Genomic DNA, 57,671 nt, shown 5'->3' on the forward strand with positions numbered 1-57,671 from the left:
TATCGAATACATCGATACCGGCAAATTTCTTGAACAAGACGCCTTTACCCTCCATTACAGGCTTGGATGCTTCGGGACCTATATCCCCCAGACCTAGTACTGCGGTACCGTTGGAAATTACGGCAACCAGGTTGCCTTTGGCAGTATATTTATATACGTTTTCTTTATCTTCAGCAATTTCGTTGCAAGGTTCCGCCACGCCGGGGGAGTAAGCTAAAGCCAGATCCAACTGGCTTGATAGGGGTTTGGTGGGGATTACTTCAATTTTGCCTGCCTTACCCTGGGTGTGGTAATTGAGGGCATCTTCTTTTCTGATTTTAATAGCCATAAAAGGTTTGTTGGTTTGTGCTGCTTAATCGGCCTCTTCCACATTGGGAAATTCAGTGGCCAACAATATGGTTTCGATCTCTCTCAACGACTCCCTGTGGGCTTCGTTGGGATAATAGACAAAACCCTCCATATAATAGATCTTCCCTTTTTTCTCATCCACCACAATGTAGCTCAAAAATGAGCCACCCATGCTGTAGGTGTTGGTTCGCCAAGAGCCTCTCATTTCCACAGCATAATTGCCTTGGATGTTGAAATTGTTGAACAGCGGTGGTTCCTCACGGCGCTCGGTGACCAAATAGGATTCCCTGTTATTTGGGTCCCCAAAGATATGGTTTCTAGTAATGCTATTCCTAAATTCGACCAGATTTTCTGGGAATAATTGGTCTTCTGACTTATAATCCGTCTGGTAGAAAAACAGACTGATGTCAGGCCTGTCAGCTGTAGGGGTGGGTTGCCTGGCCCATATAAAATTGTTCTCATCCTTTACCAACTGGTAGGATGCCGGGATGTTGAGGTTGATGTCAAACTTGTCCTGCCCCAGTCTCGAAAGCTCCCCGCTTTTTCTCTTTAATATTGTTCTACCTAGTCTTTCCCTTTCTCTTACCTGAAAAAGGTTCTGCAGCTTGGATTTGTTTTCCCGCAAATTTCTTATCAAATCATTCTCAGTGGTTCCAAATAGATAAAGCACTTCCTGACCCACTGCAAACTCATCCTTACTTCTAAGCATGAACATGGTTGGATCATCGGCTACCATTTGCCTGGATTCCTCATTGAACTGTTGGTTGATTTTTTGGCTACCACCGCTTCTATCATCAAAAGAAGTTACATACACGATGTTATTGGCCAATTTGAGCATCCTGGTGATGGATCTGGGGTCCACTCTTCGGACTGAAAACAGTCTTTCAGACCTCATGATACCTTTTATGTCTTCTTGGAAAACTTCTCTTACTGCTTCCCCGGCAGGGCCCTGCCATTTGGTGGAGTCAATTACGACTAGTATTTCTCCTATGGCACCACGGGCTTTTGGTTTATTGGATGAGCCGTTGCCCCCTTCGTCATCTCCTTCACATGAAAATATAAACAAAGCAGATGCAATGAGCGAAAGGCTCAGGATTATTCTTCTTAATATCATTTTGAGTATAAATGGATGATTAACCCTACAATTTAAGCAAATTTTAAATTAAGGGAAAATAGAAGGCTTAATAACTTAGTTAAATGATCTTAATTAACCAATGATAAGCTTTTGGCCCGGTTTGATGGAATTGTTGTTCAGATTGTTGAGCTTCTTGATCTGGTCAATGGTGACCCCATCAAGCTTGCGGGAAATCAGCCATAATGAGTCCCCAGGCTGTACGGTGTAGGTTTTGGAGGAAGCGTCAAAAGCATTGCTCGAGGAGCTGCTCGTTGGCGTTTCGCTGCTTGCCAGATTTCGGCTGAAGGCAGTATTGCCTTTTGGATAAATATAAAGCACCTGGCCTATTCGTATTGTGTTGGAAGAAAGGTTGTTCCAGTTTTTCAGATTGGTAACGGTTACACCATGGTTCTGCGCTATTTTTCCTAAAGCATCCCCAGATTTCACACGGTAGGCTACTCTGTCGTTGGTCAGAGAGGATTGTGGGGTGTAATCAGATTCCTTGATGGCTACAAGCCTGGCAGTGGGGATATTTAGGCTATCACTGATCCAGTGTTGGTTTTCGGCGATGTACTGGGCCTTTGCCTTTGGAACTTTTAAAGCAAAATGCTTGTGGCTTTCTGGGATTCTTCGATCAAGAATGGATGGATTCAGATGGTCCAAATCTTCAATACAAATGCCTGTGATTCCGGCAAATTGTTCCAAATCCATGGACTTCTCAAATTTGATGCGCTCAAAGGCAATAGGGAATGCAGCATCTTCCAAAATCAAATTATGGTCATCTGCATGGCGAAGGACATACATCATGGCTTGGAATTGGGGTACATACCCACGGGTTTCTTTCGGAAGGAAGTCATATACACCCCAGAAGGTGGTTTTTCCTCCTGATTTTCTGATGGCTTTTCTTACATTTCCAGGGCCACAGTTATAGGCAGCAAGGGCAAGCTCCCAGTTGCCAAACATTTTGTGTAGGGATTTTAAATACTTTGCGGCCGCTTCGGTGGACAGCTCTGGATCCATGCGTTCATCGATATCTTGCGTAGCATGCATGTTGAACATTCTGCCGGTGGCTGGCATAAACTGCCATAAACCCATTGCGCCAACTCTGGAGCGGGCTTTTGGGTTGAGCCCGGACTCGATGATAGCCAAAAACTTGATGTCGTCAGGCATATTGTGACGGGCAAGGGCTTCTTCAAAAAGGGGGAAATAGGTGTCCTTTCTCTCAAGGACCATTTTGGTGTAAGAACGGTTTCTTACCGTAAAGTAATCAATGAACCCATAAATCCTTTCGTTCAACTCGAAGGGCATATCCGTGTCCATTTTCTTGATTTTTTGTTTTACCTGATCATAGGTAAAGTCCGGTATATGCTCGTAATCATATACCGGATATATCATTTCCTCTTCCTCCTCAGGCTCGGATTGGTTAAGGATTTCCAACAATTCCTGACTATGTGCCTTAGAAAAATAAATGGCGTTTAGCAATAAGCCTAAAACGAAGATTTTAAACAAATTTTTCATAATCAGTACTGTGTTAATTTAATTCGAAGCTGACAAATACTCTGCAAATGCATATAAATCTGCCTCTTTGAAGGAGTTGGCCATTATCTGAAGCCCAATCGGAAGGCCTTTTTCATCCTTGCCATTGGGAATGGATATGGCTGGCACTCCTGAAACAGATGCCTGTACGGTAAACAAATCCTCCAAATACATGGCTACAGGGTCATTGCTATGCTCGCCAAACTTAAACGCCGTGGTAGGCGTAGTCGGCATAATGATGTAGTCATATTTATTTAAGAGGTCCTCCGTAAAATTCTTAATCAATCGTCTAACTTTCTGCGCCTTGGTAAAATAGGCGTCATAATAGCTAGCACTCAAAACAAAAGTCCCTAACATAATACGTCTCTTGACTTCCTCTCCAAACCCTTCTGATCTGGTTAACTTGTACATACTCTCCAAGTTGTAAGCGTTAGGAGTTCTGTAACCAAATTTCACGCCATCAAATCGCGAAAGGTTAGAACTTGCTTCTGCAGTAGTCAAAATATAGTAAGTCGGCAACACATAATCAAGCAAAGGGAAGTTTACTTCATCCACTTCATGCCCTTCTTTTTTCAACCTATCAAGTACTTCCAGGGTGTTTTCCTTGATTTTAGGTTGTAAAGCGCTGGAATTGATGGTTTCTTTGAGATAGGCGATTTTTACAGGCTTTCCGAAATGCAATAATTCGCTGTAATTAGGAACAGGTTTTCTGGAAGCGGTGCTGTCAAAATCATCCGGTCCGGCGATGGTTTCCATCACGCGGGCATTGTCCTTGACATTGCGGCTAAACACGCCTATGGTGTCAAAAGAAGAGGCATAAGCTATCAGGCCATGTCGGGAAACACGGCTGTAGGTTGGCTTGGTGCCCACCAGCCCGGTGAAGGCGGCAGGTTGCCTTACCGATCCACCAGTGTCGGTGCCCAGGGATACGGTACAAAGGTTTGCCTGAACGGCTACAGCTGATCCACCGGAAGAACCCCCAGGGACCCTGGTGTTGTCCAGGTCATTAAGCACTTTGCCGTGAACGGTGTTTTCATTGGAAGAGCCCATGCCAAACTCATCACAGTTCAGGCGGCCGATGATAATGGCATCCTGGTCGATAAGTCGCTGAACGGCTGTGGAGGTAAACTGGGATTCAAAGCCCTCAAGAATTTTGCTGGAAGCATTGACCGTGTGTCCTGCGAGGCAGAGCACATCTTTGATGCCCAATACCATACCAGCCAGTTTTCCGGCTTTCCCAAGTGCAAGTTTTTGGTCAATCTCTTCGGCTTTTTGCAAAGCGGATTGCTCATAAACTTCAACGAAGGCGTTGAGATGCGCCTTCGTTTTAATATTGTTGAGGTAATAATTGACAATCGATTTGCAATCGGTTTCCCGATTTTCTAACGATTTCTTTATTTCGTCAAATGAAAGAAATTTTTCCAATGTATGCTGCTTTTGCTTTTAGTCTTTTCTTTTGTCTTTTAGACCGTCCTCTAAATCATCCTGAATTTCCTTGGTCGCATCCTTAAACTCTCTAATACCTCTACCCAAGCCTCGCGCCAATTCAGGGATTCTTTTTGCTCCGAACAGAAGCACGATCACTAGAAAGATCAAGATTAGTGAACCGCCTCCTATATTTGGTAAGAAACCCAATGTCATCATCATGATAAGTAAATTTATGGTTTATAATTGATTGCAAAGATATCACAGTGGTATTTCAACACAAAGGAAATACTTACAGTTCTCTATCTTTTTTTTAAATATACGAAATTCTGCGCATTATTTTTTAGATAACCAAATGGTTGGGTCCATCACTTGAAGCCCTTTCCAGGTTTGGAAATGCACTTCTGAGACGCCATTGGACGAATTGGTGTGTACCGTACCTATGGGAGAGCGGGCTTTCACTGATTCTCCGGATTTTACACTAATGGTCTTTAAGCGGCTATACATGGTGTAGTATTCTCCATGTTTGATGATGACGGTGCCGCCCATTCCAGGTACAGTGGTGATTTTGGTGACCACGCCATCGAATACAGCTCTTACCGGCTCGTCATTGTTGGTCTGGATATCCACACCATCATTAGTCTCTGTAATCCCTTTTAGGGTAGGGTGGGGGTAAGTACCGTATCTCTTGGAGATAAAACCTTTTTCTACCGGCCATGGAATGTTGCCCTTGTTTCCTGCAAAGTTGCTGGAAAGCGCTGCGGCTTCCGGTGTCATAGGAAGGCTGGAACCAGTTGATTTGGTAGCCTTGCTGTCCTTTTTCTTGGCCTCTGCCTCAGCCAGTCTGATTTCCTCCTCAATTACCCTTGTGATCAAGCGGTTGAGTTCTTCCTGCTGTTTTTTATGTGCGGCGATGTCTTTTTTGATTTCCTCTTCTTTCTGTGCAAGGGAATTGACAATTGATTGCTGCTCCTTCTTCAAAAGGTCCAAAGCTCTTTTCTGCTCTTGTTCTTTTCGCAGTACTACCTGCTTTTCCTCTTTTTTATTTTCTAACTGACCCTGTTGGGCTAGCAGTTGCTGGTTGACTTTCTCAATTTGCTCCACCTGCTTTTTTCGTGCATCGCTATATTGCTTGAGGTATCTCAAGCGCATATAGAATTGTTTGAATGTCGATGAGCTAAACACAAAGGTAAGCACAGTCACCCCGCTGTTCAGTTTGGAAGAGGTGTACACCATGGAGGCATATTCCTCTTTAAGGTTCTTCAGGTCGTTGTGAAGGGACTTGATCTTCTGTTCGGTCTCCCGGATTTCCCTGTTGAGGAGATTAACCTCTTTGTTGATGGTAGAAATATAGGCCGTTTGGGTTTCAAGTTTTTTGTTAACGGCATTGAGCTCACCCATGCTGGCTTGGCGCCTGGTGGATGTCTGCTTGAGGATACGGTCAAATTCCTGAAGACGCTTTTGGACTTCAGATTTTTCCTTTTCCAGCTGTGCTCTTGATTTTTTAGTGGTTTGAGCCACTGTTACCGATTGGTTTCCTAAAACAATTAACCCGATAATTATGATAAACTTGAAAAAACTTCTTAGCGGCATTCTATTTAATAATTATAAGGGAAACTTAATGGTTCATCCAGCAATTCTACCCGATTCACTTCTAAGTTAACGGTTGTTTCTTGAATTCCATTGCCATCGGGGCTTTCGAGCATCATTATAAGTAATACTCTATGAGCAAATGGTTGGCTCTCCAGGTCTTTAAATTCAGGATAAAATGCCGAAATCTTGCCAGGGTGGGAGCGGGAGGTAGTTTCCATGGAAGTGACTTTCCCATGGCTTACATCCACCTTGGAATGGTACTGTATATAATCCCTCATTTGGTCCAATTCAAAATTCTGCCCAATCCGAAGTAACCGGTCGCGATAGCTGAATTCATGGGGAATATTGGCAAAAAGGATGTTTTGGAACAGTTCCAAGGAAAGCTTGATGCCATATTTCTCCTCAAACTCCTCATAGGAAAGGTCCACCGAGTTGCCGTTTATGCGGTCTTTGAGACGGATTTCCTCACGGGTAATCAAGCCTCTGGCAGCTTCAATGCCTAGGCCTGGGGTGATGCTAAACCAAAGTGCACTATCTTTTTTGGCGCGCAAATTCATGGTGCCACGGGTCGTTTTACCGTTTGGCTCTTCCAGCACGATTCTGGCTCGGGCGCTCAAATACTCGTATTCTAAATATTCCGGGTTAAACTCTTCCATGATCTCGTCGGAGGAGTACAGCACCGGTCTTTTGGCACAACCAAAGGTCAGCAAAATCCCGGCTATCAAGACCAATCCTGAAAGCTTATTCATAATATTGCTTGTTCTTGATTTTTTGGGCCAATAATTCGGTCACTTCTTCCTTGCCTTCTGCTTTTTTCCAATATTTCAGGGCTTCTGATTTCTGGCCCAACTGATAGAGGATGTCTCCATAATGCTCGTACATGATGCCACTAGGGGAATCATCAGCCGCTAAGGCTTTTTCCATGTAGTTTTTGGCCTGGTCAAACTCCTCTAGCTGGAAAAGAACCCAGGCATGGGTATCCAAGTAGGTGGAATTGTCCGGGAATTTCCTGACCAGCTTCTCTGACATCTGCTTGGCCTTATCCAGTTTTGACTTGGAAAGGGAAAGGAAGTAGGCGTAATTATTTAAAATATGCTCATCATTGGGGTTGATCTCCAATCCTTTGTCATAAAATTCATAGGCTTTTTCCTGCTCACCCAAGCTGTGGTAAGTATCCCCCAGTTGGCCATAAATGAGTTGAGAAAGCTGTTTGTTTCTGCCTCGGTTCAACTTGTCAGCCTGCTCTAGGCTTTCTTTAGCTTCCTCATGTTTTTTCTGTGCCGCCTTAGCCGTACCATCAAAAAACCAGAACTCAGCCCTGTCAGAAAATTCATCCACCCCGATTTCTGTATATTTTTCGATAGCTTCGAAATCCTGGTCCATTTCAAACTTCAGAGTAATGACACTTTGTAGCGCATGGGCATTGTCCGGCTTGATGGAAATGGACTGCTGGTAATATTGAAGAGCTTTTTCATTATTGCCGGCAAACAGCTCACGGTCCCCCAATACGGTCTGCACATCGGCATCATTGGGGTGCAGGCTGACCATATGGCCTTCCAGCTCCTGGAGAAGCTGCTCTCTGTCATCAGTTCTAAATTCCTGCATGAGCTCGGCAAAAGCTTTCGCTTTCACTTCTCCTTCCAACTCAGGACTCTCAAACGCTGTTCGCAGGTATTCATTGGCTTTTTCCCGCTCTCCTCTTTCCTTATAAAGGGTAAAGGCTGCCATTTGAAGTTCGGGCTGTTGGGGGTAAGTTTCCAAAGATTCTTCAACCAATGCCAAGGCCTCATTTCCTTTGCCGTTGTTGAAAAGGATTTCTACCAGCGCCAAAACGTAGGAGCTGTTGCCCGGGTGGGCTTCAATTAGTTTTTCTCCTTCCTCAATGGCTTTATTGAGGTTGTTTTTCCTCAGATAAATACGCTGCTTTTGCACTGTAAGCTGCTCGACCACCCCATAATATTCCTCGGCTTGGTCCAATGCGGACAAAGCATTGTCGAAATCCTGTGCTGTCAGGTATAGGGAGGCAAGCTCAAGTATGTAGTGCTGATTGTCATCAGAGCTGTCCATCAAGCCCTGTAAAACCTCTGCGGCTTGGGCAGGCTTGTTTTTCTTTTTATAAACTTCCGCAATCAGCAGATTATAATATTTGTTTCCGGGATCCAGTTCAATGGCTTCTTTTCCAAGTTCAAGCGCCTTGTCGGTGTCATTTGCACGGGCCAGGATTTCAGCCATCTTGAATTTGATAGCAGGCTCATTCGGTTTTAGCTCTTGGGCTTTGCCAAAATAGAAATAGGCCTTGTCGTACTCCTCCAGCATCATATAGCGCTGTCCTTCTACAAACAGGCGGTCACCTTTGACATTTTTGTCTAACTCCTTACGCTCTTTGCGGCTCAGTTTTTCTTGGGCAAAAGTGTCTCCAACCCCTAAAAAACAGGCGATGCTGAGGGTCAAAACGGCTTTTGAAATGTTATTCTGGAATAAGTTCATATGCAATAATTGGCCGAGGCTGGATGCTGGAATGCCTCCTGTCCTTTTCGGTTACAAATTTAGTACCTTTTTGGTTCAGTTTTGATTAGGAGGCACTCTGTTAAAGTTTTATAACATTTATCCCTTGCCGGTGCTGCCGTAGCCCCCAGCACCTCTTTCGGTATCGGAAAGAATTTCGGCCGCTTCCCACTTGATCTGCTCGTGTTTGGCCACCACCATCTGGGCGATACGCTCCCCATTTTGAACGGTAAAATCTTCATTGGACAAATTGACCAGCAAAACCTTCACTTCACCTCTGTAGTCTGCATCAATGGTACCTGGAGTGTTGAGGACTGTCAACCCGTGTTTGTAGGCCAGACCGCTTCTAGGTCTGATTTGGGCCTCATACCCGGCCGGTAATTCGATAAACAATCCGGTGCCGATCAGTTGTCTTTCCAAAGGCTTTATCGTTACCGGAGTTGCAAGATGCGCCCTTAGATCCAGTCCTGCGGAAAGCTCGGTCTGGTATTGGGGTAAGTCATGACCGGAATTGTTGATTACTTTTATGATCATCGGTTTATTTCTTTAAGTTTTTAACGATTAAATATAATTCCTTTTTTTCCAAAAGGGCAACCATTACCAAAAACAGGAGGATAAATGAGTTTTGAGCCAAGAACGTCAGAATAAAATTGTCAAAACTGAGGTAGAAACCAGCGTAACTCAAAATAATGGCGACCACTATATAAGTCAGGTCTCTACCGGTTTGGTAGGGGATAGGGTAGTACTTCTGACCAAAATAATAACAGACCACCGTCATGGAAAGATAACAGGCAAGCGTGCTCAGTGCCCCGCCCATAAAACCAAGCACGGGAACTGCCAAAACGATCACTAACACCGTTATAATAGCCCCAAGCATAGTTATGTAAAAGCTGTATTTGGTTTGGTCAGTCAGCTTAAACCATATACTGAGATTATAATAGATGCCCAGGAAGAGGTAACCCACCAGCAGCACAGGTACGATATCCAAGGCGATCATATATCCTTCGCCACGTAATATCATGGGGCCAATCCAATTGAGGTTAACCGCCACGGCAATCATCAGGGTGGTGCAGAAAATCACAAACCAATGCATGACTTTGGCAAAGAGGGCTGGACTGTTTTTGTCCTGGGATTGGTTGAAAAAGAAGGGTTCAGCGGCAAACTTGAACGCCTGGATGATCAGGTTCATAAAGATGGCAAGCTTAAACGTGGCCCCGAAAATACCGCCCGCTTCTCTGGGAGAAAGATGCGGATATAAATCATCTGGAAGAACATATTCAAACAGTAACCTGGAGAAAACCTCATTAGTAACTCCTGCCAGACCCATGAATAAAAGAGGGACCGCATAGTGCCACATAGGTTGCAAGATTTCCTTTTCAAAGCGAAGTCTGAATCTCCCGATTATGAAGAGCATCAAAGGTACCACTAGGGCGTTGGCCAAAAGGTTGGCCAGCAAAATATATTCAATGCCTTTATCTGGACTGTAGTATTTGGCTACCACCGGCTGAAGTTGGGGCAAGAGGTCTCCGGTGAAAACGTGGTAGGAAAATACTATAAGCAGCAGGTTGAACCCAACGTTTAAGCCGATATTGAAAAGCTTGATCAGAGCAAAGGTCAATGCGCGGTTTTCGGCTCTTAGTTTGGCAAAAGGAATGGCCAGTACCGCATCAATGGTAAGGATCAGGGCCACCCATTGGAACAAATATCCCTGCCCGGGATAATCCATCAGGTTGGCAATGTAGTCGGCTGATAAAAACAACAGTGCTCCCAGCGATAGGGAGGTGGTCAGGATCAGTGACTGCACATTGGAGAAAACCCGGTTTGGGTCAAGTCCTTTTCCGGTAGAAAACCTGAAATAGGAAGTCTCCATGCCATAGGTGAAGATGATATTCAGAAAAGCTATGGCAGCATAAATGTTGGTAAAAGCCCCCACGTCCTCCTTTGGGAGGTAAGCGGTATAGATGGGGATAAGGAAAAAGTTGATAACCTTGCCCAGAATGCTGCTGATCCCGTACACGGCCGTCTGGCCTGCTAGCTTTTTCAGTTGACTCATGGGCCAAAAATAAAAAAAGGGGACTTACTCCCCTTTGAATTCTGGTTTTCTTTTATCCAAAAAGGCGGAAGTGCCTTCTGCAAAATCATCCGATTTGACGCATCTCGCAAAGCTGTTAGCCTCGATGAGGTAGCCGTCCTCTTCATTGCTGTAGACGGCATTCACGCAGTCCACAATCATCCCGATGGCCAAAGGAGCCTTTTCCATGATTTTGCCCAAAAGAGCTTCGGCTTTTTGGATGGCTTCTTCCTTGTTGGTAGCCACATGGTTTACCAAGCCTAAGGTGCGGGCTTCTTCAGCGCCAATCATGTCACCGGTCATCATCAGCTCGTTGGCTTTTCCTCTTCCGATTAGGATGGTAAGTCTCTGCGTGCCACCATATCCCGGGATAATACCCAGATTTACTTCAGGTTGGCCAAATTTGGCATTGGCAGTGGCGATTCTCATATGGCAGGCCATGGCTAGTTCACATCCGCCGCCTAGTGCAAAACCGTTTACCACGGCGATGACAGGCTTGTGGCAGGATTCGATCATCTGGAAGATTTCCTGGCCGTTTTCGGCAAACTTGCGGGCGTTTACCTCGCTGAGTTCGGCGATCTCGCTGATGTCAGCACCAGCCACAAAAGCTTTCTCACCGGCTCCGGTGATGATCACGGCTTTGATGTCGCGGTTGTCGTTGACCTCGTCAAAAATGTTTTTGATTTCATCAAGGGTGTCAAAATTTAAAGCGTTAAGCTTTGATTCCCTCTGTATGGTTATAAAAAGTATCCCACCTTTATTCTCGGTGTGGACGTTTGTAGATTCAGCCATTAGTCGTTTTTAATGTTGAGCTTCAAATATACAAGTACGTAAGGCAATCACAAAGCAAACAAACCAAAAATGATTGCCAAAACCATTATTGTCTTGATTTTTATTAGCTTAAAAACCAACCTAATTAATAGGTGGAGTGTTGCTAAATTATGATAGGTGGCTCCTGAAGTCTGCCTTTTTTTTCTATTTTTGTGTAACTCAAAATAAATCGATAACCAAATACATATATATGTCTTCTAAAAGAAAAATAACCGTAGCCTACGGAGATGGTATTGGACCAGAGATTATGAAAGCCACCCTCAACATCCTTGAGGCAGCCGGCGCTCAAATTGAAACTGATGTCATTGAAATTGGTGAGCAGGTTTATTTGAAAGGGATTAGCTCAGGCATGGAGCCGAGTGCTTTTGAATCTCTAAAGGAAACAAAGATTTTTCTAAAAGCCCCGATTACTACCCCACAAGGTGGTGGTTTCAAGAGTTTGAACGTTACCACTAGAACCTCTTTCGGACTTTTTGCCAATGTGAGACCATGTAAGGCCTATTCTCCTTACATCAAAACGCATTACCCAAAAACTGATTTGGTGATCATCCGTGAAAATGAGGAAGATCTATACTCTGGGATTGAGCACCGCCAGACTCAGGAAGTGGTGCAAAGCTTGAAGCTTATCTCCAGACCGGGTTCTGAGAAAATCATCCGATATGCATTTGAATATGCAAAAAAATACGGACGTAAGAAGGTGACCTGTATGACCAAGGACAACATCATGAAGTTGGCCGACGGTCTTTTCCACAAAACTTTCAATGAAGTAGCCAAGGAGTACCCAGACATCGAAACAGATCATAAAATCATTGATATCGGGTCAGCCCTGATTGCTGAAAGACCTGAAATGTTTGACGTAATCGTTACTCTCAACCTATACGGTGATATCATTTCTGATATTGCCGCTCAGGTGACTGGATCGGTAGGTCTTGGGGGTTCTGCTAACGTAGGCGAGGAAGTGGCGATGTTTGAGGCAATCCATGGTTCTGCTCCTGATATAGCAGGAAAGGATATGGCTAATCCGTCTGGATTGCTGAATGGTGCCATCATGATGTTGGTGCACATTGGACAGCCGGATGTGGCTGAGAAGATTGCCAATGCTTGGATGAGAACTTTGGAGGACGGTATCCATACCGGCGATATTTATCAAGAAGGTCTTTCTTCCAAGAAGGCCGGAACGCAGGAATTTGCTCAGGCTATCATCGATAGGTTGGGGCAAAAGCCACAAAATATGGCTGAGGTTGCATTTGACAAGTCTGCGACAGAACCTATGAACATCAAAGTGACCAAGAAAGATAAGGCCAAAAAAGAGCTTATTGGCGTGGATGTCTTTGTGGAGTGGGATGAGGAAGGCAGAGATCCAAATGCACTTGGTGACAAACTTAGAAAAGCCGATGCCGATGGTTTGAAACTACAATTGATTACCAATAGAGGCGTAAAAGTTTATCCTGGAGGAATGAAAGAGACTTTTTGCACCGATCATTGGAGATGTAGATTCTTGACTTCCAATCAGGATGCAGTAACGCACACCCAGATTTTGGATTTGTTGAAGCAGGTAGAAGGGCTTGGTTTTGACTTTATTAAAACTGAAAACCTCTATACTTTTGATGGGGAGAGAGCATATTCTCTTTCTCAGGGAGAGTAAGGTTTTCAAAATCAATACTAAAGCCGGAAGCAATTCCGGCTTTTTTTGTTTAGTTGGGTTCAATTGGGTTTAGTTTTTGTAATGAAAATGTACTGAAATCAATAAAAATTTACGCATGAATAAGATTGTATATTTATTTGCATTGGTAGGGTTGATTTTCACCGCCTGCAACAATGATGATGAAGTGCCAGCCGGAGTGACCATAGAAGGGGAATGGAGGATTGCCAGAATCGATTATCAAGGATTTCCTGCTGATTTTGATGAGGAGGATGAGGAATTCTGGGAGACCACCTATGTTTTTGGTGCGGACAACCGCTTTACCAAAATATCCGGCCGTGCGGGTTTTACCGGTGAAGCCAGTGGGACCTACAGCAGAACCCAGCCTAACCCTGAATTGGATCTTGATGAGGTAGAGGGTTATTACTCCTTGAGTTTTGAAGTTGGGGGAGAAACCGTTGAGTCCTGTGGCAGCCAGACAGGGGAAAGCTTTACCTTGATGCATACAGGAGAATTAATAAATGAATTGGCGCCCTGCGACGGACCCAATCTCTATTACACCAAAGTAAATTAAAAAAGGGAGGTTAATCCTCCCTTACTTTTTCAACTACCTCTTCGGCAAGGTCCACCATGTCAAATTCATTCGGAAAATTCCTGTTGGTAAGGATGATGACGCTGAGGTTTTTTGCGGGAATTCTATAGAAAATGTTTCTGAAACTTGTGCTGCTTCCTGTGTGGTACATCACTTTTTCTCCTTCCCAGTTTTTAATATGCCAGCCTAAACCGTAATTAATTTCTTTTTCGTTATTCAATTTGCCCTGGGTGAAGGTTTGCTCGATCAGTTCTTTGGACAAAACGGTTCCCTCGTATAATGCCTGGTCCCATTTCAACAAATCCTCAACATTGGAGTAAATTCCTCCATCACCCAGCACAGCGCTGGTGCTGCTTTGGTCTCTTTTTGTCCAATTCCCGTCCTTTTTGTCATAGCCGTAAGCTCGGTTGAATACTTCATTTTCGCCTCTAACATAGGCTAAGGTGTTACTCATGTCCAGGGGCTGAAATATATTCTTTTCCAAATAATCGGGAAAGCTCATTTCGCTGTATTTTTCCACAATAAGCGCTAATAAGGCATAACCGGTATTACTATAACGATACTCTTCTCCGGCAAGGAAATATACTTTTTCCTGTTGTCTGATCAGATCCAGTACGCCATCGTCCATAATTTGGTGGTTCATTGCTGTATCCGGAACGAACTCCTCATAATCCCAAAGCCCTGAAGTGTGGTTGAGCAGGTGGTAGATTTTGATGTTTTTCCCATAGTCCGGAAAATCCTCAAAGACCTCATCCAGCGTCCATGACAAGTTGACTTTATCCTGATCAGCCAATTGCAGGATAGCTGTTGTGGTAAATTGTTTTGATATGGAGGCCAGTCTAAAGTTGGTTTTGGAATCTACCTTTTGGCCCAACTCCAGGTTGGCCAGGCCAAAGCCCTCTTGGTATATAAACTCCCCTTCTTTGATGATGGCAACAGAGGCTCCGGGATGCTCACCCTGATAGTCTTCGAAGATTTTTTCAAGGGCAGAATGGTCTTGTGCAAATGATGAGCTGGCGGCAAATAGTGTGAAAAGCAATAGGGTGTAAAATTTCATGATCGTTTTTTGAAAAGTTTGTGTAAAATAGCCATAAGCTAAGTCAAAAAAAAACTCCCCAACATTTCTGCTGGGGAGTTTCATTAATTCGGTCTCCCGGTTTCGGTTCACGGTCTTCCGTATCCCGTCTTCTATTAGCTCATTTGCTTAGCCATTCTGTTTCTCTCATTCTCATCCAAATAGATTTTTCTCATACGGATGGTTTTTGGAGTGATTTCAAGGTACTCATCCTTTTGGATGTATTCCATGGCCTCTTCCAAAGAGAATTTCTTAGCAGGCGCGATCTTGGTGTTGTCATCAGAACCAGAAGCTCTCATGTTTGTCAATTTCTTACCTTTTTGTACGTTTACCACGATGTCATTGTCACGGCTGTGCTCTCCGATAACCTGACCGCCGTAAAGCTCTTCTCCTGGATCCACGAAGAATACACCTCTATCCTGAAGTTTGTCAATAGCATAAGCAGTACACTGTCCACCTTCCATAGAGATGATAGAACCGTTTATTCTGCCTGGGATAGCACCTTTGAAAGGCTCGTAGGCTGAGAACCTGTGGTTCATGATCGCTTCTCCTTGAGTGGCTGTCAACACGTTGTTTCTCAATCCGATCAAACCTCTAGAAGGAATTCTGAATTCCAAGTGCTGAAGATCACCTTTTGGCTCCATGATCAAAAGTTCGCCTTTTCTCTGGGTAGCCAATTCGATCACTTTACCAGCAGTCGTCTCAGGTACATCCACTACCAAGGTTTCGATTGGCTCAAGTTTCTGACCGTCTTCTTCTTTGAAGATCACTTGAGGTTGTCCTACCTGAAGTTCGTAACCTTCTCTTCTCATCGTTTCGATCAAGACTGACAAGTGAAGAATACCTCTACCGTAAACCAAGAACTTGTCCTCGTTATCAGTAGGCTCAACTCTTAGGGCAAGGTTTTTCTCCATTTCCTTGAAAAGTCTATCTCTCAAGTGTCGGGAAGTTACGAATTTACCTTCTTTGCCGAAGAACGGAGAGTTGTTGATGGTAAACAACATGTTCATCGTAGGCTCATCGATGGAAATTCTTGGAAGCGGCTCAGGATTCTCCAATGCTGCAAGTGTATCTCCAATTTCGAAATCTTCAATACCTGTCACCGCACAGATGTCACCGGCATTTACTTCAGTTACTTTATGTTTTCCAAGACCTTCGAATACGTGAAGTTCTTTTACTTTTACTTTCTTGATGCTGCCGTCAGCTTTGCAAAGGGAGATTTGTGCGCCTTCAGTGATGGTGCCTCTCTTAACTCTACCGATGGCAATTCTACCTACGAAGTTGGAGTAATCCAAGGAAGTGATCTGCATCTGAAGGGAACCTTCTTCGATTTTTGGCTCAGGGATGTGCTCGATGATGGCATCCAATAGGGGAAGGATTGAATCTGTCTGTGTTTTCCAGTCAGGGCCCATCCAGTTGTTTTTCGCAGAACCATACATGGTTACGAAATCCAATTGCTCTTCAGTTGCGTCCAGGTTGAACATCAAGTCGAATACAGACTCGTGTACTTCGTCAGGACGGCAGTTTTCTTTATCCACCTTGTTTACCACTACGATAGGGGTAAGGCCAAGGTCAAGGGCTTTGCCCAATACGAATCTTGTCTGCGGCATTGGACCTTCAAAGGCATCCACCAAAAGGATTACCCCGTCGGCCATTTTCAATACACGCTCCACTTCACCACCGAAATCGGCGTGACCTGGGGTGTCAATGATGTTGATTTTATGGTCTTTGTAACGAACAGATACGTTTTTGGAAAGGATGGTGATTCCTCTTTCTCTTTCCAAGTCATTGTTATCTAGGATCAGATCGTCAAACTGTTGGTTCTCACGAAAGATTTTTGAGGCATGGATGATTTTATCAACCAAGGTAGTTTTTCCGTGGTCAACGTGTGCGATTATCGCGATGTTACGAATACTCTGCATGATAGGTTATTAAATTGAGGTGCAAAAGTAAGAAGAAAATTTCGATTAATTTAGTTCCTTACTTGTAAGTCAGCAGAATATATAGGTCTTTAGGATTAAAAATAATTCCATTGTTCAGGAAATTTGACCTTTAAGTGTGCGTTTTTGCTAGCTCTGGGGCAAAAAAAAGAGGTTCGGCTTTTTGGCCGAACCTAGTAAATGATAACAGAAATTTAATTTCAAACCCTGTACTTCTCAGTCTTTTCCTCCATGGAAACCCCGCTGTCTTTGCGTGCATGGATTCGGTAGAATATCAGTACCTCGTCGGCACCGCCGTTGAAGACTGCCTGCTGAGCATAAAGGGCCACTTCCATAAGTTTTTCCTGTGGGCCTTCCATCACCGTTTCGAAGGGTGTCACCTCATATTTCACTCCTGATTCCTGGATTACCTCGATAGCTTTTTCTACAAGGTCATATGATTCCTGTGTCTTACTTTTGGGAATAATCTGCAACCCAAGATTAATAGTTTCCATAATTATAGTTGTGTGGTTTTCTTTATATAAATGTTTGAGGTGGTTTGCTGTAATAAGGCAAATTTAACAATTATTTTGCCAAGTACCTCTTTAATGCTATTCGTTGTACTGGCTCATTGTCATGTTTATTCCGATGGTGCAGAAGCCCTTGACCATTTCGGCGGCTTTATCCATATAGATGGGCAATTCCTCGATCTCCTGCTGGGTCCATCTGCCCAAGACGTAATCTGCCTGCCGGCCCTTTGGAAAATCATCACCTATGCCGAATTTCAGCCTGGCGTAGTTCTGCCCTCCTGTCAGCTCTTCTATGCTTTTGAGACCATTGTGGCCGGCTGATGAGCCTTTGGCGCGCATCCTCAATTTGCCGTAAGGAAGGGCCACATCATCCACGATGACCAGCACGTTTTCCTTGGAGATATTGAGCTCTTTCATCCAGTAATTGACAGCCTTCCCACTGAGGTTCATGTAAGTGGTTGGTTTGATCAAATGGATGTGGCGGCCTTTGAATTTGAAATCAGCCGTGAAGGCCAGCCTGTTGCTCGACCAGGAAGCCCCTTCCTTATCGGCAATCCTGTCCACGGTCAGAAAACCCACATTATGTCTGGTCAATTCATATTCCGGCCCAATATTGCCCAGGCCTACGATTAGGTATTTCATAAATAAAAGATATGGACAGAAGACGGGAGACCGAAGACGGAGTAAGTTTCGGTCTTCCGTCTCCGCTCTTCAGTCTTTTCATTAACAAAAAATCCTGCCTCGGCGAAGAGGCAGGATTTCAAATGGTATTTATAAAGAATTAAGCTTCAGCTTCAGCTTTCTTACCTCTTAGCGCTCTTGGGATACCGATCGTAGCGATAGATACGTTAGGGCTGGTAGTGATTTCGAAACCTTCAACTTTAACTTCTCCAACTTTAACAGACTTACCTAGGTCTAGGTGGGAAATGTTTACTGGAATATAGTCAGGAAGATCTTTAGCGAAACCTTTAACCGTAACCGTTCTAGCTTTCAATTCCAACTTACCACCTTTCATGATACCTGGAGAAGAGCCTTCGATTTTTACTGGGATATCCATCTTGATGGCTTTGTCATCGCTGAATGCCAAGAAATCAGCATGCAACAATACATCACTCACCGGGTGGTACTGAGCTTCTCTCAAGATAGCTTTTACTTTAGTCCCTTCGATGTTTAGGTCCACCATGTGAACGTCTGGAGTGTAGATCAAGTCCTTGAAAAGGATAGCAGGAGAGTGGAAGTGAATCTGCTCTTTGATACCTGGTCCGTAAACCACACATGGTACGCTTCCTTCTTCACGGATTTGAGTCAATTCCGACTTGTCGAGATTTGCTCTTTTAAACCCTATAATCTCTAATGATTTCATAATAGTTTGTTTAGATATATTTATTTAATAAGTTCTTAAATGAATAGAGAACTGATAGAAGTGTTGCCAGTCACCGCATGGATGGTTTTTGCAAATAGGTCTGCTACTGTCAATACTTTGATCTTTGAAGATTCCTGTCTTAATGGGATGGTGTCAGTGACGACCAATTCTTCCAATACTGAATTTTCAATGTTCTCGTAAGCCTTACCTGAAAGGACCCCGTGGGTTACCACAGCTCTTACCGATTTGGCTCCTTTTTCCATGATGATCTGTGCGGCTTTGCACATGGTGCCGGCTGTATCGATCAAGTCGTCCACTAGGACCACGTCTTTGCCCTCTACGTCACCGATTACCTGCATGGAGGCTACTTCGTTGGCTCTTTTTCTGTGCTTGTCACAGACTACCATTTCTACTTCAAAATGCTTGGCATAAGATCTAGCTCTTCCCACGCCTCCTACATCAGGAGCCGCGAAAATCAAGTCTTTCAACCCGAGATTTTTCAAATAGGGCACAAAGATAGCTGAACCGTTCAAATGATCCAAAGGAATGTCAAAAAATCCCTGTATCTGGCCAGCATGCAGGTCACAGGTGATGATTCTGTCCGCACCAGCTGATGTGATCATGTTGGCCACAAGTTTGGCTGCAATGGAAACTCTTGGCTTGTCTTTTCTGTCTTGACGGGCATAGCCGTAATAAGGTACTACAGCCACCACTTTATAGGCACTGGCCCTTTTGGCTGCGTCGATCATCAGGCAAAGCTCCATGATGTTGTCGGCAGAAGGCATAGTGGATTGGATCAAGAAAACAGTACAGCCTCTAACTGATTCGTCAAAGCTTGGGGAAAGCTCACCATCTGAGAATTTGGAGATAGTAAGTTTGCCTAAGTCTTTGCCGTACAGCTTGGCAATGTTTTCAGCAAGTTTGTGGGATTGGGTTCCGGAGAAGAGTTTGACCTCGGTCATGGTTTGAGTTTTTACGCGAGTTGATGTTTTTGTTAACGTGGTACAAATGTAACAAAAATTGGTTTTAATGGGAATTTAAATTCTACGTAAAGAATTTTGTTTGGGAGGCTCATTATAAAAAGGGACGCGGAGTTTCGCGGAGTCTAAAAAGGGGGTTTCGCGGAGTTTTAAATATTTATTCTTTGCACCCTCTGGTGCTCTGCGGTTAAAAAAAAGTCGTACTCAAAAAAAATCCGAAGCTGAAAATATCAACTTCGGATTGTACTGTTGACCCACTAGGGCTCGAACCTAGACTCTTCTGAACCAAAATCAGACGTGTTGCCAGTTACACCATGGGTCAGTAAATTTTGCGTTTCGGAGCGTTTTTCCTTAACGGTGACACAAATGTAGGGGGACTTTTCTTTTTATGCAAATCCTGCCAAAAACATTTTTCTGCCTAATCGCTTAAATTACTCGATTTCAGGGCAAAAAATTCCGATAATTTTTTCTTTAAAGAAAAACATTCCGAATCCTTACACAAACGGTAGCCACTAAACACCGATTTTTCAGCCTTGAGTAATTTCCATTGAGTTCCCATACCTTATTATCCAACTTGCAAGTTCATTTGAAACCTATTATACCCGGAATAAGAAAAGATGAGAGGAATTTTGTTGGTGGTGGCCCTGATTTTTGCGGCTGTTTTTCAAGCCTTTGCCCAAAGTGAGTTTAAAGGTACTGTATTGGATAAGGACGATGGGGAGCCAGTTTTTGGCGCCTATGTTTTTCTAAAAGATAAAGATGGCGAAACGCTGAAGTCCTCGGTAACTGATTTTGACGGGAGTTTTTCCCTTGGCCGGCCCGCCCAGAAAGAATTTTATCTGGAAATTTCCTATGTGGGTTACCAGACCCTGAGGAAAGATCTGACCTCGGATAGCAGCGGCAACCTGGGTGAAATCCAGCTGATCAATGATGGGCAGTTGATGGAAGCCTTTGAATTTGAGGCTCCCGTAATGGCGGGCGAAGTAAAGCGGGATACCGTTGCCTTCAATGCCTCAGCTTATAAAACTAGACCGGAGGCGGATGCCGATGAGCTGGTTAGGAAGATGCCGGGGGTGATCATTCAGGACGGTACCATTCAGGTGCAGGGGGAGAATGTTGAAGAAATATTGGTTGATGGCAGGCCTTTCTTCGGGGACAACCCTGCGGCTGCCTTGAAAAACCTTCCCGCTGAGGTGATCGAAAAGATCGAATTTCTTGACCGAATCGGTGACGAGGCCCAATTGACGGGCTTTGACGATGGGGAGACCGTGAAAACAATTAACATCATCACCAAAAAGGGGCGCAGAGCAGGTCGCTTTGGGAAGTTTTACGCCGGCTACGGCACTGGCCAGAATTACATGGCTGGAGGTAACATGAACTTCTTCAATGAAGCACAGCGCTTTACAATCCTTGGTCTTAGCAACAACATCAACCAGCAGAATTTCTCCTCCGATGAAATGGCCGGTGCAATGGCCAACAATAACAACCGAAGGGGAGGAAACGACATGGAAGTTGGCCAGCTGCCCGGGATCACCCGTACAAATGCCATTGGGCTAAACTTTTCAGACGAATACCAGGAAGGTAAACTTAAGGTGTCTGGTAGCTACTTGTTCAACCATAGAGATAATGTACTAAATCGAAACTCCAACCGCGAATACGTCCTACCCAATGACAGCCTTCAGCTTTACCGTGAGGACCGAAATAATCGACAGGAAATAGAAAGTCACCGGTTCAACATGCGGATTGATTATGATATCAATGAAAAGCACGGCTTGATTATCCGACCAAGAGCAAGTTTTGATAGGGCGAATTCCATCAATGAGCTGGTGGCGACTAACCTAGTTGATAACCAAACCCCCATAAGCGGTAGCACCAACACCACGACCTCCCAGCGTGAGAACTTCAACTTTGGCAACTCTTTGACCTACCGTTTCAGATTCAACAAGCGGGGAAGGACCTTTTCGACGAATATCTACACAGGTTCATTTAACAACCAAAACCAATCCGACTTAGTAGCTGTCAACCAGAATTTTATAAACAACAATTTGGACAGCCTGATCCAATTTTCGGAGAACACCGCGCGTGGATTCAATTACAATGTCAATTTCAGCTACACGGAGCCATTAGGGGAAAAGTCCCAATTGAGATTCAATTACAGGGTGAGAAACAACATCAGCAGCACCGCTCAGCAAGTGTTGAGGCAGGAGCCCGAAACTTCATTTATCAGGCTGGATAGCATTCTTTCCAATAATTTTGAAAACACTTATCAGACCCAAAGCGCAGGCCTTGGGTATAGATTTAACAATGAAAAATTGCGCGTATTTGCCAACGTGCGTTACCAGCGAGCGGATATAGACAGTGACAGGACTTTTCCAAACTTTGAAAATACCCAAAGGGACTTTGGAAACGTCTTGCCTAGAATGGTCATCAATTACAGTTTCAGTGACATCAGCAACTTAAGGTTTGACTATAACACCAACACCAATCCTCCGGCGATTAGGCAATTGCAGGATGTGTTGGACAATTCAAATCCGCTTCAGATCTCCAATGGTAACCCAAATCTGAATCAGGAATATAGCCACCGCATCTTCACCCGGTTTAGAAGAATCAACCCTGAGACGAACAGGTCCTTCATGGTGTTTTTCTTCGGTAACTTAATCCAGGATTTTATAGGTAACGAAACCTTCATTGCCTCTGAGGATACCTTCATCGAAGGAGATGTACTCCTCCGTCAAGGCGGGCAATTCAATAGGCCTGTCAATTTGGATAACTTCTGGACAACCAGGACTTATGTAAGTTACGGCTTCCCGCTTTCGTTTATGAAAAGTAACCTGAACATCAATTCAAATTTCAGGATCAATAACCGCCCCGGGATCATCAATGAGCAGAGAAACGATAACATCAACACCACATTGGGTCAAGGCTTTGTGTTGAGTAGCAATATTTCAGAAAGGGTGGATTTTAATATTTCTACCAATGCTAACTACAACATGGTAAGAAGCAGCCTTCAGGAAAGCCTTAACAATAACTTCTTTGAGCAGAGAAACCGATTTGACCTGTTCTGGAATTTTGCCGGAGGCTTTTTCTTCAGCAATAATGTCAATCACCTGATGTACGCTGGACTGGGGGAAGACTTTGACCAAAATATCTGGTTGTGGAATATGGACTTCGGCTTCAGATTTCCGCCAAGCCGAAAGGCCGAAATCAAGCTGACCGTGTTTGATCTTTTGAATCAAAATGTGAGCATCAATAGGAATGTAACGGACGTGTTTGTGGAGGACGTAAGGACCCAGGTGCTTCAGCAGTTCGTCATGCTCACTTTTACCTACAACCTTCGCCGGTTTGGTGGAGTCAATATGGACCTCTAAACGTTTATTAGAAAGGGCAACTAGAGTCTTAACGCGCATCTTCTTCGCTTTTTTCCGAAGGAGATGCGAAGGAGATGTGGATATGATATAAAATAAAAGTGGCTGGCTCCTCCTTGGGGCCAGCCACTTTTATTTTAGGCTTGGTGGGATTCTACCCATTTTCTAGCGTTGACAAAGGCCTCTACCCATGGGGTGATTTCGTCGCCTTCGTGACCGCTGCCGTAATATGGCCAGTTCCAAGGGAACAGGGAACGCTCGATATGTGGCATGATGGCCAAATGTCTGCCGTCTTCAGAAGCAATTCCCGCCACGCTGTGGTCCGAACCGTTTGGAGCGGCTGGATAGGACTCATAGCTGTAGGTCATGCTGATGTTATAGGCATCTTTTCCTTCTGGAAGGTAGAACTTGCCCTCTCCGTGAGCCACCCAAACGCCTAGTCTTTGGCCGGCAAGGGAGTTGAACATCACGGTGTTGTTTTCAGGTATATTTACATTCACAAAGCCTGACTCAAACTTGTGGCTGTCGTTGTGAAGCATTTTGGCTTTCTTATCATGCTCAGAAGTGATCAAGCCAAGTTCCACCATCAGCTGGCAGCCGTTGCAGACGCCGAGGCTTAGGGTGTCTTTTCTGGCGTAGAAATTATCCAAGGCGGCTTTTGCCTTTTCATTATAAAGGAAGGCACCAGCCCAGCCTTTGGCTGAACCCAATACATCGGAGTTGGAGAAGCCGCCCACGAAAACGATCATGTTGACATCTTCCAGGTTTTCCCTGCCTGCTATGAGGTCTGTCATATGGACATCCTTCACGTCGAAGCCCGCCAACCAAAGCGCATAGGCCATCTCACGGTCACCATTTACACCTTTTTCACGGATGATGGCGGCCTTCTTACCGGATTTTTCTTTTCTTTCGGTATTAAGTTTGAAGGCATCCAAAGATCCTTTCCAATCTTGTGCAAACTGGTAGGATAGGGGCTGCACTTTATAATTATCAAAGCGCTGTCTAGCCAGCTCTTTACCGCTCTGTTGCTTGTCAAGCAGGTAAGATGATTTGTACCAGATGTCTCTATAAGTAGGCACATCAAGGTTAATATCGATGCCATTTAGGTGGACAGTCTGGTCCAACGTAACCTCGGCAAGGGACAGGTAGGAAATGCCATAGTTGTCAAGGACCGCTCTGGTTTTTTCCACGTTATTGACCTGAACAAGCACCCCAGGGTTTTCTGAAAACAAGGCTTTGATAATGTCACTGTTTTTGAACCTTTCCAGCTTGACATTCAATCCGCAGTTTTCTGTTGGGAAAGTCATTTCAAGAAGCGCAGTAAGGATACCTCCCGAGGAGATGTCGTGACCTGCCAAGATTTCGCCTTTTTCGATCAGTTTTTGCACGGTCATAAATGCTTTTGCAAAATACGCACTGTCCTTCACGGTAGGGATGTCATTGCCGACCTTGTTGAGGGTTTGGGCAAAGCTGCTTCCGCCTAGTTTGAAGGCGTCCTTGCTAAAGTCGATATAGAATACCTTGGAGCCATTGATAGGCTTAAGGTCTGGAGAAATTACGTTTTTGATATTGGAGCATTCTCCCACTGAGCTGATGATCACCGTGCCAGGAGAGTACACCACCTTGCCGTCAGGATACTTCTGAGTCATGGATAGGGAGTCCTTGCCCGTAGGGATATTTACACCTAATTCCAATGCAAAATTGCTGACTGCCTCAACTGCTCTGTATAGACGGTCATTTTCACCTTCGTTTTTGGCAGGCCACATCCAGTTGGCACTCAAGGAAACACCTTGAAGTCCCTGCTCGATTGGAGCCCATACCAAGTTGGTCAAGGCTTCTGCAATGGCCAGTTTTGAGCCGGCTTCCGGATCCGCAAGGGCTGCCACAGGCGCATGGCCGATGGAAGTAGCGATGCCTTTATTGCCTTTAAAGTCGATGGCCATCACCGCCACGTTGTTCAGAGGAAGCTGTATGGGTCCGGTAGTCTGCTGCTTGGCAACACGTCCGGTCACCGAGCGGTCTACTTTATTGGTCAACCAGTCCTTACAGGCCACGGCTTCCAGTTGAAGAACGGCTTCCAAATATTCAGTTAGATGGCTAGTCTGATAGCTGACCTCCTCAAATTTGAAGGTAGTGGTTTTGTCCTCCAAGATGGTTTTTGGGGAGCTGCCAAACATGTGGGCCAGATTCCAGTCCACTGGTTTTTCGCCCGTTTCGGCATGCTCAAATTTGAAGTGCATGTCGCCGGTAGTTTCACCCACTACATAGAAAGGCGCTCTCTCACGCTCGGAGATTTTTTGAAGGGTTTCCACATCTTTTTCGTGGATCACCAAGCCCATTCTTTCCTGGGATTCATTCCCGATGATTTCCTTGGCAGAAAGCGTAGGGTCACCCACAGGGAGCTTTTCGATATGAATGGTACCGCCTGTTTCTTCCACAAGCTCCGAAAGACAGTTTAAGTGTCCTCCTGCACCGTGGTCGTGGATAGATACGATTGGGTTGTTTGGATTTTCGGCCATGGCACGGATCACGTTCATGACCCTTTTCTGCATTTCCGGGTTGGAGCGCTGTACAGCGTTCAACTCGATGGAATTGCTGAATTCTCCCGTGGCTACGGAGGAAACGGCGCTTCCTCCCATACCAATTCTATAATTGTCACCGCCCATGATGACCACTTTGTCACCTTTCGTTGGTGTATGTTTTTTGCTGTAAGGGGCACGGGTAAAGCCCACGCCTCCTGCAAGCATGATCACTTTGTCGAAGCCAAAATGCTTGTTGGCCTCCTCATGCTCAAATGTCAACACGCTGCCGCAGATCAAAGGCTGACCAAACTTGTTTCCAAAATCACTGGCACCGTTGGATGCCTTGATGAGGATATCCATGGGCGTTTGGTAAAGCCATTTTCTTTCTGGTAGGTTTTTCTCCCAGCTTCTTCCCTCGGCAGTCCTCGGATAGGAGGTCATGTACACGGCCGTACCGGCCAAAGGAATCGATGCTGTACCGCCAGCCATCCTGTCCCTGATTTCTCCCCCCGTTCCCGTTGCGGCACCGTTGAACGGCTCCACCGTGGTGGGAAAGTTGTGGGTTTCTGCTTTGAGGGAAAGTACGGTTTCGATCTCTTCAGTTTGGAAGAAATCGGCAATTTCCTGTGAAGTAGGGGCAAATTGCTGTGCGTGTGGACCCTTTACGAAGGCCACGTTGTCTTTATAGGCAGAAACAATCCTGTTTGGATGTTCCTGAGAGGTCTTTTTGATAAGTTGAAAAAGTGTGTGTGGTTTTTCCTGTCCGTCAATCACGAAGGTGCCGTTGAAAATCTTGTGGCGGCAATGCTCGGAGTTTACCTGGCTAAAGCCGAAAACCTCACTGTCGGTCAATGGTCTTTCCAGCTGCTTGCTGACCCCTTCCAGATATGCAACCTCCTCATCACTTAGGGCCAAACCTTCAGATTTGTTGTAAGCCGCAATGTCTTTCACCGATTTTACCGGCTCCGGTTGGATGTTGATGGTGAAGATGTCTTGCCCTAGGCCATCGTATTTTGCCTGTAGCATGGGGTCAATCTTTCCGTTTTCGTCAAGGGGGTAAAATTCCTCAATTCTTTTGATCCCATCAATGCCCATGTTTTTGGAGATTTCTACCGCATTGGTGGCCCAAGGGGTAATCATTTCCTTTCGGGGTCCGGCAAAAATGCCTTCAACTGTCAACTGATCCACATGCTTGGCATCGCCAAAAAGCCAGCGGAGTTTGTCATATTCAGAAGTTGAGAGTTGTTGCTGGGCTTCCAGCGCGTAGATTTTGGAATCTTGGGATTGGAAAAAAAGAATCATATCCTGCTTTAGTTGGATGGGGGTTTTAAGAAGGAGCAAAGGTAATCATTTGCGGATTAAAAAATTAACTATGGTGGTGGAAAAAAGGGGAAGAGGTGAAATGATAGCTAATCTTGGGAATGCGTGCAGGAGGCAGTTCTTTTTTTTTAAATTTTATAGCCTGATTAGTGGATTTTGGAAATCTGAGGTGTGTTAGTGGTGTTATGAAATTTTGATTTTTCCAATTGAAACCCCTCCTGGTAAAGCAATACCAGGCAGAGGATTTCAAAAACCGCAAGTATAAATAATGAGGGTAGGGCAAAGATTACCGATAGGAATCCGATTCCGACCACAACACCCAGAATCCCGGAAATAAGAAATAAGGTGCCTGCCTGCTTTCTCTCATTGATAAAAGCCAACCCAAAAATCACATACATTCCCCCAAATACCACCGCTTCTATAGGCAAATATTCTGGCATGGCATTCCCGAGTATAAAGAATTTGTAAATATCAATTGATGTAAAGATTAAAACCCCTACAGCAAGAAGAGCGGATGATATTTGCATCAATTTGTTATTGAGCTTTTCCCCAAGCTTATAGAAACCCCACATAAAGCCTGAGAACCCTACCATTACGATGGCTTTTATGCTTGCATACAGGAGTCCATTGACTTTTTCTCCCCCATAGAAAGTAAAGTCTAGGCCAAATTCCACCATGGTGGTGAGCAGATAAACGGTGCCTGCCAGAAACGCCAATTGAAACCACCTGTTGTCGTCAGGTTCCGTAGATTCGCTGTGGGAACTCATCTCCTCCTGATTGATTTCGAGGGCTTCCATGATGGCTTTGATAGTAAATGGTCTGGGGGAAACCTCTCCGGCTTCGATTCTCTGGAGGGTGCGAACGTTGAGGGAGCACTTTTCTACAAGTTCCTCCTGGGTCCACCCCTTTGCTTTTCTCCATTCCTGGATGCGCTGTCCTAATTGTGGCTGTTTCATGATTAAATAGTTTTTGATGTCCATGGCAAGTTGGAAAAAAAGGTGGAAATTTGTGTGGAATTTAAAGCGGATTAAACCCGACATTTACACGGCAAAGCGCCAATTTAACAATTAAAGGGGATTTTCACCCGATTTTTTATCACCATGCCGACTCCCATTCAATATCGCGGACTTGAATCCGAACTCACCTTCCAGACTTCCAGAAGCAGTGGCCCAGGCGGCCAAAATGTAAACAAGGTGGAATCCCGCGTCACCCTCAGGTTTAATGTACCCAATTCCATTATCCTTGCAGAAGAAGAAAAACAAAGGCTTTCGGAGAAACTTGACCTGACCACGGAGGGGGATCTGATCATCAAAAGTCAGGAAACCCGCTCCCAGTTGAAAAATAAGGAGATTGCTATTCAGAAGTTTTATGAAACCTTGAAAGGTGGCCTGGCAAAGAAAAAAGTCAGAAAAGTGACCCGTCCGTCGAAGGCAGCTGTGAAAAAGCGGCTGGAAGAAAAGAAACAGCATTCGCAGAAGAAGCAGAACAGGGGGAAAGTGGATTTTTAAGTATAATGATGAATGTAGAATAATGAATGATGGGTAATGAATTTCTGGAAGAGTGACTTTAGGAACTACACTTTTTTTAGGAATCAGCAGCGAAGTCTTCATAAAAAAATAACCAATTAAAAACTCAGGAAACTTTGAACTCTTCAAAAGTTTCCTGAGTTTTGCAGTTCTAAAATGGGAATGAATTGGAAACGAGAGAAAAGATCATAGAAATCACCACCGAGCGGATTGCCAGATTCGGGGTTCGGAGTGTGACTATGGATGATATTGCGAGGGCTGCGGGGGTTTCGAAAAAGACTATTTATCAGGAGTTTGGCGATAAGGAGCAGCTGGTTTATGATGTGTTCACATCCGAGCTGGACCGCGATGCCGAGATGGTAGAGGGTTTTTTCAAGGAGCCAGGCGGGGTGATCGGCCACCTGATCAAATTGAGCAAGTTTATCCGCGATACCTTCACCAATATGCACCCCATGGTGCTCAATGAGATCCAGCGCTATTACCCTAGATGCTGGCAGCAGTTTGAGAAGTTCAAAGAGGAGCACGCTATCCAGAGCATCATCAAATTGCTGGAGGAAGGAAAGCAGGAGGGGATATTTAGAAAGGAGATCGACAGTGAGATTTTGGCCCAGTTGAGAATGGAGCAGATCACACTAAGTTTTGATCCTATGAAATTTCCCCCGGACAGATTTAATCTTTTGAACGTACAGATGCAGTTGTTTGACCTTTTTCTATACGGGATACTCACCGAAAAAGGAGTCAAAATTTACCACGAAAAAATGAAACATCAGGATTTAGAATTATGAAGAGCTCTTTAAAATATGCCGTTTTGGTGATGTTTGCCATCATGGCTCAACATAAGGTTTTTGCTCAGAACAGGTTTGAGTTTAGTTTGGAGGAAAGTATCCGCTTTGCCTTAGAGAATAACGTGGAGGTAAAGAATGCTATTCTGGATAATGCTGCAGCCAAAGCTACGATTGCAGAAACTAGGTCAGAAGGTCTTCCTCAAATTAACATTGATGCTGGGGCAAGTCATAATATGATTATACCTATCACCCCTTTACCGTCAGAATTAGTAGAAGGAGCACCTCCGGGTGAATTTGTTGGGGTTCAATTTTCACCAGCTTATTTGGCAAATGTTACAGGTACTGTAAGGCAAATGATATTCAACGGCTCCTATTTCGTAGGATTACAGGCAGCCAAGACTTTTAGGGAGCTGTCAGACTTTGACAGGGTCAAAACCGAGATTGATGTAGTGGAAAGTGTCAAAAAAGCCTACTATTCGGTATTGGTGAATGAAGAGCGTGAAGGACTTATTAATTCCAATAAAGTAAGGATAGAGGCCTTGTTAAAAGAAACGAATGTGCTTTTTGAAGAAGGTTTTGCAGAAAGGATTGATGTGTCAAGGATAAAGGTGCAATTGAATAACCTTAAAACGGAACTGGACCGGGCCAGGACAGCCACTGATGTCAGTAAGCAATTGCTCAAATTACAGATGGGTATGCCGATGAATGCCGAGCTTATCTTAGAGGATAAAGTATCTGTTTTGGAAGATGATTTTGAAATTGAAGTATTGTTGCAGGAACAGGGGCAGAGGCGAATCGAATTAGATCAGGTGGAGACTACATTAAAGCTTGCCAATTTGGACTTGAGAAATAACAGGGCCCAGTATTTACCCCGCCTTGATGCCAATTACACTTATCAGCGAAATACCTTCGGCGGAAGTGTGGCTGACTTGACCAGAAACAACTGGTTCCCAGGGTCAATTCTAGGTGTGACATTGCAAATCCCTGTTTTCGATGGACTTTTGAAGGCTTCAAGAATTCAGCAGAATAAAATTCAGGTGAGGCAATTGGAAAATCAACGGGAATTTACCCGTGATAATATTGAGTTGGAAAGATTTCAGTCTAGGGCAAACCTCATTAATAGTTTAAATGCCTTGGAGGTGCAGAGGGAAAACCGCGAGCTGGCCGAAGAGGTATTCAACATTGCCAGGATCAAATTTCAAGAAGGCGTTGGGTCAAATTTGGAGGTAGTTGATGCTGATGCTGCACTAAAAGAAGCCGAAACCAATTATTATTCTGCCCTGTACGATGCCGTTATCGCCAAGGTAGACCTTGAAAAAGCCCTTGGAATCCTTAAATAATCCGTGAACACATTGTAGTTATGAAGACATATTCAAAATATTTTATTGTTGCGCTTGGCCTTTTAGCATTTGGCTGCGCCGAAAACGGGGGAGACTCCGAGGTGGATCAGAAAAAGCAGGAGCTTGAAAATTACAGAAAGGAAGCTGGAGACCTGAAGGTGAAAATTGATGAGCTGGAAAGGGAAATTGCAGCCCTAGATCCAAGCTTTGCCAGATCGGAGAGAAAATCGGTGTTGATCACGACCACCCAGCCACAGGTGGGCTCCTTCCAGCATTTTGTGGAGGTGACCGGCTCGGTGATGTCCAAAAAGAACGTCAATATTTCTGCTGAGGTCTCGGGTCGCATACAGGAAATTCCTGCCATCGAAGGCATGAGGGTGCGTAAGGGGCAGGTAATCGCCAGAATTGACGATGAATCCGCCAAAAGAAATGTGGCTGAAATCGAGACGCAGTTGGAACTAGCCAGAACTGTTTATGAAAGGCAAAAGCGCCTTTGGGATCAGGAGATCGGAACTGAAATGCAGTATTTGGAAGCCAAAAACAGAAAAGAAAGCCTTGAGAAAAACCTGGAAAGTATCCGCTTGCAGGAGGATAGAGCTACCATTGTGGCGCCATTTGACGGCACAGTGGAAGAGGTAATGGTGAGAATGGGCGAACTGGTACAGCCGGGTTCCCCGATTGTCAACTTCATAGGCGAAAGCGACCTGTTTATTGAGGGGGATGTTTCTGAGCGCTACGTAGGGATCTTGAGTAGAGGGGATTCCGTGGAGGTTAATTTCCCTTCATTGAGAAAGAACTTCAAAACCAAGGTGACCGCTGTCGGCTCGGTGATCAACCCAAACAACAGGACATTCAAGGTAGAGGTGTTTTTGCCTAGAATGGACAGCGTGAAGCCGAATATGCTTTCTACCTTGAAAATCATGGATTATGAAAGCGCTACTGCTATCACCGTACCTACCCACCTGATCCTTCAGGACAATAAAGGGGAGTATATTTATGTGGTGGAAAACAGTGTGGCCAGAAAGCAATACATCGAGCGTGGCATGACCTACAGCGAGCGAACGGAGATCTTGGAAGGATTGACCGGGGAGGAGACTTTGGTGGACAAAGGATTCCGTGAAGTAGGGGATAATTTTAAAGTGAATATTTCAGCCTAACATGTCGAAACAGGAAGAGAATAAAAAAGGCGTAATCCGGGAGTTTGGCCTTTCCACCTTGGCGGTGGACAACCGGACCAGTGTGGTTATCCTGACTTTGATTATCGCATTTTTGGGGATGTTTGCCTACCGGACCATGCCCAAGGAGAGCTTTCCGGAGATCGTGATCCCCACCGTTTACGTGGGCACGGTGTACCCGGGTAACTCCCCGATTGATATGGAAAACCTGATCACTAGGCCCATTGAGAAAGAATTAAAATCGATTAACAATGTCAAGGATATTTCCTCGACCTCTATCCAGGATTTTTCATCCATAGTAGTGGAGTTTAATCCCAATGTGGACATTTCCAAAGCCCTTCAGGATGTGAAGGACGCGGTAGACAAGTCGAAGAGTGAATTGCCAACAGACCTTGATAGGGATCCCGATGTAATCGAGATCAACACCTCGGATTTCCCAATCATGAATGTCAATATCTCCGGTAATTATACTGAAGAGGAATTGAAGAAATTTGGGGAATACCTGGAAGATGAAATCGAAAAGCTTCCAGAAATCTCAAAGGCTGAGCTACGCGGTATCGTGGAAAGAGAAATCCGCATCGATGCCGATATCTATAAAATGGAGGCCCTAGGGGTAAGCTTCACGGATATTTCTGACGCAGTGCAGGGTGAGAACGTGACCATCTCGGGTGGTAACATCTTGAGCGGTGAGTTTAGGAGGTCTTTAAGGATCACCGGTGAATTCAAAGACCCATACGAATTGCTTGATATTATAGTCAAGACGGAAAACAACAAAATCGTTTACCTACGTGACGTTGCCAATGTAAATGACACCTTTAAGGAAAGGGAAAGTTATGCCAGGTCCAATAAGTTGCCCGTGGTAACGGTCAATGTGGTGAAAAGAAGCGGGCAGAACCTTTTGGATGCTTCCGATAAAATCAAAGCTATTATTGAAAGAGCCCAAGCCAACCGTTTCCCGGAGGATTTGGAGATTTCGATTACCAATGATCAGTCCAAGGATACCCGATCTCAGGTAGACAACTTGGAAAACAGCATTATTTCAGGGGTGATCCTGGTGGTGTTGGTATTGATGTTCTTCTTAGGATTCAGAAACGCACTTTTTGTGGGTATTGCCATCCCGCTTTCCATGTTCATATCCTTCTTGGTGCTGAACAGCCTCGGGGTTACCTTGAACCTGATGGTTCTCTTCTCTTTGATTTTGGCTCTGGGGATGTTGGTGGATAATGGGATTGTGGTGGTGGAGAATGTCTACCGATTGATGCAGGAAGGCAAAAGTCCTGTACGTGCTGCTAAGGAAGGTGTAGGTGAGGTTGCCTGGCCTATTATCACTTCCACGGCGACCACTTTGGCGGCATTCCTTCCCTTGGCTTTTTGGGATGATATCATCGGGGAGTTTATGAAATACCTGCCCATCACCCTGATTATTGTATTGGCATCCTCACTTTTCGTGGCCTTGGTCATCAACCCGGTGTTGACGGCCCTGTTTATGAAATTGCAGAATGTGAATGACATCAGGCCAAAGAAAAGACCACTGGTCATCGCCTTGATCCTCTTTACCCTTGCGATCATTTCTTATATGATCGGCTGGTTGGCCACGGGAAGCTTGTTGTTAGTCGCAGCGCTGCTGACCATCTTCAACATTTTTGTGATGAGAAAAGCCATCAAATGGTTCCAGACAGTCTTCTTGGTGAAACTTGAGGATATGTATGAAAAAACCTTGGTGTTTGCCCTTGGAGGTAAAAAACCTTACCTGTTTTTCTTTGGTACAGTATTGTTGCTATTTCTTTCCTTGGTGCTTTTGGCCATTAGGGCGCCAAAGGTGTTGTTTTTCCCAGATAACCAGCCAAGCTTGGTGAACATCTTTATTGAAAAACCTATTGGAACCGATATAGAAGCGACCAATCAGTTTGCCAGTATGATGGAAGATGATTTGGCCGATATCTTTTCCAATTATGAGGAAATCATCGAATCTGTGATCACCCAAGTAGGGGAAGGTGCCGGAGATGACCAAGGGCCGAGCATGGCCAGTACTCCGCATAAGGCTAAAATCACGATCGGCTTTGTGGAGTACCAGTTCCGAAACGGTGTCAATACCAACACCATCATGGAGGAAATCCGCGACTTGGCAGACCGCTACCCTGGAGTTCAGATTACGGTGGACAAACAGCGAAACGGGCCGCCAGTGGGAAGGCCGATCAATATTGAAACCAGTGGGGAGAATTTGGATGACCTGATCACTTTTGTCAATTCAATGAGGGAATATATTGCGGATGGCAATATTGAAGGCATTGAGGAATTGAAAACAGACCTAGAGCTGGGCAATCCGGAGCTTGTGGTGAATATAGACCGCGAGCGAGCCAGAAGATTTGGCCTGTCCACTTCCCAGATAGCCAATGAGCTTAGAACGGCTTTGTTTGGCTTGGAAGTATCCAAATATAAGGAAGGGGAGGACGACTATCCGATTCAGCTCCGCTTGGCGGATGAGTACAGATACGACATCAATTCCCTGATGAACAAAAAGATCAACTTCAGGGACAAGTTTGGCAACCAAAGCGAGATTCCGATTGCTTCTGTAGCCGAGATCGAATACAGCTCGACGTATGGTTCGGTGAGAAGAAAAGACCTTGATCGGGTAATCACTTTGTATTCAAATGTAAATGAAGGATACAACCCCACTGAGATCAATGACAGGATCAAAACCATGTTGAGAGACTATGAAATCCCGGATGGTATTTCTGTAAGGTTTACCGGTGAGCAAGAGGAACAGGAAAAATCAGCAGAATTTTTGACAAGGGCTTTGATCATTTCGGTTTCCCTAATCTTCTTGATCATTGTGGCCCAGTTTAACTCCGTCACCACGCCATTCATTATCATGGCCTCGGTAGTATTGAGTACCATAGGGGTCTTTTTGGGCTTAGTGATCTTCAATATGGATTTTGTAATCATCATGACCGGTATCGGGATTATTTCCCTGGCCGGGGTGGTGGTGAACAACGCCATTGTATTGATAGATTATACGAACTTGGTAAGGGAAAGAAAGCGTGAAGAATTAGGGCTTGAAGAAGATGAATTCCTTCCTTATAATGAGATTTTGAGCTCAATTGTGATTGGTGGCAAGACCAGGTTAAGACCAGTGCTTCTGACAGCCATCACGACCGTACTTGGTTTGATTCCATTGGCATTGGGTATGAACATCAATTTTGGGTCATTGCTCACTTCCTTTGATCCTGAGTTTTATATAGGAGGGGACAATGCAGATTTCTGGGGACCAATGGCTTGGACGGTTATATTTGGGCTAACCTTTGCAACCTTCCTTACGTTAGTAATTGTACCAGTGATGTACCTGCTGGCAGATAAAGTAAATATGAAGGCCCGAAAGCTTTCCAAAGTATAGGTTAAAATAAAGGTTGGTGGTTTTTTAAATGTTCAAATCTCCGGGGTGATGCTCCGGAGATTTTTTTTATGTTTATCACGGAAAACAATTGGCCACGAAGGACACGAAGTTTTAAAGAAGTTTCACAAAGTTCATAGTCGTTCCATTAATAAATAATGAATGTCGAATGATGAATAATGAATAATGAAGTGAATAAATGAAGGTAGGAACCCTCAATTGGCCTCCAAAAGCACCCCGACCTATTGTACATAGTACCTAGTACATTGTACTTAGTACAATAATTCATGGTATAAATATTGGTGCAATTTAAGCAAAGCCTAATCTAATGCAGAATAAAATCATTGCGGCCATTTTTGATCTGGATGGGGTGTTGACGAGGACGGCGGCGCAGCATGCCAAGGCCTGGAAGCAATTGTTTGATGCTTACAATGAACAAAGGAAAGAAGAAGGGGAGCAACCCTTTGAGGATTTTTCCATTGAGATTGATTATCCCAAATATATAGACGGCATCCCTCGCTATGACGGCATCCGGAATTTTCTCCAATCCAGAAATATCAAACTTCCGGAAGGTTATGAATCCGATGAGCCCAACGAACTGACCATAAGGGGGCTGGGAAACAGGAAGAATGAATTCTTTTTGAAGGTCATTGAGGAAGAAGGCGTGGAGGTTTTCGAAAAGAACATAGACCAGATCAAGAAATGGAAAGCCGAAGGGGTGAAAACCGCGGTGATTTCATCCAGCAAAAACTGCAAGAAAATATTGGAAGTAACTGGGATTGAGGAGTTGTTTGAAACAAGGATTGACGGGGTGGTTTCTAAGGAGAGGAACATCAAAGGGAAACCCAGTCCTGATATTTTTTTAGCTGCTGCCAAGGAGTTGGGGGTGGATCCTGAGGAGAGCATGATCGTAGAAGATGCCATCGCTGGGGTGGAGGCAGGAAGTGCTGGAGGTTTTGGATTAGTGGTGGGAATAGTGAACGGAGCCAGCAAAGAAGAGTTACTTAAAAACGGGGCCGATCTGGCCGTGCAAGATTTAACAGACGTCAAACTGAATTAACCATATATGAGAGCATCCAAGGAATTGCCTTCCGCAATTGAAAGAATTGATGATTTTAAAAAAGCTTTTCAAGAGAAGAAACCGCTGATATTTTTGGATTTTGATGGCACACTTTCCCCCATAGTGGCAAACCATGAGGATGCGGAAATCTCGGCTGAAATGAAGAAAACGGTACAGGAGCTATCCCAAAAGTATCAGGTGGCCATCATCAGCGGGAGGGGGTTGGAGGATGTGAAAGATAAGGCTGGGATTGCTGATATTTATTACGCGGGTAGTCATGGTTTTGAGATTTCCGGACCGGCAAACTTCCATGAAGAAAACGATGAAGCCCAAGAAGTGCTCCCCGCCTTTGATGAGCTGGAGCCAAAATTGAAATCAGCGCTTGAGGACCTGAAAGGCGTGAGGTTTGAACGCAAAAAGTTTACCCTGGCGGTGCATTATAGGAAATTGAAGGAAGAAAGGGAAACTGAGTTTTTGAAGATGGTGAAAGATTGCCTGAAAGACTTTCCCAGGTTGAATATGGGGGAAGGAAAAAAAGTGGTAGAGATCAAACCAAACATTGACTGGCATAAAGGAAAGGCTGTAGGGTTTTTGATGAATAAGCTCACCAAAGACTCTGGAGAGATGTTGCCCGTGTTTTTGGGAGACGACCTGACGGATGAGGATGCTTTTCAGGAGTTGAAAAAAGAAGGGATGGGGATTTTGGTGGGAGACCATGGCAAAAAGTCCCATGCTGATTACTCCTTGAAGTCAGTAGATGAAGTTCAAGAGTTTTTGCAGAAATTAATTAAGTTTTAGTATGGTTGAGGATACCTGGAAAGTAGTCTATAAGTCATTTAAACCTAAGGAAGAGACTTTGCGAGAGGCCCTATGCGCTCTTGGAAACGGTTACTTTACCACCAGGGGGGCTGCGGAGGAATCCGTCGCAGGGAAGTATCATTATCCTGGGACCTACCTTGCCAGTGGATTCAACCGCCTTAAGACCGAAATCGCCGGAAAGTGGATCGAAAACGAGGACCTAGTCAACTGGCCAGATTGGACGGTACTGAAATACAGACACGAGGATGGGGATTGGATACAGCTGTCGGAGGTGGAAATCATTGGCTATCGGCAGGAGTTGAACCTTCAAAAGGGAATTCTCTCTAGGAAAATACGGATCAAGGATGCCAAAGGAAGGACCTCCAAGCTGGTCACCCGCAGGATCGTATGCATGCACAATAAAAACCTGGCTGCCATCAAATGGGAATTTACTCCGGTAAACTGGTCAGGCAACATCATCGTCCACAACGGTCTGGATGGATCGGTGATTAACCACGGGGTGGAAAGGTACCGGGATTTGAATAGCAAGCATCTGGTAGTTCTTGATACGGGGACCATGGGAGAAAGCGGGATCTACTTAAAAGTCCGGACAAACCAATCCGAGATTATAATGGCGCAAGCCGCCAAACTTCTTATTGATGGGAGTTCGGTAAAGCCGATCCATAAAGAGAAATTGCCAGAATACATAGGGGAAGAGTTTGAGGTAGGGGTGGCAGCAGGAAAACCAATTACCATTGAGAAAATTGTTTCCATTTTCACATCCAAAGACAACGCCATTTCAGAGCCTTTGATGGAAGCAAAAACTTTGGTAGGTAGGACGCTGGGTTTTGATGATTTGCTTGAAAAGCATATTGCAGAGTGGAAAGGAATCTGGAAGGAAAGCGATGTCAAACTGGAGGCGGACAATGGTGAGGACCAATTGGTTCTCAGGCTGCATATCTTCCATATTTTTCAGACTTATTCTTTTAACACGATCGGGATCGATGCGGGGATCCCGGCACGGGGACTTCATGGTGAGGCCTATAGGGGACATATTTTTTGGGATGAAATATTCGTTTTCCCATTCTTCAATATTAGTCGGCCTGAAATTTCCAAATCCTTACTTATGTATAGGTATAGGCGCCTCAACGAAGCTAGGTATGCCGCTCAGGAGGCTGGTTTTGATGGGGCAATGTATCCATGGCAAAGTGGCAGTAACGGGAGGGAAGAAAGCCAGGTGATCCATTTAAACCCAGCCTCGGGCCGATGGTTGCCGGATCATACCTTTCTGCAAAGGCATGTCAATGCCACCATAGCTTATAATGTCTGGCACTACTTTGAGATTACCGGTGATTTGGAGTTCCTTTCGTTTTATGGAGCGGAAATGCTATTGGAAATTGCCAAGTTTTGGGCAAGTATGGCCTCATTCAATAAAGAAAAAGGGAGGTATGAAATCTTAAACATCGTTGGCCCTGATGAATATCACACCCATTATCCGGGTTCGGATCAACCTGGTTTGAACAACAATGCCTACACTAATGTCATGGCCGTCTTTTGTTTGATTCATGCGCTGAAGACTATAAAAAAACTCGATAAGGAAATCGCCGCCGTTTTATTGGAACAGCTGGAAATAGATAAGAGCCAGTTAAAGAAGTGGGAGGAGATTATCAAAAAGATGTTTGTTCCCTTTGTGGGGAATAAGAAAGTGATCGAACAGTTTGAGGGATTTGACAAGCTCGAGGAGGTGGATTGGGAAAAATACCATGCTGAATACGGGGAGGTGTTGAGGCTGGATAGGATCATGGAGAAGGAGGGGGATGATGTGAATAGATACCGAGCTGTCAAGCAGGCGGATGTTTTGATGCTTTTCTTCCTGTTTTCCTCAGATGAGCTCTGCGATATGTTTGGCAGAATGGGCTATGAATTCAACCCAAAAGTGCAGATTCCGGAGACAATTGCATATTATCAGAAAATCACGGCCCACGGTTCTACCTTAAGTAAAGTGGTTCACAGTTGGGTATATGCCCGGTCCCGAAGGGAGGAAAGCTGGAAAAACTTCAAAAAAGCCCTGATGAGTGACTTCAAGGATGTGCAGGGTGGCACTACTTCGGAGGGCATCCATTTGGGAGCGATGGCAGGTTCACTGGATCTCATACAGCGCTGCTATACGGGGATGGATTTCCGTGAGGACTGCCTATTTTTCAACCCGAGGTTGCCAGAAAACGTGCAGAAAATCCAATTCAGGATTCGGTACAGGAAGCATTGGCTGGAAATAATAGTGACAAAAGGGAAATTTGAAATCCGAAACAGGGGAGGTTGGGGTGGCCAAATCCATATCACGCTTGTCAAACAAAAAGTCTCTCTGAAGAAAGGAGAAACCAAAATCCTGGAATTTCATCATAAATCCACGAAAAAAAAAGGAGCCTGAAAATTAATCAGGCTCCTTTTTAAATATCTAGTGCTGGATTATAACTCCAGCCTATTGTTTTCTCTATCCACATCAGCCATTCTGCCAGATGGATCGATTTCCACCGCTTTGATGTCTGATTTTGGTCGGTCTATAGTCACTTCAATGGTTGGGTTGGTCCATGGCCATCTTTGTGTTTTAATGCGGGTAGGCATGCCTTCTTCCTCGGGCTTTTCCCCTCTCATGATTACCAAAGGAAGGTAAACCAATTCTTCAGAACCATCCTGGTAAGTGATTACCAGGTCGATTGGCATTGGCATTTTGCCTTTACGCTCCAATGTGATTTTGCTTTTACCTCCATTATAATCATCCACGCTATTCACAGCGTAATCAATGGTTTTGGTGGTATAAACCCAATATTCCTTATACCAGTCAAGTTCCAATCCACTTTGTTTTTCCATCACTCGGATCACATCATTTGGATTTGGGTGCTTAAACTGCCAAGTATTCCAGTATTTCAACATGCCTTGGTCACGGTTTTCCTTGCCGATGATATAGCCCAATTGCTCCAAGAAAACTGCCCCTTTGTTGTAGGAAGCGGCTCCATATGCGGCATTGGTGTGGTAATGGTCAGCATGTGTTGAAAGAGGCTCTTCCAACCCGGACTGCACCAATCTGAAGTACCCTCTGTACGAACCTCTTTGAGGATCATCACTGGGGGTTTCTGCGAAAAGCTCATTCATGGCCAAATTGGAGGCATAGGAAGTGAAACCCTCGTCCATCCATGGGTGAAGCGCCTCATTGGAGGCCAAAACGCCATGGAACCAGCTGTGAGCCAACTCGTGGATCATCACGCCTACCAAGCTGCCTAAGCTTCTATGGCCTGTGATCAAGGTGGACATGGGATACTCCATTCCTCCGTCGCCACCTTGGATTACCGAATATTGCTTATAAGGGTATTCGCCAAAGTGCTCGCTCATAAATTCAATTGCGGCAGGCGTATATTCCTTCAGCTTGCTCCAGTTTTCTTCGGTTTCTTCGTTTTTGATATATAGATGGTGAATAGTCACCCCGTTATCCATTTCGATTTTGTCATGGGTGTAGTTGGGGTCAGCTGCCCACATGAAGTCGTGAACTTTAGGGGCGTGAAAATGCCAAGTCAGGGTTTTGCCTCTTGGGGATTTCACTTTCTGGCCTTCTTCTTCATAGCCGTGGCCTACCTGGTTAGGGTTTTGAACATAACCCGTTCCGCCAAGTACATAGCTTTTGTCTATCGTGATCTTCACATCAAAATCACCCCAGTTGCCATAGAATTCCCTTCCGATATAAGGGTTGGCGTGCCAGCCTTGGTAATCATAGTTGGCCAACTTAGGGTACCACTGGGACATGCTATAGCGCACGCCCTCCTCATTATCACGTCCTGCTCTTCTGATTTGGAGAGGCACTTGCCCTTCAAATTTCATGTCCAAAGTTACTGTGCTGTTTGGTAGAATTGGTTCGCTAAGGTTAACCTCCAAAATGGTCCCTACGTGCTCATAATCCAAAGCTTTTCCATCTAGGGTAAGGCTGTTTACCTTCAGGTATCCAATCTCATCTGATTTCAGGTTATTTATTCTGTCTCCAACTCTTCTGTCAGGGTCAGCGATGGTCCTGCTTCTGACATCCATCATGCTGTTAGGCTGGAAGGCGTTGTAATAAAGGTGGTAAAAAAGACGGTCGAGTGTATCGGGGGAATTGTTGGTGTAGGATAGTTTTTGGGTGCCTGTATATTGGTTTTTTTGCACATCCATATCCACTTCCATTTCATATTTCACTGCTTGCTGCCATCGGTCAGGTTGAGCGAAAGCGGCAAAGCTCAGTAAACAAAAGAGAAATGCTGATAATGATATTTTCATAGAGGGTCTCAATTTTTTGCCTAAAATAAGCCAAAATAATAGGCATAGGCAAACCATTAATAAAAGTTTGGCTCATATTGGCTATGTTTTTGTTCGAGTCATTTGCGAAAAATCTCCTGAAATTGTTTTGGGGAAGTTAAAAATGTGCCCCAATTGAAAGGCCCTATTAGTAAATAGTGATTTTAAATAGTAATTTAACGTCCTGAAATAACAATTTGCAAGTAGGGTTTCTCGGGAGAAGAAACCTATTTTGTGTCTAAGTAATATATAACAAACCTTATGAAATTTTTAATTACCGGTACAGCCGGTTTTATTGGATTCCACCTGGCAAAGAAGATTTTAGACAGAGGGGATGAGGTCATTGGTCTCGACAATATCAACGATTATTATGATGTGAATTTGAAGTATTCCCGCTTGGAGAATACGGGGATCGACCGTGAGGCCATCGAATGGCACAAGAAGGTAAGCTCCAGCAAGTATCCCAATTATTCATTTGTCAGGATGAATTTGGAGGACAAAGAGCAAATGATGGAGCTTTTTGAAAATGAGAAATTTGATGTGGTGATCAACTTAGCCGCCCAGGCGGGGGTTCGCTACTCCCTGACCAATCCGGATGCTTACATCGATGCCAATATCATTGGTTTTCTGAATATTCTGGAGGCCTGCAGGAAATATCCTGTCAAGCATTTGGTGTACGCATCATCTAGTTCTGTTTACGGGGCCAATACCAAGATGCCATTTTCCATCCACCACAATGTGGATCATCCAGTGTCTTTATATGCGACTTCCAAGAAATCCAATGAACTGATGGCGCATACCTATAGCCATTTGTTCAATATCCCAACAACTGGCTTGAGGTTTTTTACTGTATATGGACCTTGGGGCAGGCCTGATATGGCGCTTTTCCTGTTTACGGAAGCTATCCTCAAGGATGAGGCCATCAATGTTTTCAATGAGGGTAAAATGAAAAGGGACTTCACTTTCATCGAGGATATTGTGGAAGGTGTAATGAGGGTGGCTGATAGACCTGCTGCTCGGAACCAGGATTGGACCGGTGACGAGCCAGATCCGGGGACTTCCTATGCCCCTTATCGAGTATATAATATCGGGAATTCCAACCCAGTGCTTTTGATGGATTTCATCAAGGCAATTGAGGTGAAACTTGGCAAGGAAGCCAAGAAAAACCTGCTGCCATTGCAACCTGGTGATGTGCCGGCTTCGCATGCAGATGTGGAAGACCTCGTTCGTGACTGCGACTACAAACCCAATACGCCTATCCAAAAAGGAATTGATGCCTTCATAGAGTGGTACAGGGAATATTACAATAAATAATTAAAGATGAAAAAATCTATTCTAATTACCGGTGGTGCCGGTTTTATCGGTTGCCATGTGGTGAAAAGATTTGTGCAGAAATACCCTGAATATAGGATCATCAATCTTGATGCATTGACTTATGCGGGAAATTTGGAGAACCTGAAAGAAGTGGAAGATGCCACTAATTATCAGTTTGCCAAGGTTGATATTTTGGATGAGGAAAATTTGGAAAGAGTCTTCCGTGATTACCAAATTACCGATGTAATACACTTGGCGGCTGAATCCCATGTGGACAGGTCGATTACCGATCCGTTGGCTTTTGTGAAAACCAATGTAATCGGTACGGTTAACCTGCTCAATGCGGCCAAATCATATTGGAAAGATTATGATAACCATCTTTTCTATCATGTATCTACAGACGAGGTTTATGGATCATTGCATGACGACAGTTTCTTTTTGGAAACCACGCCATATGATCCCCAATCACCATATTCGGCCTCCAAAGCTTCTTCAGATCACTTTGTGAGGGCTTATGCCAATACGTATAAGCTTAAAACGGTCATTAGTAATTGCTCGAATAATTATGGGCCAAACCAGTTTCCGGAAAAACTGATCCCCCTTTGCATCAACAATATCCGAAACAACAAACCTCTTCCTATATATGGAAAAGGTGAAAATGTAAGGGACTGGTTGTACGTGGAAGATCATGCCGCGGCAATAGATGTGGTGTTTCATAAGGGCAAATCTGGGGAGACCTACAACATCGGAGGTTTCAATGAATGGAAAAACATCGATATTGTAAAGACCCTTTGTGCCAAAATGGATCAAAAGCTTGGTCGCGAGCATGGCACTTCCGAGAAGCTGATCACCTATGTGACCGACCGTGCAGGACATGACCTTCGCTACGCAATTGACGCTACTAAAATCCAGCAGGAATTGGGCTGGGAGCCTTCATTGCAATTTGAAGAAGGAATTGAAAAAACGATTTATTGGTATATTGAAAACGAGGAGTGGTTAAACAACGTAACCTCTGGGAATTACCAGCAATACTACGATACGCATTATACGGAGAGATAAAAAAGACCGGCCCATGGCCGGTCTTTTTATTTTAGGTTGAACTTATCCCTAATAAACTTATAGGCTTCTCCAAACCATAAAACAGAAGAGGAGAGAAGTCCCAAAACCATAAGTTCTGAAAAGGAAATCGGGTCAAATTGGAACAGGTCTTCAAAAAATGGCACTTCAATGATCAAGATCTGAATGACCAATGAGACGATCAAAGCTATGTTTACATATTTATTTGAAAACAAGCCGATTTTGAATATGGACAGTGAAAGTGTTCTCATGTTGAATACATTAAACAGCTGACAAAAGGCCATGATAAGGAATGCTGCGGACCGGGCCTTTTGGAGTCCCTCAGGTAGGAAGTAATTGAAAGCCCCAAGCGCCAGCACTGTCATCAAAGCAGCATTTATAAAAAGGAAGGGGACAACTGTTTTATTTAGGATTTTTTCCTTTGGGTTTACCGGTTTTGAACGCAATTCGTGCCCATGTCCTTTTTCTGTGGCCATAGCCGTGGTGCAGGTTCCATCGGTCACCAAATTGAGCCAAAGAATTTGGGTGGCAGTCAAGGGAACAGGCATGCCTAGAAGTACTGCTGTCAGAAGGGTGGCAATTTCTGCAAAATTGGTAATTAATAGAAAAAAACTGGTGTGCCGAGTGTTGTTGAAAACGATTCGGCCTTCTTCCACCGCCTTAATTATAGTCGAGAAATTGTCGTCAGCCAAGATCACTTTTGCAGAATCCCTGGCCACATCTGTGCCCATTATCCCCATGGCCACGCCCACATCCGCTTTCTTCAAAGCAGGCGCGTCATTGACTCCATCACCAGTCATGGCAATCAGTTCCCCTTTTTTCTGGAGAGCCGTAGCGATTTTCAGTTTCATGTTTGGTGTTAACCTTGCAAACACATCCACATGTTGGATGGCATGCTCAAACTCCTTTTCATCTAGATTGAGAAGCTGTGTTTCTGTAAGGGCAAGGGGTTCCCGATTGTCCTCTTCCTCAATAATCCCGGTAGCTTTGGCTATCGATATAGCTGTGTTGATATGGTCTCCAGTTGCCATGACTACCCTAATACCAGCCTGTTTGCTTTTTTGAACAGCGTCTTTCACATCCGGTCGAGGTGGGTCAATCATTCCCACTAGTCCTGCAAATACCAAGTTGTTGATGTCTTCTTCTTCAAGTTTTGAAGTGTCGGTATCGACATCCTTGTAAGCTAGGGCAATTACGCGCATGCTGTTGGAAGACCATTGGTCAATCTTTTTGCGAACTCTGGCCTTTTCGACAGAGTCCAGCCTGATTTCCCCATTATCCCGAAGACATTTCAAGCTTTTGTCCAAGACCTGCTCAGGAGCACCCACTACCAGGATTTGACGCTTACCCATTTCATCAATCAGGGATGCCCGCATCTTGATGGTGGAATTAAAAGGCATGTCATCCAGCTTTGCGATAAAGTCAGAAGTCAAAGGAGAATACCCTCCTTTTCTGGCCAGCACCAGCAGAGCCCCTTCGGTTGGGTCACCTACCAATTGGTAGCGGTCTGTTTCGTTATCATGCTTGATTGATGAGTTGTTGCTCCAAGTGCATATTTTAAAGAGGAGTTTCATCATGGGAGTTTCGTCCAAATCACAAATCTTATCCTTGAATGTGAAGTCCCCCACGGGCATCCATCCTTCTCCCGAAACATTCCATTCATACTCACCCGGCACACTCAGTTTTCTTACCGTCAAGGTGTTTTGGGTGAGGGTGCCTGTTTTGTCGGTAATTATGGTAGTGACTGCTCCCAATGTTTCGGTAGCGGTAAATTCCCGGATGATAGCCTTTCTTTTTGCCATCCTGTTAGCACCTATGGCCAACACGATGGAGAGCACCGCAGGAAGGCCTTCTGGAATTGAAGAAACCAGCGCTGCAATAGCAATCAAAAGGGTTTCCTCAAGAGGAGCTTTTTGGACAAAATATGCTACTGTAAAGAGTAGTAAAGCACTGATTATGGCGATGAAGGCCATCTGCTTGGCCAACACATCGGTTTTTTTTTGAAAGTTGGTTTTGGCAACTTTTATGGTGTCAAGGGATTGGGCGATTTCGCCCAGGGCGGTGCTAAGTCCTGTACTGGTTACCATTGCCAAGGCAAACCCTCCAGCGATGAATGTGCCTTTATATACCATGTTGGACCGGTCGGCAAGGACTTTGCCTTCGGGAAGCTGGTCAGTAGATTTGTTGACGGGGACCGATTCCCCCGTCAGTGGTGCTTCGATAGCCCTGATATTTTTGGCTTCAATCAGCCTTCCATCAGCTGGGATGTGGTCACCTTCCTCAAGAATAATAATATCACCAGGCACTAGATCCCTGGCAGGAATCTGAATGGTCTGGCCTTCACGGATTACCTTGCTTTTAATTTCAATGTAAGATCTGAGAGAAGCCACGGCCTTCTCCGCTTTATACTCCTGGATGAACCCAATGGTGGTGTTGATGAAGATTACAGCCAGTATAATATAAAAATCAGCCTGGTGGTCGGTCAGAAAAGCAATGGTGGCTGCAATGAAAAGAATAAGGATAAGAAGGCTTTGAAACTGTTTTAAAAGGATCCAAACCCAATGTTTGGCAGCCGGTTCGGGGATTTCGTTAAAGCCATACCTAGTCCGGCGATCCTGGATTTCAGTTTCCCGAAGTCCCGTCACGCCGGAATTTAGTTTTCCTAAGGCTTCATCAGTAGATAAGGCATGCCAATTCATTAATCCTGTTTTATGAAAGCTTTACACTGAATACAGGGGTATCTGATTTGAATAAAATCGTTTCGGTGACCCCAATGTTGTAAGCAGCGGAAGATTTCCTGTTGTTACTCGCCACCCCGATCCAGCCTACATTGTTAGAGGTGGAGAAATCCATGATCCCTTTTTCCACTTCAGCATGGTTGTAAATATGCCGGTGAATCGGAACTCCGGAATTGCCATTGATGAAGTGCACCATTTGCCTCTCAATCTTATGGTTGGGAATGAAATTTTCCGGTGTATTCACGTATAAGCAGTGCACAGAGGAACCCATGGTCTGTAGAATTGGCTGCATTTTTATGAAGGCAGGCCTGCTCTCGTCGGTAAACAGACTCGCAAAAGTGAATTTTTTGAAATCACTCAGGTTCATCACTTTTTTGACAGCCAGTACTGGACAGTGTGCATGGCGCAGTACCCGCTGGATGGTGCCTCCAATGTAGTTGCCGGGCTCATAGCCTTTACCATAAGCGCCGATTACAATCAGGTCAGCGGCTTGCTTTTCGGCAAGCTCTACGATTATTTCTGCCGGCAGGCCGACCAGTGTCACTGCTTCAATAGGAATATCATGAGCCTTATGATCCATGACAAAGGCTTTTAATTTGTCTTCAGCTTCGGCATATAGGTCCAGTAGATCTGGATGTTTTAACTTTTCACCTTGTGAAAGGCGGTCCCATTCCATGTCGGAATAGACCACGTTGACACAGGTAATACTTGCGTCTCCTTTGGAAGCTATTTTTATGGCAGTTTTAAATGCATTTTCAGCATACTGGGAGAAATCGATGGGAACTACAATCCTTTTCATGACCGTGGGAGTTAGGGGTTGAATAATTATTTTCGTTATTCAAATATCTTAAAATCAGGCCTTTATTAATATGACTTACGTCAGTTTTTGGGGGGATTAATTATGCTCCTAACAAAACTTTTTGAACCGTTTCAAAAACCGCAAAAATTCTTTCAAAATCGCTTTCCCTCATATTACTTCCGCTCGGCAAGCAGATCCCTTTGTTGAATAGGTCTTCTGCCACCATTCCACCCCTAAAGGGGAATCCTTTGTAGGCAGGTTGAAGGTGAAGAGGCTTCCATAATGGCCGAGTTTCAATATTTGCAGCCTCAAATGAATCCATCAACAGGTTTTTGTCGGCTTTTTTGTAAAATTCGGGTTCCAATAGAATTGACGTTAACCATCGATTTGAATTGAAAAGGCTATCAGGCGCTTCCTGCATGTTTACCCCTTCATTGTTCTGAAAATATTTTTTATATTTTTCAAAATTACGTTTGCGAGCAGCAATCCTATCTCCGAGCACTGATAGTTGCCCTCTTCCAATGCCTGCACTGATATTGCTCAACCTGTAGTTGTATCCGACTTCTTGATGGTGGTAATGGGGGAGAAGTTCTCGGGCATGGTTAGAGAGATATCTGGCTCTTTTTTCAAGAAAGGGATTGGCAGTCACCAAGGCCCCACCTCCTCCCGTAGTGATGATTTTGTTGCCATTGAAGGAGTAAATTCCGACTTCTCCGAAAGTCCCGCATGCCTGATTGTTATAAGTAGATCCCAGAGCTTCCGCAGCATCCTCGATAAGAGGAATGTCATAAAGTTTACTTAATCGAAGAAGCTTTTCAATTTTTGCCGGCATTCCATAAAGGTGGACGACGAGCATTGCTTTGGGTTTCTTGTTTCGAAGGATCATTTTTTTTATGGTCTCTTCACAGATGTCCGGATCCATGTTGAAGGTGTCTGCTTCGGAATCTATAAACACCGGAATGCCTTTCAGGTACGTGATTGGGGCCGCTGTGGCCGTAAAGGTCAAAGTGGGGCAAAGTACAAAATCTCCAGGCTCTATATTTAGAATCCTTAAGGCTAAATGGATCGCAGATGTGCCGGAATTTAGCGCCACGGCATAGCCGCATTTTGTCGTAAAGGTAATGTCACTTTCAAAACCATCCACATTGGCCCCCATGGAAGTGACCCAGTTGCTGGCGAAAGCTTGCGTGATATAGGCTTGTTCTGCTCCGGAGAGATGCGGAGGAGAAAGCGAGATGCGTGGAGGGTTCATAAGCGTTTTGTTATGTCTTGAGTGAGTTGATGCAGCGGGGTACCTGTGAATTTCTCTATAAACAGCGTTTCGTTTCCTTCCACGCCCTGTGCTGTCAATACTTTTCCAATTGTTAGGATCATTATTTTGAAGTCAAGCCTATAAGATCTGTGGTCTACATAATAATTGTCCAGATTGAATTTGGATTGCCAATCAAGGGTGTTTCTGCCATTTACCTGGGCCCAGCCTGTGATGCCCGGTTTGACCGAATGTCGGCGCCGCTGCTCGGGGGTGTAAAGCGGAAGGTATTCTATAAGTAGGGGTCTTGGGCCCACTAGACTCATTTTCCCTTGAAGAACCAGGAAAAGTTGGGGAATTTCATCCAGGGAGGTTTTTCGTAACCAATAGCCAAATAGGCCTAGTCTTTCCAGATCTGTTTGCCCCTCAAACTGAACATCTTTAAGTGTTTTTAGCTTGATGATATAAAAGGGCTGCTCATTTTCACCAATTCTCAATTGCAGGAAAAAGGGGAAGCCCTTATGAATGATCAGATTGGCTAAAAGGCAGGGAAGAAATATTGGAAAAACCAGTATTAGGGCCACCAATGCCAAAACAAAGTCGGTTAATCTTTTGTAAAAAATATAGTACATGGTTATAATCTAAAAATCTAAAGTAATTTAATAAATTTTATACTGATGTTCACAACAATTAGGGTGTAATATTTTGAATTAATTGTTTTGTAGGTTGAATGCTTGGGTAGAGGGGATTATTTGGTAATTTTGTTTTTTTAACGCAAACGTCTAAAATGGCTGAAGACAAGAAATGGTACGTGATGTACACAGCTCCTAGAGCTGAAAAAAAGGTAACCCAAAGACTTGAGGAAAACGGGTTGGAGGTATTTTTACCTATGGTCGAGGAGATCCGTCAATGGAGTGACCGAAAGAAGAAGGTTCAACGTGCTCTTTTCAACGGATATATTTTTGTAAAAACCACCAAAGATAGGCTATGGGAGTCTTTGCAAGTACAAGGAGCGGTCAAATTTGTCCATTTTGCAGGCAATCACGCTACCGTAAGGGATCAGGAGATCGAAACCATCAAGCGTCTCCTGGAGACTGGTGTGGCAGTGGAAGTAGATACAGGCGAAATTGAGGCTGGGGAAAAGGTGAAAATTCTCGGCGGTCCAATGCAGGGTTTTGAGGGGGAATGTGTTCAGAAGGGCAACAAGGATTATTTCATCATCAGAATCCCCACAATCCATCAAAATGTGATGGTCAACCTACCGAGAAAATATCTCGAAGTCATTTCCTAGTAGTATTTCATGGATAACATAAAAAATGCCTCTAACACAAGAGGCATTTTTTTTTCTGTGGAATAAGATCAAAAAATAAGTACTGATTAAAGACTGATATAAAGGTAAGATAGTATTCTATGAAATAAAAATATTTAAGTAGTTTTTATTCATATTTTTTGAAGAGGAAAGCTGATTAAGGATATCTGTGATTTTTCAATGTTTAAATTTTATTATGGGTGAAAAAATAAGAATAAATCGTTTTTACCTTGAATTATTTTAAAAGTCAACTCACCGTGATGATCTCTAGGAGGACGTTAGTCCTGAATTTTGCTCGATAAACTCTTTTATCATGTGGATGAACTACTTAAATAAGTAAAATTGTTTTGCCAGATTTATGTAATTTAGCGTTCTATCGAACCTAGCCTTATGGATTTTGTCAAAAAGAGAAGAATTGCTCTAAGCAGTCTGTTCTTCCTTTCCGGATTGTGCTTTGCCTCTTGGGCAACACGGATTCCTGAAATACAGCTGAAATTTTCCCTTTCTGAGGCCGAACTTGGTGCCCTTCTGTTGGGAATGCCATTTGGATCCCTTATCGCTCTGCCACTGGCCGGTTTTATGGTTCACAGGTTTGGAAGCAGGATTGTACTCTTGCTTTCTGGTTTATGCTATGGCTTTTTTTTAGTAATGATAGGGCTGTCAGATACGCTGTACACCCTCGCTGGAGTAGTGGTGGTTTTTGGGATGTTGGGCAATATCATGAACATAGCCCTGAATACTCATGCCATTGAAATTGAAGATCTTTATCAGCGAAATATTCTGGGTTCCTTCCACGGTTTATGGAGTTTAGCGGGCTTTACCGGTGCAGGGATAGGGGGACTGACTATTTATTTTGGCCTTCCTGCTTTCCATCATTTTCTGGTTGTAGCGGCCATAGTCATTGCTATTGTGGTGTTTTCTCAAGCCTATATTATCAAGGAAAGGCAGTCCCGGGGTGGTTCGGGGATGGTTTTGAGAAGACCAGATAACCTCCTTTTAAGAGTTGGTCTAATCGGGTTTTTTGGGATGATGTGCGAAGGCTGCATGTTTGACTGGAGTGGCGTTTACTTCAAGAAAGTCGTGCAAATTGACCCCAGCTACGTGGCGGCCGGATATGTGGCCTTCATGGCTGCCATGGCCTCTGGGCGGTTCGCTTCGGACGCCATTATCAACAGAGTAGGGAAGGTGTTAACTTTAAAAGTAAGCGGAATTTTGATTGGACTTGGGTTATCACTGGCTGTAATTTTCCCTTATGTAGCCACTTCCGTGATAGGGTTTATCTTGGTGGGATTTGGTACGGCATCTGTGATTCCCCTTTCCTACAGTATTGCCGGGAGGTCCAAAGTGTTTTCACCTGGCGTAGCTCTGTCCTTGGTGGCCACCATAAGTTTTTTTGGCTTTCTTTTGGGGCCACCTCTTATTGGTTTTATTGGAGAATTGCTCAACCTCCGGGCCTCCTTTGCCCTTATAGCGGTTATGGGGTTATGCATTACGTTGTTGATGAGTATAAGAAGGGAAGTGTTTGAAGGGGTTGAATAATAAAGCCACCGGTCAAAGACCGGCGGCCTACTCAGCTCAGTTTAGGGTGATTAAACTTTCCGCTTTGAGTATTTTATTTGGTTTATCAGACAATTTCAATGTTTTCAAATCTCATGCCTGAAATTAAAAAAAAAGAAATTTATCTACGTAAATTCACGTACATGGTAGCTTATTATTAAGTAAATGCCTGAAACCGAAAATAATAATGTGAGTATGGATTTAAAGAGTTTTGAATCTTTGGTAAAAAAACAAGATGCGCTTCTGTTTTATTTCACAGGAGAGGCCTGCACGGTTTGCGCCAGTCTGAAACCCAAGTTGAGCGAATTAATGATTTCCAAATTCCCCAAAGTCGAGGTGCACTATTTGGAAATATCCAAAAGCTCTATGCTGTGCGCCCAGCTAAGGATGTTGAGTGTGCCTGGAATTTTATTCATCATGGATGGAAAGGAAGTTTTCCGTTCAAACGGCCTGATTTCGATGAAAGTGCTGGAGGCAAAAATTGAAAGGCCATATTCTTTGTTTTTCGAAAACGGGAAAAATAAATAGCTAGGATATAGTAAGCCACAAAGACCTTTTTCCTGCTTGGAAATTCAGCCTAAATCACCGTATTTGCTGATTGATTGAAATTGACTCCCCGCCCAAAAATGAAAGTTTGTATAGCTGAAAAACCGAGTGTTGCCAAAGATATTGCTCTAGTGATAGGCGCCAAAACGAAAAAAGACGGCTATTATGAAGGCAATGGCTACCAGGTCACCTGGACATTTGGACATTTTTGCACGCTCAAAGAACCCCACGATTACACCACCCAGTGGAAATACTGGAGACTTGAGGACCTCCCCATGATTCCTCCCCAGTTTGGAATCAAGCTGATTGAAAATGATGGCGTGAAAAGACAGTTTGGGGTCATCGAAAAACTGGTTTCCTCTTGCGAAGAAGTCATTAACTGCGGGGATGCTGGGCAGGAGGGGGAATTGATCCAGCGCTGGGTACTGCTGAAGGCAAAATGCAAGGTGCCAGTGAAAAGGCTTTGGATTTCTTCCTTGACCGAAAATGCCATCCGGGAAGGTTTTGAAAAATTGAAGGAAGGGGAAAAATACAATCTGCTGTATGCTGCCGGCAGTGCGCGAGCTATTGGTGATTGGCTCTTGGGCATGAATGCTACCCGGCTTTTTACCAAGAAATTTGCCCAGCAGAAAGCAGTTTTGTCTATCGGCAGGGTACAGACACCAACTTTGGCTATGCTAGTGCAAAGGCAAAAGGAAATTGATGCATTTAATACAGAGGTGTATTGGGAGTTGAAAACGCTTTATCGGGAAACGGAATTTACCGCGACCATAGAGCGAATCAAAACAGAAGAGAAGGCCAACAAGGGGCTAGAGTACCTCAAGCAGCATGATTTTGAAATTACCTCCTTTGAAAGAAAGGAAGGCAAAGAAGGCAATCCCAGACTTTTTGATCTTACCGCCCTTCAGGTCGAGGCGAATAAGAAATACGGCTACTCGGCTGAGGATACCTTGAAGTATGTACAGAGCCTGTATGAGAAAAAATATGTTACTTACCCCAGAGTGGATACCACCTATCTTTCGGAGGATTTGCATCCCAAGATCCCGGGGATTTTGGCCAGCATGAAGTTTTATGAAAAGCTCATATCCCCAATTTTGGCTCAGCCTATTCCGATGAGCAAAACTGTATTTGATGACAACAAGGTGACCGATCACCACGCCATCATCCCTACCGATGTTTTGCCCACGGGAATATATGCAGCTGAGGAAAAGAGGGTATATGATTTGATTGCCAAAAGGTTTATTGCGGTATTTTATCCTGAATGTAAAGTGGCCAACACTACCGTTTTGGGGATGGTTGGGCAGGTGGAATTCAAGGCTACCGGCAAGCATATTTTAGAGCCTGGGTGGAAGTTGGTATATGCCAATGATGCCAAAAAGGAAAAAGATAAGGACGAGGAAAAATTAATGCCTGCCTTTGAAACAGGCGAAAAAGGGCCGCATGAGCCAAAAGTGCATCAAGGAAAAACTACTCCCCCGAAAGCATACACCGAAGCAACACTCTTGCGAGCCATGGAGACTGCCGGCAAGCAGGTTGAAAATGAAGAAATGCGGGAATTGCTTAAAGAAAATGGAATTGGCCGGCCATCCACACGGGCAAATATCATCGAAACGCTTTTCAAAAGAAAGTACATTGAAAAACGCAAAAAGAACATTTACCCAACCCAGACGGGGATTGACCTCATCGATTGCATAGAAAATGATCTGCTTAAAAGCCCAGAATTGACGGGTGTATGGGAGAGGAAATTGAGGCAAATTGAAAGAGGCGAATATGACGCGGCGGTTTTCAAGGAAGAGCTGGTCCAAATGGTGGTGGATTTGACTTTTGAAGTGAAAAATTCCCAATTCAGAAGGATTGAGGTGGTGGAAAAAGCACCGGAACCTGTCAAGCCCAAAGCCAAAAAGCAGGTAAAGGAGAAAACGGACCCGGAGTCTTTAGACTGCCCGAAATGCAAGGAACACAAGTTGCTCAAAGGGAAAACAGCCTATGGATGTGGAAATTTTAAAGTGTGTGGCTTCAAGCTTCCTTTTGAAATATTTGGTAAAAAGCTTACCAAAGGCCAAGTGCAGGATTTGCTTGAAAAAGGCAAGACCAGAAAAATCAAGGGTTTGGTTTTGGAAACAGGGGAGGAAAAAGATGGGAAGTTGATGTTTAGTGAAGATTTTATGGTAGTGTTGGGGTGATTATGCTTAGAAGTTTAGTCAGCCAATGTTAAAAATATATCAATTTCCCATATCGGCAGGACAAAAGTTTATATTATACGTATAGAGAGTAAGTTGCCAATTTTGTTCGTATGAAAAAAGCTTTTACTCTCCTTATTGTTTTTGGGCTCACCACTGGATTTGTTTTAGTTAACAACGTTTATTCTGGTAAAAAGGAATTGGTTTTTTCTGGCTTGTATGAGCAGGTTAATGTTTTCATCGGCAACAGCAAAGACTATTTCAATTATGTGAGCTATCCCCAATCTTCACCGACGGTTTCTTATAATGAATTTTTTATTGAGATTGTGCATCAGGGAAAAATGCTGACCCGACCGGATTTTTTTAGATTGTTGGGTTTTCAACGTGACGAAAAGGATAATCCGGATAATTTCGCCCAAAATATCCAGGATATTCAGATTTTAAGTGATAATGATTTTCAGGATCTTCCTGCTGGAGAGGACTTGAAAAGGTTCTTTTCCATTGAGAAAAAAGTAGGTCCCAAATATCCTGCTGAATGCATTGTGTTGGATGTGGAGGAGTTGGCTGAGTTGAAGCTGAGGGATTTTTCTACTTTTCTCTTCACGCTTAAAAATGCCCCTAAAGCCACCTCTACACATCGTTTTAAAATTATTTATCAGTTGACGGATGGGAAAGTGTTGGAAACCATCAGCAGGCCGATTACAGTGATGGGGCAGGTAATGTAAGTCATTCCTTCGAACCAAAATCCAGTTCAATAGGTTTTCTCTATGTGAAAAAGCCTGTCCGCAAATATCCAAAAATACCTCTTCGGGTAATTCCATTTATTTTAAGTTGCCTCTTTTTACTTTGCATTTCCAAGCTTTTTGCTCAAGATCAAACTTTCATTGCAGTAGACATCCCTCAGGTGGATTGGCAGCCAAAAGGCTACGTTTTGGAAGGGTTTACCGATGAGCGTACAAATCAAGAATTGGGGCAGATTTTCATTTCGCCCTCATATGTCCAGCTAGGCAGGTTGGAAAGAAGCGTAAGTGATATTTTGGGCCAATTGGCGCCCTCGCCCCAGATAGCTGATCACAATAATATGGTGTTTGGGCGAGTAATGGATCTTAGGGTAGAAGAGAAGGTGATTTCTTCCAATGTGGTCGAAGGGAAGATTCACCTGAGCTATGCTTTTGAACAGTTGAAAAATGACAGGTTTAGCCACCTTCTCGATTACCAGGGCGGGGTGACTTATAAGCGCTCTATTCATAGAACGGATTTGATTGGGTCGGCCTTAGGCAAAGCCCTCGTGGCCGGCTTGAGTCATTTTAACGATTGGATGGAGGCAGAAATCCAAAGTAATCCCAGCTTTTCCACTCAACTGCACCTTTCCATCGAGAATTATGAAGCGAATGAAGTGGGGGATACGTTATTTTACCATCCGGACAGGCCGCTGACTTGGGAGGATTTTAAAGACCGCCCAAGATCGGGAAGCCGGTTTGCTGCCTCAATTTTCCCCTCATTTAGTATTGACGGGGATACGGAGCTGATAGATGGAGAGTTGGTTTTAAATATGAAGTTAAAGGTCTACATGCTGAAAAATGCTTCTTGGGTATCGGCAGATTCTAAAAATGCCTATGGGCTAAACCACGAGCAACGACACTTTGATCTGGTCAAAATCGTGGGGGAGCGCTTTAGGAACCGGTTACTGATCATGGGCTTGGATCCAGAGGATTATGAAAGCGAAATCAACTTTGAATATTTGGAAGCTTTTAGGGAAATGAACCGACTGCAAGCCGCATATGATGAGGCTACTTCCCATGGGAGGAATAAACAGGCACAAGCTCAATGGGACAAGCTCATCGATGAAATTTTGGCAAGCCAAGCCTGGTATAAGGTGGACGAATTCCTAAGGTAACCTACTTATGGCATTACTTTAGTTTATTTTTAGCTGGTCTTATTTTTAACTCTAAATTAGTTTGTCATGAAAAAAGTAATATTTACTCTCATTGCTTTTATGTTTTGTCTGGGCCTTTCATTTGCCCAAGTAGATCCCCGCCAATCCCCGCCTCCCACGTCTGCTGCAGTAGGGAGTTCCCCTGTTCAAGCAGGCAATTGGATTGTGGGTGGAAGTATTGGTTCATTGGGGTACAACTTTACCACTGAGTCCTTTGGTTTGGTGTTGAACCCACGGGCAGGTTATTTCCTAATGGACGATTTAGCGGTTGGTTTGGGCGTTACAGTGGGTTTAACGACGGTTCCGAATTTTGAAAACATTTGGAGCTATGGAGTAACGCCATTTGTTAGGTATTATTTCCCGGAAGGAGCTACTGCTACCAGTCGGTTTTTTGGCGAGGCTGAAGCTGGTCTTGCAGGAAGCACGGAGGCCAGTGATGCGTCCTTTTTGGCAGGATTACGCTTGGGGTATGCCCACTTTATAAGCAACAACGTGGCTATAGAAGGGACTTTCGGATACACCTATTCAAGAGCAAATATCAATACCGGAGCAGCTGTGACTGGTTTGGCTGTGGGGCTGGGATTCCAAATTTATCTACCGGGAAAAGCTAACAGGTGATAAAAATTGCTGATAATCAATAAGATTCAGGATATTTTATGGGTAAATAAAGTAACATAATGTAACAGGCTATAGACAGGCCACGGATAAAAAGTAGAAATAAAAATGCCCTGGATTTTCCAGGGCATTTTTATATAAGAATTATATTAATTATGGGAATGGCCCAAACTACAGCCGCATCCATCTCTCATAAAGCTATTGGATTCATCATGCCATTCATAGGCCTCATTGAATAGGTTGTTTTCCCAGTAGAACTGGCCTCTTTCCTTAGGGTGATTTCCAATTTCATTCATGGTTTCAGTGTCGTATAACCTGCCGTTAATCATCGTGAATCTTATAGACTCAGAATTTCTGATATCTTCTAACGGGTTCTTTTCCATGATAATCAAATCAGCAAGCTTGCCTACTTTTAATGACCCTAAGTCATCACCAGCACCAATGTATTCAGCCCCATTGATAGTGGCTGCCTTTAGTGCGTCATGATTGCTCATTCCACCTTGCTGTAGGGACCATAGCTCCCAGTGGGCGCCCAGGCCTTGAAGTTGGCCGTGGCCACCAAGGTTGATCTTGACACCGTTTTTGGAAAGTTCATTTACAGCTTTGGAAGTCATGATATGGCCTGCTTCATATTCCTCATCGGGAGCCATAATTCGGAAGCGTGACCTTGAGTCAATAACCGCCCTAGGGGTAAAGGTCAAGAGCTTTTCATTTTCCCACACATTGGTATGCTGATACCAGTAGTATTCCGAATTCAACCCACCATAGTTTACGATAAGCGTAGGCGTGTATCCTACTTCTGAATTGCTCCAAAGCTCGATTACATCTTTATAAACAGGGGTAATGGGGATGTTGTGTTCGATTCCCGTGTGGCCGTCCATGATCATGCTCATGTTGTGGAAGAAAGTAGAACCACCTTCAGGCACCACATTTATCCCCTCTTCTCTGGCTGCCTGCATGATTTGCTGGCGTTGCTCTCTTCGTGGCTGGTTGTAACTTTTCACCGATTGGGCACCAAAAGCTTTGGTTCTTCTAATAGATGAGCGGGCATCGTCAATGTTGTTGATCACGGCCTTGAAGTCACCATCTGCACCATACAGGATAAAGCCAGTACTGTAAATTCTTGGACCGACCACTTCACCGGCTCTGACCATTTCGGCTAAGGTAAACACCGTTTCCGTATTGGCAGATGGGTCATGGGCGGTGGTGACCCCAAATGCGAGGT

45 protein-coding genes and 1 tRNA gene (2 of these 46 running past the window's edge) are annotated in these 57,671 nt (G+C 44.3%); 20 read left to right on the top strand and 26 right to left on the bottom strand.

Annotated elements, in window-relative coordinates; all coding sequences use genetic code 11:
* From KI659_RS02930 to KI659_RS02980, 11 genes are all read right to left on the bottom strand, one after another.
* Positions 1–328, bottom strand: the 5' end (the start) of a protein-coding gene (locus KI659_RS02930) for an NADP-dependent malic enzyme (RefSeq protein ID WP_213943831.1). 1,943 nt of this gene lie to the left of the window's left edge; the window shows 328 of its 2,271 coding nt (coding positions 1–328); the start codon lies at positions 326–328; its stop codon lies beyond the left edge, outside the window.
* A 24-nt stretch (positions 329–352) separates the two neighbouring features.
* Positions 353–1,462 (bottom strand): DUF4837 family protein, encoded by a 1,110-nt coding sequence (locus KI659_RS02935; RefSeq protein WP_213943832.1) that lies wholly within the window; start codon positions 1,460–1,462, stop codon positions 353–355.
* A gap of 93 nt (positions 1,463–1,555) precedes the next feature.
* A complete protein-coding gene (locus tag KI659_RS02940) occupies positions 1,556–2,980 on the bottom strand; it encodes a lytic transglycosylase domain-containing protein (RefSeq protein ID WP_213943833.1) in 1,425 nt (474 codons plus the stop codon).
* Between the two features lie 18 nt (positions 2,981–2,998).
* Positions 2,999–4,423 carry an Asp-tRNA(Asn)/Glu-tRNA(Gln) amidotransferase subunit GatA gene (gatA, locus tag KI659_RS02945; protein ID WP_213943834.1) on the bottom strand — a complete coding sequence of 475 codons (1,425 nt, stop codon included), beginning with the start codon at positions 4,421–4,423 and terminating at the stop codon, positions 2,999–3,001.
* An 18-nt stretch (positions 4,424–4,441) separates the two neighbouring features.
* Entirely contained in the window at positions 4,442–4,642 is a 201-nt protein-coding gene (locus KI659_RS02950) for a twin-arginine translocase TatA/TatE family subunit (protein WP_143962106.1), read from the bottom strand.
* A 117-nt stretch (positions 4,643–4,759) separates the two neighbouring features.
* A complete protein-coding gene (locus KI659_RS02955) occupies positions 4,760–6,016 on the bottom strand; it encodes a murein hydrolase activator EnvC family protein (RefSeq protein ID WP_213943835.1) in 1,257 nt (418 codons plus the stop codon).
* Positions 6,017–6,021: 5 nt separating this feature from the next.
* On the bottom strand, positions 6,022–6,765 hold the full coding sequence (locus KI659_RS02960; protein WP_213943836.1) for a DUF4292 domain-containing protein: 744 nt from the start codon (positions 6,763–6,765) through the stop codon (positions 6,022–6,024).
* Complete coding sequence (locus KI659_RS02965; protein WP_213943837.1) at positions 6,758–8,503, bottom strand: tetratricopeptide repeat protein; 1,746 nt, start codon at positions 8,501–8,503, stop codon at positions 6,758–6,760. The genes KI659_RS02960 and KI659_RS02965 overlap by 8 nt, the downstream gene beginning before the upstream one ends.
* Positions 8,504–8,620: 117 nt before the next feature.
* Positions 8,621–9,055, bottom strand: coding sequence for a dUTP diphosphatase (gene dut, locus KI659_RS02970; protein WP_213943838.1), 435 nt, complete (start codon positions 9,053–9,055; stop codon positions 8,621–8,623).
* A 4-nt stretch (positions 9,056–9,059) separates the two neighbouring features.
* A complete protein-coding gene (locus KI659_RS02975) occupies positions 9,060–10,574 on the bottom strand; it encodes a lipopolysaccharide biosynthesis protein (protein WP_213943839.1) in 1,515 nt (504 codons plus the stop codon).
* 24 nt (positions 10,575–10,598) lie between these two features.
* Entirely contained in the window at positions 10,599–11,384 is a 786-nt protein-coding gene (locus KI659_RS02980) for an enoyl-CoA hydratase/isomerase family protein (RefSeq protein ID WP_213943840.1), read from the bottom strand.
* A gap of 229 nt (positions 11,385–11,613) precedes the next feature.
* Here KI659_RS02980 and KI659_RS02985 point away from each other — a divergent pair, with 229 nt between their 5' ends.
* Both KI659_RS02985 and KI659_RS02990 read left to right on the top strand, forming a co-directional pair.
* Entirely contained in the window at positions 11,614–13,068 is a 1,455-nt protein-coding gene (locus tag KI659_RS02985; RefSeq protein WP_213943841.1) for an NADP-dependent isocitrate dehydrogenase, read from the top strand.
* A gap of 115 nt (positions 13,069–13,183) precedes the next feature.
* The gene (locus KI659_RS02990; protein ID WP_213943842.1) at positions 13,184–13,639 is read left to right on the top strand and encodes a hypothetical protein; all 456 of its coding nucleotides are present in this window, start codon (positions 13,184–13,186) and stop codon (positions 13,637–13,639) included.
* A 10-nt stretch (positions 13,640–13,649) separates the two neighbouring features.
* Here KI659_RS02990 and KI659_RS02995 read toward each other — a convergent pair whose 3' ends face one another.
* The 7 genes from KI659_RS02995 to KI659_RS03025 all read right to left on the bottom strand — a co-directional run bounded on the left by KI659_RS02995 (position 13,650) and on the right by KI659_RS03025 (position 19,846).
* Complete coding sequence (locus tag KI659_RS02995) at positions 13,650–14,714, bottom strand: serine hydrolase domain-containing protein (protein ID WP_213943843.1); 1,065 nt, start codon at positions 14,712–14,714, stop codon at positions 13,650–13,652.
* Positions 14,715–14,848: 134 nt separating this feature from the next.
* Positions 14,849–16,654: a translational GTPase TypA gene (gene typA, locus KI659_RS03000; RefSeq protein ID WP_213943844.1), complete on the bottom strand. Its 1,806-nt coding sequence runs from the start codon at positions 16,652–16,654 to the stop codon at positions 14,849–14,851.
* A 218-nt stretch (positions 16,655–16,872) separates the two neighbouring features.
* The gene (locus KI659_RS03005; RefSeq protein ID WP_213943845.1) at positions 16,873–17,166 is read right to left on the bottom strand and encodes a thiamine-binding protein; all 294 of its coding nucleotides are present in this window, start codon (positions 17,164–17,166) and stop codon (positions 16,873–16,875) included.
* Positions 17,167–17,262: 96 nt separating this feature from the next.
* Positions 17,263–17,823 carry an aminoacyl-tRNA hydrolase gene (gene pth / locus KI659_RS03010; RefSeq protein WP_213943846.1) on the bottom strand — a complete coding sequence of 187 codons (561 nt, stop codon included), beginning with the start codon at positions 17,821–17,823 and terminating at the stop codon, positions 17,263–17,265.
* A gap of 139 nt (positions 17,824–17,962) precedes the next feature.
* Complete coding sequence (locus tag KI659_RS03015; protein ID WP_213943847.1) at positions 17,963–18,544, bottom strand: 50S ribosomal protein L25/general stress protein Ctc; 582 nt, start codon at positions 18,542–18,544, stop codon at positions 17,963–17,965.
* 35 nt (positions 18,545–18,579) lie between these two features.
* Complete coding sequence (locus tag KI659_RS03020; RefSeq protein WP_213943848.1) at positions 18,580–19,506, bottom strand: ribose-phosphate pyrophosphokinase; 927 nt, start codon at positions 19,504–19,506, stop codon at positions 18,580–18,582.
* A 267-nt stretch (positions 19,507–19,773) separates the two neighbouring features.
* Positions 19,774–19,846: transfer RNA gene (locus KI659_RS03025), tRNA-Gln, on the bottom strand.
* A gap of 295 nt (positions 19,847–20,141) precedes the next feature.
* Between KI659_RS03025 and KI659_RS03030 the strand changes: the two genes are divergently transcribed.
* Complete coding sequence (locus KI659_RS03030; protein ID WP_213943849.1) at positions 20,142–22,892, top strand: TonB-dependent receptor domain-containing protein; 2,751 nt, start codon at positions 20,142–20,144, stop codon at positions 22,890–22,892.
* 134 nt (positions 22,893–23,026) lie between these two features.
* Here KI659_RS03030 and purL read toward each other — a convergent pair whose 3' ends face one another.
* Positions 23,027–26,713 (bottom strand): phosphoribosylformylglycinamidine synthase, encoded by a 3,687-nt coding sequence (gene purL / locus KI659_RS03035; protein ID WP_213943850.1) that lies wholly within the window; start codon positions 26,711–26,713, stop codon positions 23,027–23,029.
* Between the two features lie 164 nt (positions 26,714–26,877).
* Positions 26,878–27,687 (bottom strand): helix-turn-helix transcriptional regulator, encoded by an 810-nt coding sequence (locus tag KI659_RS03040; RefSeq protein WP_213943851.1) that lies wholly within the window; start codon positions 27,685–27,687, stop codon positions 26,878–26,880.
* Between the two features lie 144 nt (positions 27,688–27,831).
* Between KI659_RS03040 and arfB the strand changes: the two genes are divergently transcribed.
* The 8 genes from arfB to KI659_RS03080 all read left to right on the top strand — a co-directional run bounded on the left by arfB (position 27,832) and on the right by KI659_RS03080 (position 39,234).
* Entirely contained in the window at positions 27,832–28,239 is a 408-nt protein-coding gene (gene arfB / locus KI659_RS03045) for an alternative ribosome rescue aminoacyl-tRNA hydrolase ArfB (protein ID WP_213943852.1), read from the top strand.
* Between the two features lie 185 nt (positions 28,240–28,424).
* Positions 28,425–29,042 (top strand): TetR/AcrR family transcriptional regulator, encoded by a 618-nt coding sequence (locus KI659_RS03050; RefSeq protein ID WP_213943853.1) that lies wholly within the window; start codon positions 28,425–28,427, stop codon positions 29,040–29,042.
* Positions 29,039–30,382: a TolC family protein gene (locus tag KI659_RS03055; RefSeq protein WP_213943854.1), complete on the top strand. Its 1,344-nt coding sequence runs from the start codon at positions 29,039–29,041 to the stop codon at positions 30,380–30,382. The genes KI659_RS03050 and KI659_RS03055 overlap by 4 nt, the downstream gene beginning before the upstream one ends.
* Positions 30,383–30,402: 20 nt before the next feature.
* Entirely contained in the window at positions 30,403–31,539 is a 1,137-nt protein-coding gene (locus KI659_RS03060; RefSeq protein ID WP_213943855.1) for an efflux RND transporter periplasmic adaptor subunit, read from the top strand.
* Between the two features lies 1 nt (position 31,540).
* On the top strand, positions 31,541–34,951 hold the full coding sequence (locus tag KI659_RS03065; RefSeq protein ID WP_213943856.1) for an efflux RND transporter permease subunit: 3,411 nt from the start codon (positions 31,541–31,543) through the stop codon (positions 34,949–34,951).
* Positions 34,952–35,276: 325 nt separating this feature from the next.
* Complete coding sequence (locus KI659_RS03070) at positions 35,277–36,008, top strand: HAD family hydrolase (protein WP_213943857.1); 732 nt, start codon at positions 35,277–35,279, stop codon at positions 36,006–36,008.
* A gap of 6 nt (positions 36,009–36,014) precedes the next feature.
* The gene (otsB, locus tag KI659_RS03075) at positions 36,015–36,806 is read left to right on the top strand and encodes a trehalose-phosphatase (protein WP_213943858.1); all 792 of its coding nucleotides are present in this window, start codon (positions 36,015–36,017) and stop codon (positions 36,804–36,806) included.
* A 1-nt stretch (position 36,807) separates the two neighbouring features.
* A complete protein-coding gene (locus KI659_RS03080; RefSeq protein ID WP_213943859.1) occupies positions 36,808–39,234 on the top strand; it encodes a glycoside hydrolase family 65 protein in 2,427 nt (808 codons plus the stop codon).
* Positions 39,235–39,272: 38 nt separating this feature from the next.
* Here KI659_RS03080 and KI659_RS03085 read toward each other — a convergent pair whose 3' ends face one another.
* Positions 39,273–41,108 carry a M1 family metallopeptidase gene (locus KI659_RS03085; protein WP_213943860.1) on the bottom strand — a complete coding sequence of 612 codons (1,836 nt, stop codon included), beginning with the start codon at positions 41,106–41,108 and terminating at the stop codon, positions 39,273–39,275.
* 279 nt (positions 41,109–41,387) lie between these two features.
* Here KI659_RS03085 and KI659_RS03090 point away from each other — a divergent pair, with 279 nt between their 5' ends.
* Positions 41,388–42,440 carry an NAD-dependent epimerase gene (locus KI659_RS03090; RefSeq protein ID WP_213943861.1) on the top strand — a complete coding sequence of 351 codons (1,053 nt, stop codon included), beginning with the start codon at positions 41,388–41,390 and terminating at the stop codon, positions 42,438–42,440.
* Positions 42,441–42,446: 6 nt separating this feature from the next.
* Positions 42,447–43,499 (top strand): dTDP-glucose 4,6-dehydratase, encoded by a 1,053-nt coding sequence (gene rfbB, locus KI659_RS03095; protein ID WP_213943862.1) that lies wholly within the window; start codon positions 42,447–42,449, stop codon positions 43,497–43,499.
* A gap of 26 nt (positions 43,500–43,525) precedes the next feature.
* Here the strand turns inward: rfbB and KI659_RS03100 are convergent, their stop codons facing one another.
* From KI659_RS03100 to KI659_RS03115, 4 genes are all read right to left on the bottom strand, one after another.
* The gene (locus tag KI659_RS03100; protein WP_213943863.1) at positions 43,526–46,216 is read right to left on the bottom strand and encodes a cation-translocating P-type ATPase; all 2,691 of its coding nucleotides are present in this window, start codon (positions 46,214–46,216) and stop codon (positions 43,526–43,528) included.
* A gap of 10 nt (positions 46,217–46,226) precedes the next feature.
* A complete protein-coding gene (locus KI659_RS03105; RefSeq protein ID WP_213943864.1) occupies positions 46,227–47,054 on the bottom strand; it encodes a universal stress protein in 828 nt (275 codons plus the stop codon).
* Positions 47,055–47,154: 100 nt separating this feature from the next.
* Positions 47,155–48,306: an aminotransferase class I/II-fold pyridoxal phosphate-dependent enzyme gene (locus tag KI659_RS03110; RefSeq protein ID WP_213943865.1), complete on the bottom strand. Its 1,152-nt coding sequence runs from the start codon at positions 48,304–48,306 to the stop codon at positions 47,155–47,157.
* Entirely contained in the window at positions 48,303–48,935 is a 633-nt protein-coding gene (locus tag KI659_RS03115; protein ID WP_213943866.1) for a sugar transferase, read from the bottom strand. Before KI659_RS03115 ends, KI659_RS03110 begins: the two co-directional genes overlap by 4 nt.
* A 155-nt stretch (positions 48,936–49,090) precedes the next feature.
* On the opposite strand from KI659_RS03115, the gene KI659_RS03120 reads away from it, so the two are divergent.
* The 7 genes from KI659_RS03120 (at position 49,091) to KI659_RS03150 (ending at position 56,449) form a co-directional block, all read left to right on the top strand.
* Positions 49,091–49,594 (top strand): UpxY family transcription antiterminator, encoded by a 504-nt coding sequence (locus KI659_RS03120; protein ID WP_213943867.1) that lies wholly within the window; start codon positions 49,091–49,093, stop codon positions 49,592–49,594.
* A 408-nt stretch (positions 49,595–50,002) separates the two neighbouring features.
* Positions 50,003–51,151, top strand: coding sequence for an MFS transporter (locus tag KI659_RS03125; RefSeq protein ID WP_213943868.1), 1,149 nt, complete (start codon positions 50,003–50,005; stop codon positions 51,149–51,151).
* Positions 51,152–51,364: 213 nt separating this feature from the next.
* Complete coding sequence (locus KI659_RS03130; protein WP_213943869.1) at positions 51,365–51,697, top strand: thioredoxin family protein; 333 nt, start codon at positions 51,365–51,367, stop codon at positions 51,695–51,697.
* 98 nt (positions 51,698–51,795) lie between these two features.
* Positions 51,796–53,898, top strand: a complete 2,103-nt coding sequence (locus KI659_RS03135) for a type IA DNA topoisomerase (RefSeq protein WP_213943870.1) — start codon at positions 51,796–51,798, stop codon at positions 53,896–53,898.
* Positions 53,899–54,008: 110 nt separating this feature from the next.
* On the top strand, positions 54,009–54,620 hold the full coding sequence (locus KI659_RS03140) for a hypothetical protein (protein WP_213943871.1): 612 nt from the start codon (positions 54,009–54,011) through the stop codon (positions 54,618–54,620).
* Between the two features lie 44 nt (positions 54,621–54,664).
* Entirely contained in the window at positions 54,665–55,792 is a 1,128-nt protein-coding gene (locus KI659_RS03145) for a hypothetical protein (RefSeq protein ID WP_213943872.1), read from the top strand.
* A gap of 66 nt (positions 55,793–55,858) precedes the next feature.
* Positions 55,859–56,449, top strand: a complete 591-nt coding sequence (locus KI659_RS03150; protein ID WP_213943873.1) for a porin family protein — start codon at positions 55,859–55,861, stop codon at positions 56,447–56,449.
* Between the two features lie 146 nt (positions 56,450–56,595).
* On the opposite strand, the gene KI659_RS03155 is transcribed toward KI659_RS03150, so the two are convergent.
* Positions 56,596–57,671: the 3' end of an amidohydrolase family protein gene (locus KI659_RS03155; RefSeq protein WP_213943874.1), read on the bottom strand. The gene runs 2,221 nt beyond the window's last position; the window shows 1,076 of its 3,297 coding nt (coding positions 2,222–3,297); the start codon falls outside the window, past its right edge; the stop codon is at positions 56,596–56,598.

It is taken from the genome of Litoribacter ruber, from assembly GCF_018449405.1.
GTDB classification, from domain to species: Bacteria; Bacteroidota; Bacteroidia; order Cytophagales; family Cyclobacteriaceae; genus Litoribacter; species Litoribacter ruber.

What these genes read in the sequence shown, in the direction of transcription:
- KI659_RS02935 (WP_213943832.1), bottom strand. Translation starts at nt 1,462, where the DNA reads ATGATATTAAGAAGAATAATCCTGAGCCTTTCGCTCATTGCATCTGCT.
- KI659_RS02940 (WP_213943833.1), bottom strand. Translation starts at nt 2,980, where the DNA reads ATGAAAAATTTGTTTAAAATCTTCGTTTTAGGCTTATTGCTAAACGCC.
- KI659_RS02950 (WP_143962106.1), bottom strand. Translation starts at nt 4,642, where the DNA reads ATGATGACATTGGGTTTCTTACCAAATATAGGAGGCGGTTCACTAATC.
- KI659_RS02955 (WP_213943835.1), bottom strand. Translation starts at nt 6,016, where the DNA reads ATGCCGCTAAGAAGTTTTTTCAAGTTTATCATAATTATCGGGTTAATT.
- KI659_RS02960 (WP_213943836.1), bottom strand. Translation starts at nt 6,765, where the DNA reads ATGAATAAGCTTTCAGGATTGGTCTTGATAGCCGGGATTTTGCTGACC.
- KI659_RS02965 (WP_213943837.1), bottom strand. Translation starts at nt 8,503, where the DNA reads ATGAACTTATTCCAGAATAACATTTCAAAAGCCGTTTTGACCCTCAGC.
- dut (WP_213943838.1), bottom strand. Translation starts at nt 9,055, where the DNA reads ATGATCATAAAAGTAATCAACAATTCCGGTCATGACTTACCCCAATAC.
- KI659_RS02975 (WP_213943839.1), bottom strand. Translation starts at nt 10,574, where the DNA reads ATGAGTCAACTGAAAAAGCTAGCAGGCCAGACGGCCGTGTACGGGATC.
- KI659_RS02980 (WP_213943840.1), bottom strand. Translation starts at nt 11,384, where the DNA reads ATGGCTGAATCTACAAACGTCCACACCGAGAATAAAGGTGGGATACTT.
- KI659_RS02985 (WP_213943841.1), top strand. Translation starts at nt 11,614, where the DNA reads ATGTCTTCTAAAAGAAAAATAACCGTAGCCTACGGAGATGGTATTGGA.
- KI659_RS02990 (WP_213943842.1), top strand. Translation starts at nt 13,184, where the DNA reads ATGAATAAGATTGTATATTTATTTGCATTGGTAGGGTTGATTTTCACC.
- KI659_RS02995 (WP_213943843.1), bottom strand. Translation starts at nt 14,714, where the DNA reads ATGAAATTTTACACCCTATTGCTTTTCACACTATTTGCCGCCAGCTCA.
- typA (WP_213943844.1), bottom strand. Translation starts at nt 16,654, where the DNA reads ATGCAGAGTATTCGTAACATCGCGATAATCGCACACGTTGACCACGGA.
- KI659_RS03005 (WP_213943845.1), bottom strand. Translation starts at nt 17,166, where the DNA reads ATGGAAACTATTAATCTTGGGTTGCAGATTATTCCCAAAAGTAAGACA.
- pth (WP_213943846.1), bottom strand. Translation starts at nt 17,823, where the DNA reads ATGAAATACCTAATCGTAGGCCTGGGCAATATTGGGCCGGAATATGAA.
- KI659_RS03015 (WP_213943847.1), bottom strand. Translation starts at nt 18,544, where the DNA reads ATGAAATCATTAGAGATTATAGGGTTTAAAAGAGCAAATCTCGACAAG.
- KI659_RS03020 (WP_213943848.1), bottom strand. Translation starts at nt 19,506, where the DNA reads ATGACCGAGGTCAAACTCTTCTCCGGAACCCAATCCCACAAACTTGCT.
- KI659_RS03030 (WP_213943849.1), top strand. Translation starts at nt 20,142, where the DNA reads ATGAGAGGAATTTTGTTGGTGGTGGCCCTGATTTTTGCGGCTGTTTTT.
- purL (WP_213943850.1), bottom strand. Translation starts at nt 26,713, where the DNA reads ATGATTCTTTTTTTCCAATCCCAAGATTCCAAAATCTACGCGCTGGAA.
- KI659_RS03040 (WP_213943851.1), bottom strand. Translation starts at nt 27,687, where the DNA reads ATGAAACAGCCACAATTAGGACAGCGCATCCAGGAATGGAGAAAAGCA.
- arfB (WP_213943852.1), top strand. Translation starts at nt 27,832, where the DNA reads ATGCCGACTCCCATTCAATATCGCGGACTTGAATCCGAACTCACCTTC.
- KI659_RS03055 (WP_213943854.1), top strand. Translation starts at nt 29,039, where the DNA reads ATGAAGAGCTCTTTAAAATATGCCGTTTTGGTGATGTTTGCCATCATG.
- KI659_RS03060 (WP_213943855.1), top strand. Translation starts at nt 30,403, where the DNA reads ATGAAGACATATTCAAAATATTTTATTGTTGCGCTTGGCCTTTTAGCA.
- KI659_RS03065 (WP_213943856.1), top strand. Translation starts at nt 31,541, where the DNA reads ATGTCGAAACAGGAAGAGAATAAAAAAGGCGTAATCCGGGAGTTTGGC.
- KI659_RS03070 (WP_213943857.1), top strand. Translation starts at nt 35,277, where the DNA reads ATGCAGAATAAAATCATTGCGGCCATTTTTGATCTGGATGGGGTGTTG.
- otsB (WP_213943858.1), top strand. Translation starts at nt 36,015, where the DNA reads ATGAGAGCATCCAAGGAATTGCCTTCCGCAATTGAAAGAATTGATGAT.
- KI659_RS03080 (WP_213943859.1), top strand. Translation starts at nt 36,808, where the DNA reads ATGGTTGAGGATACCTGGAAAGTAGTCTATAAGTCATTTAAACCTAAG.
- KI659_RS03085 (WP_213943860.1), bottom strand. Translation starts at nt 41,108, where the DNA reads ATGAAAATATCATTATCAGCATTTCTCTTTTGTTTACTGAGCTTTGCC.
- KI659_RS03090 (WP_213943861.1), top strand. Translation starts at nt 41,388, where the DNA reads ATGAAATTTTTAATTACCGGTACAGCCGGTTTTATTGGATTCCACCTG.
- rfbB (WP_213943862.1), top strand. Translation starts at nt 42,447, where the DNA reads ATGAAAAAATCTATTCTAATTACCGGTGGTGCCGGTTTTATCGGTTGC.
- KI659_RS03100 (WP_213943863.1), bottom strand. Translation starts at nt 46,216, where the DNA reads ATGAATTGGCATGCCTTATCTACTGATGAAGCCTTAGGAAAACTAAAT.
- KI659_RS03105 (WP_213943864.1), bottom strand. Translation starts at nt 47,054, where the DNA reads ATGAAAAGGATTGTAGTTCCCATCGATTTCTCCCAGTATGCTGAAAAT.
- KI659_RS03110 (WP_213943865.1), bottom strand. Translation starts at nt 48,306, where the DNA reads ATGAACCCTCCACGCATCTCGCTTTCTCCTCCGCATCTCTCCGGAGCA.
- KI659_RS03115 (WP_213943866.1), bottom strand. Translation starts at nt 48,935, where the DNA reads ATGTACTATATTTTTTACAAAAGATTAACCGACTTTGTTTTGGCATTG.
- KI659_RS03120 (WP_213943867.1), top strand. Translation starts at nt 49,091, where the DNA reads ATGGCTGAAGACAAGAAATGGTACGTGATGTACACAGCTCCTAGAGCT.
- KI659_RS03125 (WP_213943868.1), top strand. Translation starts at nt 50,003, where the DNA reads ATGGATTTTGTCAAAAAGAGAAGAATTGCTCTAAGCAGTCTGTTCTTC.
- KI659_RS03130 (WP_213943869.1), top strand. Translation starts at nt 51,365, where the DNA reads ATGGATTTAAAGAGTTTTGAATCTTTGGTAAAAAAACAAGATGCGCTT.
- KI659_RS03135 (WP_213943870.1), top strand. Translation starts at nt 51,796, where the DNA reads ATGAAAGTTTGTATAGCTGAAAAACCGAGTGTTGCCAAAGATATTGCT.
- KI659_RS03140 (WP_213943871.1), top strand. Translation starts at nt 54,009, where the DNA reads ATGAAAAAAGCTTTTACTCTCCTTATTGTTTTTGGGCTCACCACTGGA.
- KI659_RS03150 (WP_213943873.1), top strand. Translation starts at nt 55,859, where the DNA reads ATGAAAAAAGTAATATTTACTCTCATTGCTTTTATGTTTTGTCTGGGC.